We start from the raw sequence: 57671 nt of genomic DNA, 5'->3' as shown, positions 1-57671 counted from the left end.
GATCGGCTATCTGCTGAACCGGATCGCGCGTCCCGAGGACCGCAGCATCGACGACGCGCGACTCGCCGCGCTGGTGGCCGAACAGGCCGCGGCGGGCAATCCGTTCGTGCGCTGGATCAAGCTGCTCGCGCGCATGGCCGTGCGGCTCGTGCCCGAATACATCGTGCTCGTGCTGCTGCTCGGCGCGGCGCGCGCCTGGCTGTTCCCGCATATCGGCCCGGACATCGGCAACCATCTCGGCTGGATCATCGCGTTCGCGGTCGCGGGCACGTTGTTCGTGATCCCGACGGCCGGCGAGGTGCCGATCATCCAGGCGATGCTGTCGCTCGGCATGGGCGTCGGCCCGGCCGCCGCGTTGCTGATGACGCTGCCGCCGATCAGCGTGCCGTCGCTCGCGATGCTCGCGCGTTCGTTCAAGCCTTACATGCTGGCGATCGTCACGGGCCTCGTCGTCGTATTCGGGATCGCGAGCGGGCTGCTCGCGATCGCGTTCGGGTTCTGACGGGCACGCAGACGGGACGGTAATCGGGCGCGACCGGCCGGCGCTCGAACGAGCGGCGTGATGGCCACTGCGTCGCGCGTGCAGATCGATCCCGACGCGTGACCGTCGTATTCATCCGGCGTCGCCGCTTCGCGCGTGCGACGCCCTTTACAAGAAGCAAACAGGAAAACGCATGACCCAACCGAAGATTCATCCTCGACTCGAAAAGGCGCTGACGCGCGGCGATCTCGCGATCCGCCAGGCCAATTCCGCGCGGGCGACGGCCGTGCTGAACGCACTCGGCGCGATGATCATCGAGGCCTCCGCCACGATCGGTGTCGAGGCCAGCATCGAGATTCCGCAGGGCGACCGCATTTACGATCCGATGAACGGCCTGTGGCCGCAGAAGATGTTGGTGTCGTTCGATGGCCCGGTCGACGAAGCCGATGCGGAAGAACTGCGCACGATCTATCTGGTTGCCGACGATCCGGGCACGCAGTTCCGCATCGAATGGCACCGCGCGGACGGCAAGCTCGGCCGCCAGGAAGGCGGCCCGCTGGCGACCGTCGCGTTCCTGACCGACGTCGAGATCCCGTGGAGCGACGACGACGAGTAACGTCGTCGCCAGGTCATCGTATCCAGCCGGCGCCATGCTCGCCGGCCGTCAGCGCATCATTCGCCGCCGGAACAGCCACGCGGAAACCACGAATCCGCCGACTGCGTAGCCGGCGAGCACTGCGACGTGCAGGGCGACGTCCGTCGCCGGCCGGCCGAGCATCGCGGGCCGGATCAGTTCGACCGCGTTCGCGAGGGGTAGCGCCTGCGCGGCGTGCTGCGCGATCGGCGGCAACTGCGTGATCGGGAAGAACACGCCCGACAGCAGCAGCATCGGCGTCAGTACGAGCGTCTGATAGAACATGAAAAAGTCGTAGGACGGCGCGAGCGCCGTGACGATCATCGCGGTGCTCGCGAATGCGAGGCCGGCGAGCGCGATCACGGGCAGCGCCGCGAGCATCGACGGAAACGCCGCATAGCCGAGCAGGCCCGCGACGAGCATGATCGCGACGCCCGACAGCAGCGCCTTGCTCGCGCCCCACACGATCTCGCCGAGCACGATGTCGCCCAGCGCGAGCGGCGTGTGCATGATGGCTTCCCAGGTGCGCTGCACGTGCATCCGCGAGAAGCCGGAATACATCGACTCGAAGCTTGCCGACATCATCACGCTCGAACCGGCCGTGCCGGCCGCGAGGAACGCGATATACGACACGCCGTCGACGTGGCCGAGCATCAGACCGAGCCCGAACCCCAGCCCGAACAGGTAGATCATCGGATCGGCGAGATTGCCGAACATCGACGCGAGCGCGAGCTTGCGCCAGACGAGATAGTTGCGCCGCCACACGGCGATCCAGTTGGTTGCGTTCGCGGGCAGCGCGATCGCGAAACGCGACTCGCGCGGCGGTGCGGACGGCGCGGCGGCGGAATAGTTGCGTACGTCCATGATCGATCAATCCTGCATTTCGCGGCCCGTCAGCCGCAGGAACACGTCTTCCAGATTGGCCGGACGATGCAGATAGCGCAACCCCGTGCGACCCTTGAGTCGCGCGCTGAGCGGTTCGGGGTCGGTCACGTAGCAGAACAGCGTCTCGCCGCTGATCTCGGTGTGCTTCGCGAACGGCGACAGCTCGTCGCGCAGCGCGACGGGATCGGGCCCGTAGATCTCGATCACGTCGCAGCCGATCTCCGATTCGATCAGCGCGTGCGGTGCGCCTTCGGCGATCTTGCGGCCTTCCTCGATCACGCACAGCCGGTCGCACAGGCGCTCGGCTTCCTCCATGAAATGCGTGGTGATCAGGATCGTCTTGCCGCGCGCGAGCAGCGAGCGCAAGCGCTCCCACATCAGGTGCCGCGCCTGCGGATCGAGGCCCGTCGTCGGCTCGTCGAGCACCAGCACGTCGGGATCGTTGACGAGCGCGCGCGCGAGCGTCAGGCGGCGCTTCATGCCGCCCGACAATTCGCCGACCTTCGCATCGGCCTTGTTTTCCAGCTTCGCGAATTCGAGCAGCGGCTGCACGAGCGCGCGCGCGGCCTGTGCCGATATCCCGAAATAGCGGCTGAACACGAGCAGGTTTTCACGAACCGTGAAGTCGGGGTCGAGATTGTCGAACTGCGGGACGACGCCGACGCGCTGGCGTGCATGCCGCGCGCGTGACGGGACCGGTTCGCCGCACAGCGAGATGGCGCCGGCGTCGGGATACACGAGGCCGAGCAGCATCTTCAGCGTCGTGGTCTTGCCGGCGCCGTTCGGCCCCAGCAGGCCGTAGCATTCGCCGGCCTGCACGTGGAAGGACAGGTCGTTGACGACGAGCTTGCCGCCATAGCGTTTTTCGACGTTCCGGAAATCGATCGGTGCAACGGACATGGGCAGGTTGTCGTTGTAAGCGTGCGCGAACGCGTTTCGCTGTCGGCCGGATGTGCTTGTCGGCATGCGAACGGATCGGGAGAATGCGTGTCACATGGGCATGACCGAAGCGAGCGCGCGCCGATGGCACGGACGGGCCATTCTAGTGCATCGGCTGCGTCTCTTCAGGGCACGCCCGCGCGGCGCGGTGCATGGGTGCACTGATCGTGCACCGCATCATCGCCGACGCGCCCCGCGTGGCGAATCAGCGTTTTCCATCCCTTGCGTCCGGAATTGCGGCGCACCATGATGAATGCATCAAGCACGTAGTCGCGATAGGGAGGTCTCATGGCTAGCTACAACAAGATTCTGCTGTGCTACGACGGCACGCTCGAAGGGCGCAAGGCCTTGCGTTGCGGCGCGAATCTCGCGCTGGATCTGAAGGCGGAAACGCATTTGCTGTCGGTCGTCGACATGCGCTCGAGCATTGCACAAAGCGCGGGCCTGCTGACTGACGTTGCGTGCGGCCGCTTCGAGGAAACCGCGCGCGAGATCCTGCAGGAAGGCGTGGACTGGCTGCGTGAGCGCGGCGTCCAGGCGGAAGGCCATTTCGCGTTCGGCTATCCGATCGACGAAATCGCGAATCTCGCGACGGAATTGAAGGCCGATCTCGTGGTCGTCGGGCACCGATGCCGCAGCGGGTTGTCGAGATGGTGGATGGGCTCCGGCAACACGCAACTGCTCGATCGCGTGAGCTGCAGCATTCTGGTCGCGTGTTCGTCGGCGGAAGAGCAAAAGGCCGAGATCGCACGCGAACGCGAAGCCGCCACCACGAACGGCAAGTGATGCGGTGATGGCGTGGCCCGCTGGTTGGCCCGGGCGGTCACGCCGGCGGTTGCGCGCGATGCCGCGTCAGCGGCATCTGCGTCGATCGTGACCGGCTATGCGTGGAGGTTGATCGCGGACAGCTTCCACGAAAACAGGCCGAAGCGGTGGAAGATCGCCGCATAGCGCGTGCCGTCGGCGCTGCGCTGGTAGGTCACGACGAATTCATCGAGATTTCGGTAGCCGGCACTCGTTTGCCGCGGATGGCCCGCATCGCTCGCGCTGGCCGGCGCGGGTGCAGCCGAGGCAGCGGTGTTGCTGCCGGGGACGGGCACACTGGCGGAATTAGCCAAATTAGCCGGCGGCGCAGCCGGTGCGTTGCCGGGCGCACTGCCTGACGGCGGGCCCGACCACTCGGGCGGCCGTTCCCCCGGATTGCCGCGCGGCGGTATCCCGCTCATCAACGCGGCGACGCCCTCCGGTGTCGCATACGCATCGACGAGCGGGCCGATCAATGCCGATCCGATCAGCGCGCCGAGCACCGCGAACGGATTGTCCTTCTTCACTGCGTCGATCCGGCGCATCAACTCTTCCGTGACCTGCTGCTTCAGGCTGATGCGCAGCGACGGAAAATCGACATACTCACTGACCGCTTGCCCATCGCGCGCATCGATCGCCGATTTCAGGCGACCGAGCGCGACGTACGGCGACGCATATGCGTAGCCGATCGCCGCCAGGACGGCGACGGCCAGCACGACGATCAGCAGTGGCTTGAGCCGCCAGGCGCGGCCCGAAGATCCAGTCACGATGCCTCCGGTGCGGACAGGTTCCGCAATCAGAGACTGCCTTGCGAGGCCGATCGTTCCTCGTCGATGCAGCGATCGATCATCCGGCACACCGCATCGATCGTCCCGACCATGATCAGGCGCGACCGGCCGTGATAGACGCGCACGGGCGCACGGCGCGCCGGTTCCGCGTGATTCAGGCCGGCATTCAGCGATACCCGCGCGAATGCGGGAAGCGCGGATGGCAGCAGCGACGCCTGCCGTTCGACTGCGACTTCTTGGCTCACGGGCGCCGCGGCGGACAGCGGCGCGCAGGGCGTGCGGCCGCGCAGGTGACGCAGGCGACCGAATTGACGGAAAGGCAGCAGGCGGGCAAGGCGTTCCATGATGTTCTCCTCAGCGAGACCGATTGTCAGAGTTCGCCCGAGCGGATCAGCCCGACGGCGATGCCTTCCAGCGCGAATTCCGCGCTGCCGGCCTTGACGAAGATGTTTTCGTAATCCGGGTTCTCAGCGATCAGCTCGAGGCCGCCAGGCCGGCGCATCAGGCGCTTGACGGTGACGTCGTCGCCGAGCCGCGCGACGATGATCTGGCCGTCCTTCGCTTCCGTGCGCTTCTGCACGGCGAGGAGGTCGCCGTCGAGAATGCCGGCGTCGCGCATCGACAGCCCGCGCACCTTCAGCAGGTAGTCGGGCTTGCTGGAGAACAGTGCGGGATCGCACGCGTAATGCTGCGAGATGTGTTCCTGCGCGAGGATCGGGCTACCGGCGGCGACACGGCCGACGAGCGGCAACGACAGCTGCATCAGGCCGGCGTGCGGCAGCGTGAACTGGTGCGGAGCGTCGTCGATGCCGAGCAGGCGGATGCCGCGCGACGCGCCGGCGGCCAGCTCGATCACGCCCTTGCGCGCCAGCGCACGGAGGTGTTCCTCGGCCGCGTTCGGCGAGCTGAAGCCCAGTTCGGCCGCGATCTCGGCGCGCGTGGGCGGGAATCCGGAGCGCTCGATCGCGCGGCGGATCAACTCGAACACTTGCTGCTGACGGGCGGTGAGTTTGGTCATGGCTGAACTGTATGGATAGACAGTGAGCTGTATTTTTATACAGTACTTCGCGAATTTCAAGTGTTACTTGAGGTTCGACGCGATCGCGCCGGTTCCGGCGCGATTTCGCGACGTCCGGACGCCGGTTCATCTGCCGCAACCGTCCATCCCGTCTGCGTTAGCACTTTTGAGTATTAAAAAATGAAGAACGATTATTTTTAATCATGTAACCCGTTCGTTAGACTGGCCCCACATCGCAATACCGACAACACTGGAGAACCAAGGATGGCGAAGCGCAATACGGGGCTGGTGGGCGGAGTGGGCCGCCTGATCGCAACACTCGCGCTGGGCGCGGCGGCGGCGCTGGGCGTCGCGAGCCATGCCCAGGCCGATACGACGTTCCTGAACGTGTCGTACGACCCGACGCGCGAGCTGTATCAAGACTTCAACCAGGCGTTCGGCAAGGCGTGGAAGGCGAAGACGGGCGAGACGGTCAACTTCAAGCAGTCGCACGGCGGCTCGGGCGCGCAGGCGCGCTCGGTGCTCGACGGCCTGCAGGCCGACGTGGTCACGCTGGCGCTCGCGTACGACATCGATGCGCTCGCGAACAAGGGCCTCGTCAACAAGGACTGGCAGAAGCGCCTGCCCGACAACGCATCGCCGTACACGTCGACGATCGTGTTCCTCGTGCGCAAGGGCAATCCGAAAGGGATCAAGGACTGGGACGACCTGACCAGGCCGGGCATCTCGATCGTCACGCCGAACCCGAAGACGTCGGGCGGCGCGCGCTGGAACTACCTGGCCGCGTGGGCCTATGCGGTGCACAAGCCGGGCGCCAACGAGCAGAGCGCGAAGGAATTCGTGACGAAGCTCTACAAGAACGCGGGCGTGCTCGATTCGGGCGCGCGCGGCGCGACGACGAGCTTCGTGCAGCGCGGGATCGGCGACGTGCTGATCGCATGGGAGAACGAGGCGTTCCTGTCGATCAAGGAATTCGGTACCGACAAGTTCGAGATCGTCGTGCCGTCGGTGAGCATCCTGGCCGAGCCGCCCGTCGCGGTCGTCGACAAGGTGGTCGACAAGAAGGGCACGCGCAAGCTGGCCGAGGCCTACCTGAATTTCCTGTACAGCCCGCAGGGCCAGGAGATCGCGGCGCGCAACTACTACCGTCCGCGTTCGAAGAACGTGCCGGCGGACCTGACGAAGCAGTTTCCGAAGCTGAAGCTGTACACGGTCGACGACACGTTCGGCGGCTGGACGAATGCGCAGAAGACGCATTTCGCGGACGGCGGCGTGTTCGATTCGATCTACAAGCCGCAGTAACGCCGCGCAGCAACACCATAACGACAGCGGCGCGCCACGACAGCGCGCCGCATCCCCGACGGGCCGCCGGCGCGATTTTCCATGCCGGCGTTGGCGTCGGACCCGTGAGCAGCATCGACCCAGCAAGAGCATCCGATGACGACGTACACCTTTCGCAAGCCGAGCGCGCTGCCCGGTTTCGGCGTGACGCTCGGCATCACGGTGGCCTATTTGAGCCTCGTGGTGCTGATCCCGCTTGCCGCCACGTTCCTGAAGACCGCGACGCTGTCGTGGGACCAGTTCGTCACCGCCGTCGCGTCGCCGCGCGTACTCGCGTCGTACCGGCTGACGTTCTCCGCCGCGCTCGGCGGCGCGCTGATCAACGCCGCGTTCGGCTTCCTCGTCGCCTGGGTGCTGGTGCGCTACACGTTCCCGTTCAAGCGCCTCGTCGACGCGATCGTCGACCTGCCGTTCGCGCTGCCGACGTCGGTCGCGGGCATCTCGCTCGCGGCCGTCTACGCAACCAACGGCTGGGTCGGCCAGTATCTCGCGCCGTTCGGCATCAAGATCGCGTTCACGCCGGTCGGCGTGCTGGTGGCGCTGACCTTCATCGGGCTGCCGTTCGTCGTGCGCACCGTGCAGCCCGTGCTCGAGGATTTCGAGCGCGAGCAGGAAGAGGCTGCGGCGTGCCTCGGCGCATCGCGCTGGCTGACGTTCCGCCGCGTCGTGCTGCCGGCCGTGCTGCCGGCGCTGCTGACCGGCTTCGCGCTGTCGTTCGCGCGCGCGCTCGGTGAATACGGATCGGTGATCTTCATCGCCGGCAACGTGCCGATGAAATCCGAGATCACGTCGCTGCTGATCATCACGAAGCTCGAGCAGTACGACTACGCGGGCGCGACTGCGCTGGCGGTCGTGATGCTGGTGGTGTCGTTCCTGATGCTGCTGCTGATCAACACGCTGCAGTGGTATCTGCAACGACGCACGAGCAAGGGCGCCAGCGGCCCCGCGCCGGCCACCGTCACCGTAACCGCCGTCGCAGCAGGAGGCCAGCAATGAGCCAGGAGGCCACCGTCGTGCTGAAAACCCCGTCGCCGGCCGTGCGCGCCACGAAACGGCTCGATCCCGTCAGCGAGTCGCGCGTCGTGCGCTGGCTGCTCACGGGCATCGCGCTGGCGTTTCTCGCGTTCTTCCTCGTCGTGCCGCTCGCCGCGGTGTTCGTCGAGGCGCTGCGCAAGGGCGTCGGCTTCTATCTCGAATCGCTCGCCGATCCCGACGCGTGGTCGGCGATCAAGCTGACGCTGACCGTCGCGGTGATCGCGGTGCCGCTGAACCTCGTGTTCGGCGTGTGCGCGTCGTGGGCGATCGCGAAGTTCGAATTCCGCGGCAAGGCGTTGCTGACCACGCTGATCGACCTGCCGTTTTCCGTGTCGCCGGTGATCTCGGGCCTCGTCTACGTGCTGCTGTTCGGCGCACAGGGCTGGCTCGGGCCGTGGCTGCAGGACCACGACGTGCAGATCATCTTCGCGGTGCCCGGCATCGTGCTCGCGACGATCTTCGTCACGTTCCCGTTCGTCGCGCGCGAGCTGATCCCGTTGATGCAGGCGCAGGGCACCGACGAGGAAGAGGCCGCGCGCGTGCTGGGCGCGTCGGGCTGGCAGATCTTCCGGCGTGTGACGCTGCCGAACGTGCGGTGGGGCCTGCTGTACGGCGTGATCCTGTGCAACGCGCGCGCGATGGGCGAGTTCGGCGCGGTGTCGGTCGTATCCGGCCACATTCGCGGCGTGACCGACACGATGCCGCTGCACGTCGAGATCCTGTACAACGAATACAACTTCGCGGCGGCGTTCGCGGTGGCGTCCGTGCTGGCGCTGCTCGCGCTCGTCACGCTCGCGCTGAAGCTGCTCGCCGAGCGTCATCTCGCCGCCGAACTGGCCGGCGCACGCGATGACGTTCCCGCTCATGCCGGCCCCGTCGCCGCCGTTCCGTCGAAATCGTAAAGAGGCAACCAGAATGGGTATCACCGTCCGTCACCTTCAGAAGCGCTTCGGCGATTTCACCGCCCTCGACAACGTGTCGCTCGACTTCCCGCCGGGCGAACTCGTCGCACTGCTCGGGCCGTCCGGCTGCGGCAAGACCACGCTGCTGCGCGTGATCGCGGGCCTCGAGCACGCGGACGCCGGCCAGGTCGTGCTGCAGGGGCTCGACGTCGCGTCGGTCGGCGCGCGCGATCGCCAGGTCGGCTTCGTGTTCCAGCATTACGCGCTGTTCCGCCACATGACGGTATTCGAGAACGTCGCGTTCGGGCTGCGCGTGAAGCCGCGCCGCGAGCGGCCGTCGGAAGCCGCGATCCGCGACAAGGTGCACGAACTGCTGCAGCTCGTGCAGCTCGACTGGCTCGCGCAGCGCTATCCGTCCGAGTTGTCGGGCGGCCAGCGCCAGCGGATCGCGCTGGCCCGCGCGCTCGCGGTCGAGCCCAAGGTGCTGCTACTCGACGAGCCGTTCGGCGCGCTCGACGCGAAGGTGCGCAAGGAGCTGCGTGGCTGGCTGCGGCGCCTGCACGACGACCTGCACATCTCGACGATCTTCGTCACGCACGACCAGGAGGAAGCGCTCGAAGTGGCCGACCGCATCGTCGTGCTGAACCGCGGTCACGTGGAGCAGGTCGGCAGCCCGCAGGACGTCTACGATCATCCGCAAAGCGCGTTCGTCTACGAATTCCTCGGCGCCGCGAACCGGCTGCCGGGCACGGTTGCCGAGCGCGGCTTCGTTGCCGCGGGCGCGGCTGCGCCGATCGCGGTCGACGCCGATTTCGCGGGCCCCGCGAACGCGTACGTGCGGCCGCACGACCTGCAGCTGTGGCCGGCAGGCGACGCGCATCGCGACGGTATCGCGGTGGACGTGCGTCGCGTGATCCCGCTCGGCGGCTCGGTGCGCGTCGAACTCGAGGCGCGCGCGGGCGGCGTGCTCGAGGCGGAACTCGATCGCGACGCGTGGCGTGCGCTCGCGCTGCAGGTCGGCGACGGCGCGACGGCCGTGCCGCGCGCGGTGCGCGTATTTCCCGCACACTGACGGCCGTACCCGGTAAAGAGAAGAGGGCGGATACCGCTCCGAATCGACATTCAAACAACGACAGCCCAAGAGGCATACCCATGAATTTTCAGCAATTGCGTTTCGTGCGCGAAGCCGTGCGTCAGAACATGAACCTGACGGAAGTCGCGAACGTGCTGTACACGTCGCAGTCGGGCGTGTCGAAGCAGATCAAGGATCTCGAGGATGAACTGGGCGTCGACATCTTCATCCGGCGCGGCAAGCGGCTCACGGGGCTCACGGAGCCCGGCAAGGCCGTGCACCAGCTGATCGAACGGATGCTGCTGGACGCCGAGAACCTGCGCCGCGTCGCGCGCCAGTTCGCCGACCAGGACAGCGGCCACCTCGTCGTCGCGACGACCCACACACAGGCGCGTTACGCGTTGCCGAAGGTGATCCGGCAGTTCACCGACGTGTTCCCGAAGGTGCATCTCGCGCTGCGCCAGGGCAGCCCGCAGCAGATCGCGCAGATGATCCTGAACGGCGAGGCCGATCTCGGCATCTCGACCGAGGCGCTGGACCGCTATCCGGACATCGTCACGTTCCCGTGCTATTCGTGGCACCACACGGTCGTCGTGCCGAAGGGCCATCCGCTCGTCGGCCGCGAGAACCTGACGCTCGAAGAAATCGCCGAATACCCGATCATCACGTACGACCAGGACTTCACGGGCCGCTCGCACATTGACCAGGCGTTCACGCAGGCCGGCGCCGTGCCCGACGTCGTGTTGACCGCGATCGATGCGGACGTGATCAAGACCTACGTGGAGCTCGGAATGGGGATCGGCGTCGTCGCGGCGATGGCCTTCGATCCGCTGCGCGACACGGGCCTCGTCGCGCTCGACACCCAGCATCTGTTCGAGGCGAGCACCACGCGAGTCGGGCTGCGCAAGGGCGCGTTCCTGCGTGCGTATGCGTATCGGCTGATCGAAATGTTCGCCCCGCACCTGAACGAAGCGGAAATCGCCGGGCTGCTGCGCGAAGCAGTCTGACGGCAGGACGTGGTTCCGGCGCGCGCGGCATGCGTGCGTCGGATGCATCGCATGAGCCAGGCGCGGGCACCGAGTCCTGCGCCGTCAAGGCGGGCCGGCTCGCAAATTGACCCAACGCAACGTCCTGCGACGACGCACTCCGAATAAACCCTTAAATATTGATCAGACGGGTTGCGCGTCGAACCGAAACGGTACAGCATAGCTTGCACTTCGCCGGCGTCCCGCCGGCGGTGGCGCGTCGAAGACAGCACGCGCCAGGCAGTCGGCCGTCTGCCCCGCTTCCATTCCTTGGTACCGACAAGCAGCATCGATGGCCAATGCCCGGGGAGTGTGGCGCAAACGTTTGCTCGCATTAAAACAACACTCAAATAACAATCCGGCCCGTGGGGCCGGTCGCCAGGAGATGTGTATGAATGTCCGCTTTCGCCGTCGCTTCCTGACCGCCGCGCTTGCCGCCGTCGCGGTCGCCGCCGCCCCGGCCGTCCATGCGCAACCGGCCGGCAAGCCGAAGGTCGCGCTCGTGATGAAGTCGCTCGCCAACGAGTTCTTCCTGACGATGGAAACCGGCGCGAAGGAATACCAGAAGCACAACGCCGGCCAGTTCGACCTGATCACGAACGGCATCAAGGACGAGACCGACACCGCGAACCAGATCCGCATCGTTGAGCAGATGATCGTGTCGAAGGTCGATGCGATCGTGCTCGCGCCGGCCGATTCGAAGGCGCTCGTGCCGGTGGTGAAGAAGGCGGTCGACGCAGGCATCACGGTCGTGAACATCGACAACCGGCTCGACCCGGACGTGCTGAAGTCGAAGAACCTGAACGTGCCGTTCGTCGGCCCCGACAACCGCAAGGGCGCGCGCAAGATCGGCGACTACCTCGCGAAGCGGCTGAAGGCGGGCGACCAGGTCGGCATCATCGAAGGCGTGTCGACGACGACCAATGCGCAGCAGCGCACGGCCGGCTTCCAGGACGCGATGAAGGCGGGCGGGATGAAGGTCGTGTCGGTGCAGTCGGGCGAATGGGAGATCGACAAGGGCAATGCGGTCGCGTCCGCGATGCTCAACGAATACCCGAACCTGCGGGCGCTGCTGTGCGGCAACGACAACATGGCGATCGGCGCCGTGTCGGCCGTGCGTGCGGCGGGCAAGCAGGGCAAGGTGTTCGTGGTCGGCTACGACAACATCAATGCGATCAAGCCGATGCTGAAGGACGGCCGCGTGCTCGCGACCGCCGATCAATACGCGGCGAAGCAGGCGGTGTTCGGCATCGATACGGCGCTCAAGGCGATCGCCGAGCATCGTAAGCAGGCCGACATGTCCGGCGTGGTCGAGACGCCGGTGGATCTCGTCACGAAGTAACGCTGCCCCGATGACGGTTGCCGGTCCTCAAGAATCCGGCCCGGCGGCCGTTATACGGAGCGAGCGCGATCACGGCCACTGCATGCACATGCACTTGTGAGCGTCATACCCGCGCGCCGCGTGCGCGCGGCCGCAATCAGGATCGCGATGGAACCGACCTTCCAACCCTCCCGTTCAGCCGTCCCCGTGCTGTCCGTCTCGGGCATCGGCAAGACTTACGCCGAACCCGTGCTCGCCGACGTCTCGCTGACGCTCGCGCCGGGTGAAGCGCTCGCGCTGACGGGCGAGAACGGCGCCGGCAAGAGCACGCTGTCGAAGATCATTGGCGGGCTCGTCGATCCGACGACCGGCACGATGCAACTCGGCGGCCGGTCCTATGCGCCGGCGAGCCGCACGCAGGCCGAGGCGCTCGGCGTGCGCATGGTGATGCAGGAGCTGAACCTGCTGCCGACGCTGACGGTCGCCGAAAACCTGTTCCTGAACCGGCTGCCGCGGCGCTTTGGCATCATCGATCGCGCGCGGTTGCGCGACGACGCGCGGGCCGCGATGGCGCAGGTCGGACTCGACGCGGTCGATCCCGAGACGCCGGTCGGCGCGCTCGGCATCGGCCACCAGCAGATGGTCGAGATCGCACGCAACCTGATCGGCGACTGCCGCGTGCTGATCCTCGACGAGCCGACCGCGATGCTGACCGCGCGCGAGGTCGAGCTGCTGTTCGAGCAGATCGACCGGCTGAAGGCGCGCGGCGTGGCGATCGTCTATATCTCGCACCGGCTCGAGGAGCTCGCGCGCGTGGCCGAGCGCGTCGCGGTGCTGCGCGACGGCCGGCTCGTGCACGTGGGCGACATGGCTGCGATCACGTCCGACGGGCTCGTCACGCTGATGGTCGGGCGAGAGATCGGCGAGCATATCGATCTCGGTGCGCGCCGGATCGGCGCACCGCGGCTCGTCGTGTCGGGCATGACGCGCGGCACGGCCGTGCAGGACGTGTCGCTCGAAGTGCGCTCGGGCGAGATCTTCGGCATCTCGGGGCTGATCGGCGCGGGGCGCACCGAATTGCTGCGGCTGATCTACGGCGCGGATACCCCGGACGCCGGGATGATCGCGGTTGGCGATCCGCTGAAGCCCGCGCACATCGGCTCGCCCGTCGACGCGGTGAAGCACGGCATCGCGCTGATCACCGAGGACCGCAAGGGCGAAGGACTGCTGCTATCGCAGTCGGTCACGTCCAACGTGTCGCTCGGCCAGCTCGACCGGCTGGCGCGGGGCGGCATCGTCGATACGGCGCGGGAGACGGCGCTGGCCGAGCAGCAGATCGACGCGCTGCGAATCCGCACGCACGGCGCCGCGCAGGCGGTCGGCGAACTGTCGGGCGGCAACCAGCAGAAGGTCGTGATCGGCCGCTGGCTCGCGCGAGACATGGGCGTACTGTTGTTCGACGAGCCGACGCGCGGGATCGACGTCGGCGCCAAGTTCGAGATCTACACGCTGATGGGCGCGCTCGCGCGCGAGGGCCGTGCGCTCGTGGTCGTATCGAGCGACCTGCGCGAGCTGATGCTGATCTGCGACCGGATCGGCGTGATGTCGGCCGGCCGCATGACCGCCGTGTTCGAACGCGGCAACTGGACCCAGGATGCGCTGCTGGCCGCGGCGTTCGCCGGCTTCGGCCGCGAAGCGCTGCCGGACGGCGCGCGGCATCCGGATGCGGGAGCGGCGCCGCGCGCGGCTTCCGGCACTTCGACGACAGGACGACAGCAATGACCCAGCCCCCCGTATCCCAGAGGGACGCAGGCGCGCAACAGAGCGTGACGGGGCGCCGCGCGCGCACGCTGTCCGGCACGCGTCTGGGCGTGTCGAACTATCTCGGGCTCGCCGGCGCGCTCGCCGCGATGATCGCGCTGTTCTCGACGCTGAGCTCGCATTTCCTGACCTACGATACATTCAGCACGATCGCGAACCAGATCCCCGATCTCGTCGTGATGTCGGTCGGGATGACCTTCGTGCTGATCATCGCCGGGATCGACCTGTCGGTCGGCTCGGTGCTCGCGCTGGCCGCGTCGATGGTCAGCGTGGCCGCGCTGAAATGGCAGTGGGGGCCGCTGCCCGCCGCGCTGATCGGGATCGCGGTCGCGACGGTTACCGGCTCGCTGACGGGCGCGATCACGGTCGGCTGGCGGATTCCGTCGTTCATCGTGTCGCTCGGCGTGCTGGAGGCGGCACGCGGTGTCGCGTACCAGCTGACGAATTCGCGCACGGCCTACATCGGCGACGCGTTCGATTTCCTGTCGAACCCGATCGCGCTCGGCATCTCGCCGGCGTTCCTGATCGCCGTCGCGGTGATGATCGCGGCACAGTTCGTGCTGACGCGCACCGTGTTCGGGCGCTATCTCGTCGGGATCGGCACGAACGAGGAGGCCGTGCGGCTTGCCGGGGTTAACCCGCGGCCGTATAAAATCCTGGTATTCGCGTTGATGGGCGCGCTCGCGGGGCTCGCGTCGCTGTTCCAGATTTCGCGGCTCGAGGCGGCCGACCCGAACGCGGGCGTGGGCCTCGAGCTGCAGGTGATCGCGGCCGTCGTGATCGGCGGCACGAGCCTGATGGGCGGGCGCGGCTCGGTGATCAGCACGTTCTTCGGCGTGTTGATCATCTCCGTGCTGGCCGCCGGGCTTGCGCAGATCGGCGCAAACGAGCCGACCAAACGGATCATCACCGGGGCGGTGATCGTGGTGGCGGTCGTGCTCGATACGTATCGCAGCCGGCGCGCGCGCGCGCGGTAAAACTACACAGAAGCAGACCAGAGAGAAACGGGAAATGGCGACGATCAAGGATGTGGCGGCGATGGCGGGTGTGTCGTTTACGACCGTCTCGCACGTGGTGAACAATTCGCGGCCGGTGTCCGCGGATGTGCGTGCGAAGGTCGAGGGCGCAATCCGCGAGCTGCACTACGTGCCGTCGGCCGTAGCGCGCTCGCTGAAGGCGCGCTCGACGGCGACCATCGGCCTCGTCGTGCCGAACAGCACGAATCCGTACTTCGCGGAGCTTGCGCGCGGCATCGAGGACCAGTGCGCGGCCAATGGCTATTGCGTGTTTTTCTGCAATTCGGACGACGATCCGGTGAAACAGCGCAACTACGTGCGCGTGCTGCAGGAAAAGCGCATCGACGGGCTGATCGTCGCGTCGGCCGGCGAGGACGCGGTGCTCGCGCAGACGCTCGCGGACGCGCATGCGCCGCTCGTCGTCGTCGATCGCAATATCGAGGGGCTCGCGGCCGACCTGGTGCAGATCGACCATGAACGCGGCGCCTACCTCGCGACGCGTCACCTGCTCGAACTCGGGCATGCGAAGATCGGCTGCATCACCGGGCCGACCGACACGGCCGTCAGCGCGATGCGCGTGCACGGCTTCATCCGCGCGATGGCCGAGCGCGGGATCGACATCGTGCCGGGCGCGATCGCGGAAAGCGACTTCTCGTGCCTCGGCGGCTATCACGCGGCGTCGCGGCTGTTCGAGTCGGTGCACCCCAGCGCGATTTTCGCGGGCAACGACCTGATGGGTGTCGGCGCGTTGCGCGCCGCGGCCGAGCGCGCGATACGCGTGCCGGACGACTGCTCGATCATCGGCTTCGACGACATCGAATTCTCCCGTTACACGTATCCGGCGCTGTCGACGGTCGGACAGTCGGTGCGCGCGCTCGGCGAAATGGCCGCGCAGACGCTCATCGAGCGGATCGGCGGCGGGTCGACGGCCGCACCGAGCCGTCGCCGCGTCGTGTCGCCGCGCCTCGTGCTGCGCGAATCGACGGCGGTCTACCGCGAGCCGGCTGTGCCCGGCGATCGCGCGTGACGGCGCCCGCAGCGGGCGCCGGCCGCGTGACGGTGGTCGGCAGCCTCAACATGGATCTCGTGGTGCGCGCGCCGCGGCTGCCGCTGCCGGGCGAAACGCTCGCCGGCCATGCGTACGCGCAGGCGGCGGGCGGCAAGGGCGGCAACCAGGCCATCGCGGCCGCGCGGCTCGGCGCGCAGGTCGCGATGATCGGCTGCGTCGGCGCGGATGCGCACGGCGCGGCGCTGCGAGCCGGCCTTGAAGCGGAGGGCATCGACTGTGCGCGGCTCGCGACGAGCGCGACGGCGTCGACGGGCGTCGCGCTGATCGTCGTCGACGACGCGAGCCAGAACACGATCGTGATCGTCGCGGGCGCCAACGGCGACGTCACGACCGACACGGTGGCACGGCACGACGCCGCGCTGGCCGCGACCGACGTGCTGATCTGCCAGCTCGAGACGCCGCCGGACGCCGTGTTCGCGGCGCTGTCGGCCGGGCGACGGCACGGCCGCACGGTCGTGCTCAATCCGGCGCCGGCCGTCGCGCCGCTGCCGGACGGCTGGCTGCCGCTCGTCGATTACCTGATCCCGAACGAAGTCGAGGCGGCCGCGCTGACCGGCCTGCCGGTGCGTGATCCAGCCGATGCCGAAACCGCCGCGCGCGCGCTGCAGGCGGCCGGGGCGCGCAATGTGCTGATCACGCTCGGCGCGCGCGGCGTGCTCGCGCTGACGGCCGACGGCGCGGCGCGCCACTATCCGGCGCCGGTCGTGCCGGCCGTCGACACGACGGCGGCCGGCGATACCTTCATCGGCGGCTTTGCCGCGCGGCTTGCGGCCGGCGCGGACGTCGACACGGCGATTCGCTTCGCGCAACGCGCGGCGGCACTGTCGGTGACGCGCGCAGGCGCGCAGCCGTCGATTCCCACGCTCGCCGAACTGGCCGATTAGGGCTGGATCGCGCATCGCGGCCGGCGCCCGCGGCAGCAGGCGGCCGGCCATCCCTTCCCGATCGGCCCGAACCCGACAAACGCTCGGTCATTGCATGGCACGGGCCGCGATGTTTCGCGCCCATTATTTATCCATCTGTAATAAACGGATGGATTGAACCGAAAATTGACGTCATTACCATCAAGTTGTGCGGCGTGCGGTCGTAAATGCATCGGGGCGAAACACTGTTTCGAAAAACGGGCCCGGCCCGTCCATGACGACGCAACACAGGAAGGATGATGGTGATCGGAAACCTGACGATACGTGCGCGCATCGGTTTGACGATGGCGTTTCTCGCGGTGCTGCTGGGTGTGATCGGCGTGCTCGGCCTGTACGGGATGACGCGCTCGAACGAGGCGACGCGCGATATTTTCACGAACCAGATGCCGAGCGCGGTCGATGTGGCGGTTGCGGAAATGTATGCGGCGCGCGAGCGCCTCGCGCTCGATCGGGCCGCGCTGCTGGCCGGCACGCCCGACTCCGCCGCCGCGGTCGAGCGTAGCCGCGCGATGCGCACGCAGTCCGACGCGTGGTGGCAAAAGTACCTTGCGCTGCCGCGCGGCGCGGAGGAAGACCGGCTCGCGCAGGACGTCGCCGCAAGGCGGCAGGCGCTGCAGCGCAGTTGCGACGCGTTCGGCGGCATCGTCGCGTCTGGCGATCACGACCGGATCGGCGATGGCGCGAAGCAACTGCAGGTGCTGTACAACGACCTCGCGACGGCGAGCGAGGCGCTGCGCAATTTCCAGTTCAGCGACGCGCAAACGAGCTTCGATCATGCGGAATCGGTGTACGAAACGCTGCGGGTGCTGTCGATCGTCGTGCTGGCGGCCGGTTTCGTCGCCGCGCTGCTGTCGTGGCTGACGCTGAGCCGTGCGATCGGCCGTCCGCTCGCGGACGCGCTCGCCCATTTCGACGCGATCGCCGCGGGCGACCTGCGCCGCTCGATCGTCGTGCATCGGCGCGACGAAATGGGCCAGCTTCTCGACGGTCTCGCGAAGATGCAGCGCGGGCTGGTCGACACGGTGCGCGCCGTGCGCGGCGGCAGCGAGTCGATCGCGACCGCGGCCCGGCAGATCGCCGCCGGCAACATCGACCTGTCGTCGCGTACGGAAGAGCAGGCGTCCGCGCTGCAGGAGACCGCCTCGAGCATGGAACAACTGACCGGCACCGTGAAGCAGAACGCGGACAATGCGCGGCAGGCAAGCTCGCTGGCCGCGAACGCGTCGGAGATTGCAAACAAGGGCAATACGGTGGTCGGCCAGGTGGTCGGCACGATGGGCGAGATCAACGACAGCTCCGCGAAGATCGCGGACATCATCGCGATCATCGAAGGAATCGCGTTCCAGACCAACATTCTCGCGCTGAATGCGGCCGTCGAAGCCGCGCGAGCCGGCGAGGAAGGGCGCGGCTTCGCGGTCGTCGCGGGCGAGGTGCGCAGCCTCGCGCAGCGTTCGTCAAGCGCGGCCAAGGAGATCAAGGCGCTGATCGACGCGTCGGTGCAGCGCATCCGGACGGGTTCGACGCTGGTCCACGAAGCCGGTCGCACGATGAGCGACGTGATCGGTGCGGTGCAGCGCGTCACGGACATCATGGGCGAAATCGCGGCGGCGTCCGAGGAGCAGAGCGGCGGGATCGACCAGGTCGCGCGCGCGGTCGCGCAGATGGACGAGGTCACGCAGCAGAACGCGGCGCTCGTCGAGGAGGCGGCCGCCGCCGCGCAATCGCTCGACGAACAGGCCGCACGCCTGCGCGAAACGGCGTCGGTGTTCCGGATCGACGACGAAGCCGCACGGCCGGTGGCCGCCGCAGGCACGGTGCGTCACACGCCGCGCGCGGTGCCCGCGCCGGCCGCGGCGAGCGACGATCGCGACGCACCGCCGACGCGCGTGGCGACGGCGGCACCGGCGCGCAGGCCGGCGGCCGCATCGGCTGCGCCCGCAGCGGCAGCGGTTGCCGCGACTGCCGGCGGCGACGACTGGGAGACCTTCTGATTCGCGCGCGCCGCGCATCTATCCCCATTTGGTGACCACGACGCCCGCGACATGCGGGCGTCGTTGTTTCGGTGACGATGGAATGTGACAGCGCGCGTGAACGTTTGCAGGTCGCCGCGCGTCGCAGTGTCCGCTGCCGCGCTACGGGTATCTCCGGAAGGATGCGAAAAAAATTTGTAACGGCGCACGTCACGTGTCGTCGTAAACGACTGCTCGAACGTATAGGGATGAAGGGGAGAGTGGAGAGCGAAGCGACGACGACGGAGGTGTCCAACGCACGAGACGTTCCGATGCTCGACGAGATGCTGCGGATGCAGTTTCTGCGACTCGGGACACCGATTGTAAAGCGTCGAAATGTGTTGTCCAAGCGGTGTTGTCGAGAATGACGAACTTCATACGAAGAGTTCGTGAAAAAAAATAAGAAAGGGTTTAGGATGAATTCGAACGCGCTTGCTTCTGCGCAGTCATACGAAGGCAAGCACGTCTTCAGACTCAGGCGAGGGAGGTAGCATGGATATTTACAGCAGCTTCGCGAACCGCTTCGAAAAAACGCGAGAGGAAGAGTTCTCGCTGGAGGAGTACCTCGCGCTCTGCAAGAACGATCCGTCAGCGTATGCCACGGCAGGCGAACGCATGCTGGCTGCAATCGGGGAACCCGAACAAATCGATACCCGCATCGACCCGCGCCTGTCGCGGATCTTCGCGAACAAGGTTATCAAGGTCTATCCCGCGTTCCGTGAGTTCTACGGAATGGAGGAGGTGATCGAGCAGGTGGTCGCGTACTTCCGCCACGCTGCGCAAGGGCTTGAAGAGAAGAAGCAAATCCTCTACCTGCTCGGCCCGGTGGGCGGCGGCAAGTCGTCGATCGCCGAGCGCCTGAAGCAACTGATGGAGCGCGTGCCGTTCTATTCGCTGAAGGGTTCGCCCGTCAACGAATCGCCGCTCGGGCTGTTCGACTACGACGAGGACGGCCCGATCCTCGAAGAGCAATACGGCATTCCGCGCCGCTACCTGAAGAGCATCCTGAGTCCGTGGGCCGTCAAGCGCCTGCACGAATACAACGGCGACATCCGCCAGTTCCGCGTGGTACGCCGCTTTCCGTCGATCCTGCGGCAGATCGGCATCGCCAAGACGGAACCGGGTGACGAGAACAACCAGGACATCTCGTCGCTCGTCGGCAAGGTCGATATTCGCAAGCTCGAGCAGTATGCGCAGGACGATGCCGATGCATACAGCTACTCGGGCGGCCTGTGCCTCGCGAACCAGGGCCTGCTCGAATTCGTCGAAATGTTCAAGGCGCCGATCAAGGTGCTGCACCCGCTGCTGACCGCGACGCAGGAAGGCAACTTCAAGGGTACCGAAGGTTTCGGCGCGATTCCGTTCGACGGGGTTATCCTCGCGCACTCGAACGAGTCCGAGTGGAAGGCGTTCCGCAACAACCGCAACAACGAGGCGCTGCTCGACCGGATCTTCGTCGTGAAGGTGCCGTACTGCCTGCGCGTGTCGGAAGAGTCGAAGATCTACGAGAAGCTGATCCGCAATTCGTCGCTGGCCGAAGCCGTGTGCGCGCCGGGCACGCTGAAGATGATGTCCCAGTTCTCGGTGCTGTCGCGCCTGCACGAGCCGGAGAACTCGAGCCTGTTCTCGAAGATGCAGGTGTATGACGGCGAAAACCTGAAGGACACCGATCCGAAGGCGAAGTCGTATCAGGAGTATCGCGACTACGCGGGCGTGGACGAAGGGATGACGGGCGTGTCGACACGCTTCGCGTTCAAGATCCTGTCGCGCGTGTTCAACTTCGATTCGAGCGAGGTCGCGGCCAACCCCGTGCATCTGATGTACGTGCTCGAACAGCAGATCGAACGCGAGCAGTTCCCGCCGGAGACCGAACAGAAGTACCTGTCGTTCGTGAAGGACGTGCTCGCGTCGCGCTACGCCGAGTTCATCGGCAAGGAGATCCAGACGGCCTACCTCGAGTCGTATTCGGAGTACGGGCAGAACATCTTCGACCGCTACGTCACGTATGCGGATTTCTGGATCCAGGATCAGGAATTCCGCGATCACGACACGGGCGAGAGCTTCGACCGCGCCGCGCTGAACGCGGAGCTGGAGAAGATCGAGAAGCCGGCCGGGATCAGCAATCCGAAGGATTACCGCAACGAAATCGTGAACTTCGTGTTGCGAGCGCGGGCGGCCAACGCCGGCAAGAACCCGGTCTGGACGAGCTACGAGAAGTTGCGCGTCGTGATCGAGAAGAAGATGTTCTCGAATACCGAGGAACTGTTGCCGGTCATTTCGTTCAACGCGAAGGGATCGGCGGAGGAGCAGCGCAAGCATGAGGACTTTGTGAACCGGATGGTCGCGAAGGGCTATACGCCGAAGCAGGTGAGGCTGCTTTGCGACTGGTACCTGCGCGTGCGCAAGTCGTCATGACGCGCGCGGTACCGCGCCCGTGCGGTTCGTCCGCGCGGGCGCCTTCAGAGGCGCCGCCCGCATGACGGCAGACGGCATGCGCGGCGAGTGCCCCGGCAGATCGACTTTCGAGCGGGAGACCGGGAGTGCTTCATCAAATCATCGACCGCAGGCTGGCCGGCAAGAACAAGAGCATCGCCAACCGCGAACGCTTTCTGCGTCGCGTCAAGAACTACATTCGTCGTGCCGTGTCCGACGCGGTGCGCGACCGTAGCATCAAGGATATCCAGAGCACGCAAAGCATCACGATCCCCCGCAAGGACATCGCGGAGCCGAATTTCCGGCACGGGCCGGGCGGGCGTCGTGAATACGTGCACCCGGGCAACGAGGACTACGTGCGCGGCGACAAGATTCCGCGTCCGCAGGGCGGATCGGGCGGCGGCGGCAGTCAGGCGAGCAACGAGGGCGAAGGGCAGGACGACTTCGTGTTCGAGCTGTCCCGCGACGAATTCATGCAGTACTTCTTCGACGATCTCGAACTGCCGCGCCTCGTGAAGACGCACCTGCTCACGGTGCCGAGCTGGAAGAACGTGCGCGCGGGCTGGTCGGCGGAAGGCACGCCGAACAACATCGACGTCGTCCGTTCGCTGCGCAGCGCGCTCGGCCGGCGCATCGCGCTCGGCTCGCCGCTCGTCAACGAACTGCGCGAGCTCGAGGCCCGGCTCGAGGCAATGAAGAGCGATCCGGAAGACCGTCGCGCGGAAATCGCGACGCTCGAGGCCGAGATCCATCACCTGAAGGGGCGCATCTGGCGGATTCCGTTCATCGATCCGTTCGATTTGCGCTACATCAACCGCGTGAAGCAGCCGCAGCCGTCGAGCCAGGCCGTGATGTTCTGCCTGATGGACGTGTCGGGTTCGATGGACGAGCAGCGCAAGGATCTCGCGAAACGCTTCTTCATCCTCTTGTACCTGTTCCTCAAGCGCAACTACGAGCGCATCGAGGTCGTGTTCATCCGCCACCATACGCGCGCCGAGGAAGTCGACGAGGACACCTTCTTCCATTCGACCGAAAGCGGCGGCACGGTGGTATCGAGCGCGCTCGAGCTGATGCGCAAGGTGATGAACGAGCGCTACTCGCCGACCGAGTGGAACATCTACGGCGCGCAGGCGTCCGACGGCGACAACTGGACCGACGATTCGCCGAAGTGTCGCAAAATGCTGGAAGAGGATATCCTCACCAAGACGCGTTACTTCGCGTATATCCAGGTCGCACCGGAAGAGCAGAACCTGTGGCTGGAGTACGCGCAGCTCGCGTTGTCGCAACCGCATCTCGCGATGAAGAAAGTCGAATCGGCTGCCGACATTTACCCGGTGTTTCGCGAATTGTTCGAAAAGCAGGTGGAAATGTCATGACGACCCGCCATCTGCACAACGAGTCGCGCGGCTACGCGCCGCGCCCTTCCGGCGACGACACGGCCGGCCCTGCCGCATCGCAGCAAAGCGGTCGGGCCGAACCGCCGGCGCCGGCCGCCGACTTGCCCGGTGCCGGGCAAAAGGAAGCGCGTATGAACGTTGCCGAACGCAAGCCGCTGCCGTGCCCGTCCGACTGGACGTTCGAACTGCTCGAGGAATACGACACGCACATCTCGCAGGTCGCCGAGCAATACGAGCTCGACATCTATCCGATCCAGCTCGAACTAATCAGCGCCGAGCAGATGATGGATGCGTACGCGTCGGTCGGGATGCCGGTCAACTATCGCCACTGGTCGTTCGGCAAGCATTTCCTCGCGACCGAGAAGAGCTATCGCCGCGGTCAGATGGGCCTCGCGTACGAAATCGTCATCAACTCGAATCCGTGCATCGCGTATCTGATGGAAGAGAACACGATGACGATGCAGGCGCTCGTCATCGCGCACGCGGCGTACGGACACAACTCCTTCTTCAAGGGTAACTACCTGTTCCGGCTGTGGACCGACGCGCACGCGATCATCGACTATCTCGTGTATGCGAAGAACTACGTCGCCGAATGCGAGGAGCGCTACGGCCTCGATCGCGTCGAGGAACTGCTCGATTCGTGCCATGCGCTGATGAACTACGGCGTCGACCGCTACAAGCGGCCGCAGAAGCCGTCGCTGTCGAAGGAGGCCGCGCTGCGGCGCGAACGCGAGGCGTATCTGCAGTCGCAGGTGAATGAACTGTGGCGCACACTGCCGGGCAAGAAACCCGAGCTGATGGAGGAACAGGAAGGCCGCTATCCGCCGGAACCGCAGGAGAACCTGCTGTATTTCGCGGAGAAGAACGCGCCGCTGCTCGAGCCGTGGGAACGGGAAGTGATCCGCATCGTGCGCAAGATCGGCCAGTATTTCTATCCGCAGCGGCAGACGCAGGTGATGAACGAAGGCTGGGCGACGTTCTGGCACTACACGTTGCTGAATACGCTGTACAACCAGGGCAAGCTGGAAGACGGCTTCATGATGGAGTTCCTGCATTCGCACAGCAACGTGGTCTACCAGCCGCCCGTCACGAAGCCGTACTACAGCGGGATCAATCCGTATGCGCTCGGCTTCTCGATGATGAGCGACATCCGGCGGATCTGCGAAGCGCCGACGGAAGAGGACTACAAGTGGTTTCCCGAGATCGCGGGCACCCCGTGGCTGCCGGCGATGCACTACGCGATGCGCAACTTCAAGGACGAGAGCTTCATCGCGCAGTACCTGTCGCCGAACCTGATCCGCGAGATGCGGCTGTTCTCGGTGCTCGACGACGACATGCGCGATTCGCTCGAGGTGTCGGCGATTCACGACGAATCCGGCTACCAGTATGTCCGGCAGGCGCTGTCTCGGCAGTACGACATCCATCATCGCGAGCCGAACATCCAGGTGTGGGCGGTGAACACGCGCGGTGATCGCAGCCTCACGCTGCGCCACTTCATGACCGACAACCGCCATCTGTCGAACGACAGCGAGGAGGTGCTCAAACACATGGCGCGGCTCTGGCAGTTCGACGTGTTCCTCGAAAGCGTCGACGAGGCCGGTACCGTGCGCAAGCGCTACGAGTGCCGCTACGTGCCGCCGGCGGTGCGGGTTTGAGCATCGCCCGCAAATAGCTTGCATCGGACGCCAGCCTCGCGGCTGGCGTTTTCATATGACGAACGCGTGGCCGGAGAAAATTTTTCTACATCCGGACGAACCCGGAAAGCCTGTTACTTTACATTTCGCTAAAATCCCGTAGCGCCGTGCTCCGGAACCGGTGCCACGCGCGATCCCACGCGGCGGCCCCCCAGCCGTCTCGCCCAGAAAGCACTACAAGGAACAGACCAACCCATGGACGTCCAGACCGACCAAGCTGCGCTGTCCGCGCATGACACCCGGCGGCGCGTGTTCGCCATCGTCGGCGCCTCATCGGGCAACCTCGTCGAGTGGTTCGACTTCTACATCTACTCGTTCTGCGCGCTGTACTTCGCACCGGCGTTCTTCCCGAGCGGCAACACGACGACGCAGCTGCTGAACACGGCCGGTGTGTTCGCAGCCGGCTTCCTGATGCGTCCGATCGGCGGCTGGCTGTTCGGCCGCATCGCCGACCGTCACGGCCGCCGTGCGGCGATGATGATCTCGGTGCTGATGATGTGCGCCGGCTCGCTCGTGATCGCGGTGCTGCCGACCTATGCGCAGATCGGCGCGCTGGCGCCGGCGCTGCTGCTGGTCGCACGCCTGTTCCAGGGGTTGTCGGTGGGCGGCGAATACGGCACGAGCGCAACCTACATGAGCGAGGTCGCGCTGAAGGGGCGGCGCGGTTTCTTCGCGTCGTTCCAGTACGTGACGCTGATCGGCGGCCAGCTGTGTGCGCTGCTGGTGCTGGTGATCCTGCAGCAGGCGCTGTCGCACGACGAGCTGAAGGCGTGGGGCTGGCGCATTCCGTTCGTCTGCGGCGCGGCGGCCGCGCTGATCTCGCTGTACCTGCGCAAATCGCTCGACGAGACGTCGACGAGCGCATCGCGCGACAAGAAGGACGCCGGCACGATCCGCGGCGTGTGGCAGCACAAGGGCGCATTCTTCACGGTGGTCGGCTTCACGGCCGGCGGCTCGCTGATCTTCTACACGTTCACCACGTACATGCAGAAGTACCTGGTGAACACGGCGGGCATGAACGCGAAGACGGCCAGCAACGTGATGACCGTCGCGCTGCTCGTCTACATGCTGCTGCAGCCGGTGTTCGGCTCGCTGTCCGACAAGATCGGCCGCCGCACGTCGATGATCCTGTTCGGCACGTTCGCGGTGATCGGCACGGTGCCGCTGATGCATGCACTGAAGACCGTGACGAGCCCCGTGGCCGCGTTCGTGCTGATCACGATCGCGCTGGCGATCGTCAGCTTCTACACGTCGATCAGCGGCCTCATCAAGGCCGAGATGTTCCCGCCCGAAGTGCGCGCAATGGGCGTCGGCCTGTCGTATGCGGTTGCGAACGCGATCTTCGGCGGCTCGGCCGAGTACGTCGCGCTGTGGTTCAAGTCGATCGGCAGCGAGGAAACGTTCTACTGGTACGTGACCGTGCTGTGCGCGATCTCGCTGATCGTGTCGTGGCGGATGCGCGATCCGAGCAAGGAAGGGTATCTGCGTCACGAGCCGTGATCGCGGGTGCATTGCGCACCGGCATCATGAACGACGTCCCGCCTGCTGGCGGGACGTTTTTTTTCGTCCGCGATCACGCGGGCGGTGACGGCGCGCGGTCGGGTGCAGGTTCGGGCGCGCTCGACCGGCTGCCTTGTTCGACCAGCCATTCGAACATCCGCTCGACGATCGGCGAGCGCGACGGGCCTTCCATGCGCGACAGCCACCACGTGGTGCCGGGCAGCCGCGGGTAGTCGGCGAGCATGGTCAGCGTGCGCTCGTCGATGCCGGCTTGCACGACGAGCCGTGGCAGGCACGCGATGCCGCGCCCGCGCAGCACGGCGTCCAGCACGAGCCGCTGGTCGTCATAGATCGCGTTCATGCGGAAGTCCGACAGCCGTTCACGAAAGACCGTCGCCATGCGCTCGTCGGTCAGGCTCGCTTCAAGACAGATGAGCCCGGCATGCAGCGGGTGTTCGCCGCGCGGCACGCGTTCGAGCTGCTCCGCCAGCGGTGTCGCGCAAACCGTCACCCAGTCGTCGCGCATGAACGGGATGTCGAGCAGGCCCGGCTGCAACATCGGCCGGGTGCCGATCGTCATGTCGACGTCGATTTCATCGACATAGCGCGCCGTTTCGTCGGTCGAGAGCAACGGGCACAGGTCCGGCAGGAACGCTTGCAGTTGCTCCAGGCGCGGCTGCAGCCAGCCATGCAGCAACGGCGCGGGACACACGAGCACGACAAGCCCCGGATTCAGATAGGTCGCGATGCGATCGAGCCCGCCGTGCAGCGTCTCCATCGCGCGCTGCACGCTGCGCTGCAGGACTGCGCCGGCGATGGTCAGCTCGACGCCGCGACCGCACCGACGAAACAGCGGCTGGCCGAGCTGCGCTTCGAGCTGGTGGATCTGATGGCTGATCGCCGATTGCGACAGGTGCAGCTCGTCGGCCGCTCGCGAGAAATTGCCCAGCCGGGCGGCCGCTTCAAAACCGGTCAACAGCTTCAGGGACGGAACACGTCGCATCAAGGTATGAGCCAAATCAATCGATTTCGGCAATAAATATCAATATTCGTCAAGTCTAACCTGCCGCACAATCGGCCATCAATCACAACGGAGGCTGATCGATGGGTCGCTTTGATGCTCGCCAGCGCGGTTACCGGATGCCCGCCGAATGGGAATCCATGGACGCCACGTGGCTCGGCTGGCCGGTACTGGAGGGCCGCGAAGACCTGTGGGGCAACCATTACGCGCAGGTCTGCCGCGAATTCGCGCTGATCGCGCGGACGATCGCCCGCTATCAGCGCTGCGTCGTGGCCGTGCACCACAGTCAGGCGGAGCCCGCACGCGAACTGTTGGGCGCCCGTGTCGACGTTCTGCCGGTCGCAGCCGAGGACAACTGGCTGCGCGATTGCGGGCCGATCTTTCTCGTCAACGCGCAGCGCGGGCTCGGCGCGGCCGTGTTCCGGTTCAACTGCTGGGGCGAGAAGTACCAGCCGTACGACGGCTGCCAGCAGGCCGGGCAGGACATCGCGCGCGCGGCCGGTGCGGAGATCTTCAATTCGCACATGGTGCTGGAGGGCGGCTCGTTCTATGTCGACGGACAGGGCACGCTGGTCACCACCGAGAGCTGCCTGCTGCATCCCAATCGCAATCCGCACCTGAGCCGCGCGGAGATCGAGGCGGAGCTGCGGCGCATGCTGGGCGTCGAGAGGATCGTGTGGCTGCCGGGCAATCCCGATGAAGTGGAGACGAACGGGCACGTGGACGGCATCGCATCCTTCATCGCGCCCGGCCGGATGCTGTGCCAGACCGCGCTGCCGGAGCAGGGCGACTATTTCCACGTGATGCGCGAAAACCGTCGTGCACTGGAACTTGCAACCGATGCGGCAGGGCGTCGTTTCGAGTTGCTCGACCTGCCGTCGCCGATCGTCAGCGAACGCTTCGGCTCTGAGCGCTACTGCGATTGCTACGCGAACTACATCCTGGTGAACGGTGCGGTGATCGTGACCGCGTTCGGCGTCGAGCAGGATCAGGCTGCGCGCGACGTGTTCGCCCGGGCCTTCCCGCGGCGTAACGTGGAGATGCTGCCGATTCCGACGCTGTCGATCGGCGGCGGCAGCATCCATTGCTCGACGCAGCAGCAGCCGTCCGTCACCGCGGTCGCGCCGGTCGCGAACTGAGCGCGACCCCACGCGGTTTCCGATTCCATCCAGGAGCCATCGCAATGCCGTCCAAACACATCACCGTCGCCGCCGTCCAGATGGCGTCGGGCAGCTGGAATCTCGAAGACAACATGGCCACCGCGGAGCGTCTGATCCGCGCGGCCGCCGCGCAGGGTGCGAATCTCGTGCTGTGCCCGGAGCTGTTCGCGGTGCCGTACTTCTGCCTCGACCAGAACGCGCGTCATCTCGAGCTCGCGCAGCCGTTCGAGGGCAACGCGCAGATCGCCCGCTTCGCGGCACTGGCCGGCGAACTCGGCATCGTGCTGCCGATCGGCTTCTTCGAGCGCGCGGGCAACGCCGCGTACAACTCGATCGCCGTGGCGGATGCCGACGGGCACGTGCTCGGCGTCTACCGCAAGACGCATATCCCGGACGGGCCAGGCTATACGGAGAAGTTCTATTTCACGCCGGGCGACACCGGCTTCAAGGTGTGGGACACGCGGTTCGGCCGGATCGGCATCGGCATCTGCTGGGACCAGTGGTATCCGGAGACGGCGCGCTGTCTTGCACTGATGGGCGCCGAGATCCTGTGCTTTCCGACCATCATCGGTTCGGAGCCGTTCAGCAGCGCGTTCGATTCAGCCGGCCACTGGCAGCGCACGATGCAGGGCCACGCGGCGGCCAACATGGTGCCGGTGGTGGCGGCCAACCGGATCGGCCGAGAAACGGGTTTCGGTAACGGCAACCCGCAGCAGCAAGGGCTTACCGGCGTGTTCTACGGGTCGAGCTTCATCGCCGATCACACTGGCGAGAAGCAGGCCGAGGCGAACCGCACCGACGAAGCCGTGCTCGTGCATGCGTTCGACCTCGACGCGATCCGCGCCGAGCGGCAATCGTGGGGCTTTTTCCGCGATCGCCGCCCGGAGATGTATCGCACGTTGCTCACCAGCGACGGCGTGTCGTCCTGTTATCGATGAGGGAGCCGCGATGAAACGCAAAGGATGGCTGCGCGTCGCGGTGCCCGGCCTCGTGCTGTGCGTGCTGGCCGGCGCGGCCCGCGCCGACGAGGAGAAGGTGTTGAACCTGTACAACTGGAGCAATTACTTCGCGCCGGATACGGTGGCCGCGTTCGAGAAGGAAACCGGCATCAAGGTGCGCTACGACGCGTACGACAGCGACGAGACGCTGCAGTCGAAGCTGCTGACCGGCAACAGCGGCTACGACCTCGTGTGGCCGACCAACGACTTCATGGCCAAGCAGATCCAGGCCGGCGTCTATCGAAAGCTCGACAAGAGCCGGTTGCCGAACCTGAAGTATCTCGATCCGTCGCTGCTCACGCAGATGGCGCAATCCGATCCCGGCAACCAGTACGGCGTGCCGTACATGTGGGGCACCGTGGGCGTCGGCTACGACCGCGCCCGGGTGCGCGCGATTCTCGGCAAGGACATGCCGGCCGACAGCCTCGACCTGCTGTTCAACCCGGCGATCGCGGCGCGCGTCGCCGCGACGTGCGGACTGGGCCTGCAGGATTCCGCGAGCACGGTGCTGCCGCTGGCGCTGCGCTACATCGGCCGTGATCCGATGCATCCGTCCGCGCAGGATTACGCGGCCGCGCAGGCGATGCTGATGAGGGTCCGGCCGTTCATCCGCCAGTTCGTCGGTTCGTCTGACGCCAACGAGCTGATCGACGGCGAGCTGTGCGTGACGGTCGGCTTCTCCGGCGCGATCAACCTGGCCGCGCAGAAGGCGAAGGCACGCGATCCGAAGCGCGACATCGTGTACGACATCCCGCGCATCGGCAGCCTGATGTGGTTCGACGCGATGGTCATTCCGGCCTCCGCGAAGCACCCGGACAACGCGCATGCGTTCATCAACTACATCCTGCGGCCGGACGTGATCGCGAAGATCTCGAACTCGACGCGCTACGCAAATGCCAACCAGGGCGCGCTGAAGCTGATGGACCCGGCGCTGGTGCGTGACCCGGGCATCTATCCGGACGAGGCGACGCGGCGCACACTTTTCACGCCGATCGCCGAATCGCCGGCCGCGATGCGTCTTGAAGGACGGACCTGGCTGGGCTTCAAGACCGCGCGACCGTGACACGGCACACCATGAAGCACACCGAAGCAACCGGCAAGAGAAAAAGGAATGCCATGACGACACGACGTCAACTGTTGAAACGCGGTCTGTCCGTATCGGGCGCGGCGCTGGCCGCCAGCGCGCTGGGCGGGCTGCTCGGCCGCGCCGCGCACGCGCAGCAGCGCGCAACGTGGCTGATGCCGGACGAAGGTGCGCCGCACACGGCGACCTGGATGGCGTTCGGTCCGAGCGAGGACATCTGGGGCGCGCGCTTGCTGCCCGTGGTGCGCGAGAACCTCGCGGCGGTCGCGAAGGCGATCGCCGCGCACGAGCCGCTCAGGATGCTGGTGCGGGAGCAGGACTACGCGATCGCGTCGCGCCTTTGCGGCTCGGCGGTCGAGCTCGTTCAGCATCCGGTCGACGATCTGTGGATGCGCGATACGGGGCCCGTGTTCGTGAAGAATGCGTCAGGGGCGCTCGGCAGCGTGAGCTTCAACTTCAACGGCTGGGGCAACAAGCAGGAACACGACCAGGACGCGGAAGTCGCGCCGTTCGTCGCCGAGCGTGCCGGCGCGCGGCCGATCGACACGCGGCTGGTGCTGGAAGGCGGCGGGATCGAGGTCGACGGCGAGGGCACGGCGATCATCACGCGCAGCTGCGTGCTCAACCCGAACCGCAATCCGGGCGTCGGCCAGGCACAGTGCGAGGCGGAGTTGAGCCGCTTGCTCGGGCTGAAGAAGATCATCTGGTTGCCGGGCATCGCGGGCAAGGACATCACCGACGGGCATACCGACTTCTACGCGCGCTTCACGAGCCCGGGCGTCGTGGTGGCCGGGCTCGACCCGGATCCGTCTTCGTACGATCACGCAGTGACGCGGCAGCATCTCGAGATCCTGCGGAAATCCACCGACGCGAAGGGGCGCCCGTTGAAGGTCGTCGCGCTGCCGGGGCCGAAGAGCGTGCGTCCCAGGTACGAGAACGCCGAGTTCGCGGCCGGCTACATCAACTTCTACGTGTGCAATCGCGCGGTGATCGCGCCGCAATTCGGCGACAGCCGCGCCGACCGCAATACGCGCGACACGCTCGTCGACCTGTTTCCCGGTCGTGAAGTCATCCAGTTGAACATCGACGGCATTGCCGCGGGCGGCGGCGGCATCCACTGCACCACGCAACAGCAACCGGCCTGAGCGCGGCCGCGGGCCGGCTTTCGTGACCGGTCCGTACGCCGTCAGCATTCCCCAGTCTTTACGGACTACTGACAAAAAACGCGGAATCCGTCTCGCAGGACGGAGGCAGGCGCCTGCCCGCGCGCCGACCGCGCAATGGAGTTGAATACATGACGAACAAGAACCTCGACGCGCGCGCCGACAAGCGCGCGCCGCACCTGCAGGATACCGGCCGACGCGCATTCATCCGGGATTCGGCCGTCTGGCTCGGCATGCCGCTACTGGGCAGCCTGGCCGCGTGCGGCGGCGGAGACGGCGCGTCCGACGCGGCTGCCGCACCGCGCACGACGCCGTCGGCGCGGCAGGCCGTGTACCGGCTGCCGGCCGAAGACGCGCCGCACGCGTCGACCTACATGGCCTTCGCGGCCGGCGCGGACGGCATCTGGACACCCGTCACGCCACAAAGCACGGATGCCGGTATCGACCGTGTTCGGGCCGACCTGATGGACGTCGCGAAGGCGATCGGTGCAACCGAGCCGGTCGACATGCTGGTGCTGCCGGCCGATCTGGACGCGGCCCGCGGGCTGCTCGCGAGCGCGAGCGTCGCGAATTCCGACCTGCATGCGCGCTATGCGGCTCGCGCCGCAGGCACGGGCGGGATCAACCTCGTGCCGCTTGCCGACGGGTTCAACGATTTCTGGGTGCGCGATACGGGCTGCCTGTTTGTCAGGGACACGGCGAACGGCAATGCGCTGAATGCGGTCGGCTTCAATTTCAACGGCTGGGGCAACGCGAACACCGACGGCGTCGGCCTGAGCGCGGGGACCGCGGTCCCGCCGCAGCTCGTGGCGACGAGCAACCGGTCGAAGGCGGGCAGGTTCTTCCAGCCGTTCGGCCAGGACAGTTCGGTGGCGGGCTGGATGGCGCAGACGCGGGGCGCGAACCTGATCCGGAGCACGTTGACGCTCGAAGGCGGCGCGATCGAATTCGACGGCGACGCGACGGCGATCCTCACCGAGTCGGCCGTGCTGCACGTGAACCGCAATCCGCAACTGTTCGACATCCCGCATGGCGTTATCGCCGATGCGACGCTGCTGCCGACCGCCAGGGAGACTGTGCGTGCCGAACTGCAACGCACGCTCGGCGTGCGCAAGATCATCTGGCTGCCGGGTACGGCAACCTATCCGCGCGGCAGCGGAGTGGGTGGTGCCGGCGGCGCGGCGACCCCGGCCGCCGAGACCGACATCACGAACGGCCATGTCGATTTCTATGCACGGTTTCTCGCGCCGGGCGTCGTCGCGTACTGCTACGACGCGTCGAACTCGACCGGCGAACGCGCGTTGACAGAGGCCAACCGGCAACGCCTCGCCGCGCAGACCGACGCCAACGGCCGGCCGCTGCAACTCGTCGAGCTGGTGCCGCCGGTCAGCTTCGGCACGTCGGCCGGTACGCGCTTGAACGACCGGCAGATGACGAACTTCGCGGCCGGCTACGTCAATTTCTACACATGCAACGGCGCGATCATCGTGCCGAAGTTCAACGACGACGCAGCCGATGCGGCCGCCGTCGCCGCCCTCCGGCCGTATGCGGGAGGCCGGGAGATCGTCCAGGTCGACATCCTCGGCATCGCGTCGGGCGGCGGCGGCATCCATTGCTCGACCCGGGAAGTGCCGGCGTGAGCGTGTTCCGTCATATCGATATTGGAATCGATTCGTTGTCCGTGACGGGTGATTTCCGTAATCTGAACCCGTAGTTCGTGTGACACCTCCTTGACTGGGATTCGCGCCCGCTGCGTGCAGCGGGCGTCTTTTTTTGTGCGCTGCATGGCAGGTCGCGCCAAGGGGGCCTTGGTGCAGTCGGGGCGGTCGCCTATGCTGATTGCTGCGTGTCCGAGCCACGGTCCGGATCGGCCGGCCTGATGGCGGTTCGATGACACGCCACGTCAAGGAGACTCACGATGAGCAAACCCGCGATCGTGCTCGTGCACGGCTTCTGGGGCGGCGCCGCGCACTGGGCGAAAGTGATCGTCGAACTCGCGCGTGGCGGGCACGCGTCGCTGCACGCGGTCGAACTGCCGCTGACGTCGCTCGCCGACGACGCGGAGCGTACGCGCAAGATGGTCGCGCAGCAGGCGGGCCCCGTGCTGCTGGTCGGTCATTCGTACGGCGGCGCGGTGATCAGCGAGGCCGGCAACCTGCCCAACGTCGCGGGCCTCGTGTTCATTGCCGCGTTCGCGCCGGATGCCGGCGAGAGCCCGGGCGGGATCACCCAGGCGCACCTGCCGGCGGCCGCCGCGAATCTCGAACCGGACAGCGACGGCTATCTGTGGATCAAGGCCGACAAATTCCACGAGAGCTTCTGCCAGGACCTTTCGTCTGACGAAGCGCTGGTGATGGCCGTCACGCAGAAGGCGCCGGTGGCGAGCACCTTCGCGCAGACGATCAGCGCGCCCGCGTGGCGCTCGAAACCGTCGTGGTACCAGATTTCGAGCCAGGACCGGATGATCGCGCCGGAGAACCAGCAGCGGATGTCCGCGCGCATGAACGCGCGCAAGGTCATCACGCTCGACGCGAGCCATGCGTCGCTTGCGTCGAAGCCGGCGGAGGTCGCGGCGCTGATCGGCGAGGCCGCAACGGCACTGGCCGGGTGACGCGCGGGCAGTGCGTGGCGCAGCGCCGCGCGCCTCATCACGAAACCCGCAGAGCAAAGCACCATTTGTTGGTTCGGAATCGCCGCACGCGCTGATACGTTAGCGGCTTCGCGACGACACACGCGGTCGCGATGTTCCTCGAACCGGGCCGCCGCGCGATCCGCGGCGGCCTTCATAACAAATCAGGTCGTGCTCATGAAATTCCACACTCTCGCCACGTGGCTCGTCGGGGCCGCACTCGTCACGGCAGGCACCGTCGCGCACGCGGACCGGCTCGACGACATCAGGAAGGCCGGCGTGCTGCGCGTCGCGACGTTCGACAGCAACCCGCCGTTCGGCTATGTCGACGGCAAAAGCAATCACATCGTCGGCCTCGACGTCGACTATGCGAAGGCGCTGGCCGACAAGCTCGGCGTGAAGCTGCAACTGCAGCCAACCAACCCGGCGAACCGCATTCCGTTCCTGACGTCCGGCAAGGTCGACCTGGTGCTCGCGAACTTCACGATCACCGACGAGCGCGCGAAGCAGGTCGACTTCAGCATTCCGTACTTCTCGTCGGGCCAGCAGTTTCTCGCGAAGAAGGGCGTGCTGAAATCGGCCGACCAGCTGAACGGCCTGCGCGTCGGCGCGGACAAGGGCACGACGAACGAGATCACGCTGCGCGAGAAATACCCGAAGGCGACGATCGTCGCGTACGACGACACGCCGTTCGCGTTCGCCGCGCTGCGCGCCGGCAACGTGCAGGCGATCACGCAGGACGGGCCGAAACTGATCGGCCTGCTCGCGAACGTGCCCGACAAGCAGAACTACGAAATCCCCGCGTTCACGATCTCGAACGACTACATGGGCGTCGGCGTGCCGAAAGGCGAGACGCGCCTGCTCGGCTTCGTGAACGACACGCTGAAGGGGCTCGAGGCGAACGGTCGCGCGGTGCGGATCTACGACGCGTGGTTCGGGCCGACGACGAAGACGCCGCTCACGCGCATCTTCCGGATCGGCGACAAGACCTGAGCGGCACGCCACGTGCGCCGCGATCCGCCGCCGGCCACGCCGGCGCGCACGGATCGCGGCGCTGTCCGTTTCTTCCTTTTTTTCCGATGGCGCGCAGCGCGCCCGCACCACCGCATGCTCGGGTTGGCTCCCAAATATCTGTCCTGGCTCTGGCAGGGCTTCCTGCTGACGCTCGGCCTCGCGGCCGCGTCGGCTGTCACCGCGACTGTCGGCGGGCTGCTGCTCGCCGTCATCCGGCATGCGCGCGGCACGGCGCTGCGTACGCTGGCGGCCGGCTACGTCGTCGCGTTCCGCAATACGCCGCTGCTCGTGCAGTTGCTGTTCTGGTATTTCGGCGTCGCGTCGTTGCTGCCCGATACGTGGGTCGCCTGGCTGAACGCGCGCCATGAACTGAGCGCGGGCCCGCTCATGCTCGCGTGGCCGTCGTTCGAGTTCGTCGCGGGCTGGTTCGGGTTGAGCGCGTATACGGCCGCGTTCGTCGCCGAGGAATGCGAAGCGGGCCTGCGCGGCGTGCGGTGCGCCCAGCACGACGCGGCCGCGGCACTCGGCCTCACGCCGATGCAGGCGCTGCGCTACGTGGTGCTGCCGCAGGCCGTGCGCATCGCGCTGCCGCCGCTGTTCGGCCAATACATGAATCTCGTGAAGAACTCGTCGCTGGCGATGGCGATCGGCGTCGCCGAGCTGTCGTATGCGTCGCGGCAGGTCGAGACGGAGACCTTCAAGACCTTTGCCGCGTTCGGCGTCGCGACCGTGCTGTACGTCGCCGCGGTGGCCGCGATCGAGGCCGGTGCCTACGCGGCCACGCAATGGCGCGACCGGCTCGGGGCGGGGCGCTGACGATGGACTTCTCGCTGCTGCTCGACAACTTGCCGTACCTGCTCGTCGGCGCGTTCCCGGACGGCCCGCTCGGCGGCGCCGCGCTGTCGCTCGTGCTGGCGATCGCGTCGGCTATCGCGTCGGCCGTGCTGGGCGTGGCGCTCGGCGTCGCGATGACGCTCGCGCGCGGCCCGCTGCGCGTGCTGCTGCTCGGGTTCATCGGCTTCTTCCGCGCGATTCCGGTGCTGATGCTGATCTTCTGGACGTACTTCCTGATGCCGATGCTGCTGCACATGGACGTGCCGGGGCTCGCGACGGTCGTGTGCGCGCTGGCGCTGATCGGCGGTGCCTATCTCGCGCACGCGGTGCATGCGGGCATCGTCGCGGCCGGCGACGGGCAGTGGCAGGCGGGGCTGTCGCTCGGGCTCACGCGCTGGCAGACGGTGCGCTACGTGCTGCTGCCGCAGGCGATCCGGATCATGACGCCGTCGTTCGTCAACCAGTGGGTCGCGCTCGTGAAGGACACGTCGCTTGCGTATATCGTCGGCGTGCCGGAACTGTCGTTCGTCGCGACGCAGGTGAACAACCGGCTGATGGTGTATCCGGCGCCGATCTTCCTGTTCGTCGCGGCGCTCTATCTGGTGCTGTGCACGTCGCTCGACGGCGCGGCACGCTGGCTGCTGTCGCGGCGCCCGCGCGCGGAGCGCATGACGCGGGCGACGGCGGAGCGCACGGAACCCGCGCAGTGACGGCGTGCCGCGTGCGATGCGCGCGGCCTGTTTCCGGTCATGATCGTCCGCGGCTACCCGCGGCGTGCCGCCGCGCCGCGTCGCCGTGACTCGAGCGGCGACGGGCGGGCCGGCGCGTCAGCGTCAGGAGGCGCTGTAGTGCGTATTGAAGACCGCGCGCAGCGTCGACGAGTCGGTCGCGAACTCGCCCCACAGCGGGCCGTCGCTCTGCGCGAACGCGAGCGGCGTCGTGTTGACCGACGCGAGGCGGAAGCGCCATTGCGCCGCTTCCTGGCGGAACGCGGTGAGCTGCATGTCGGACAGCCCCGTCTGCGCGTTCGCGAGCGTGACGAGCGGATCGACCGGATCGTTCGCAACGCGCACTTCGAAATGCAGGTGCGGGCCGGTGGCCGCGCCGGTCATCCCGACCGAGCCGATGCGCTGGCCCTGCTTCACGGTTTCGCCCGTCTTCAGCCCGCGCGCGTAGGCAGACAGGTGCGCGTAGTAGGTCGAATAACCGTCCGCGTGATCGACGATCACGTAGTGACCATAGCCGCCCGGATCGGTGCCGACGAACGACACGACGCCGTCGGCCGCCGCGTTGACGGGCGTGCCGGACGGCGCGGCGAGATCGACGCCCGTATGGAACGCCATCGCTTGCGACAGCGGATGGATGCGCTCGCCGAAGAACGAACTGATGCGCGTCCACTTGACGGGCATCGTGAACGCGGCCGCTTCGAGCGGCGCGCCGTCGAGCGTGTAGTACGCGCCATGATCGGCACCCGGCGCGCGGAACCAGATCGCGCCGAACGTACGGCCCGCGACGCGCAGCTCGAGCGCGGTGAGGTGCGGTGTGCCGTTGTGGGTGTCGTATGCGACGCGGTAATAGTCGCCGCGCTGCGCACCGGCGCGCATCGCGACCTTGCCGCTGACGATGTCGCCGAGCTGGATGCGCACCTCGGGCGGCACGTCGAGACGGTTCAGCGTATCCGACAGCGTGAGCTCGATGTCGCCCGCGCGCATCCCGTGCTGGTCTTCCGGCTGCGCGTACTGGAACAGGCTCGCATAGCCGAGCACGTCGTTGCGGTGCGCGCTGAGCGGCGCGAATAAACCCGGCTGCGGGTTGCGCTCGATGCGTTCGTCGTGTGCGTTGCGCTCGCCGATCGTGCGCGCGAGTTCGCTCGTCACGAAATGCTGCGCGGTAGGAAAGGGGGTGTCGGACAGCACGCGCTGCGGCAGCGCGGCCGTGCCCGAATCGACGGCGCCCGGCAGTTGCGAGACGGCGGGCAGCGCGGCGGCGAGGCCGAAGGCGGCGAGGGCGCCGAGCACGGCGGCCGGCACGAGCGCGCGCACGAGGCGCTGCGCGCGCCCGGGCGCGAAAGCATCAGGAGTTGCGGCAGGCTTGACCAAAGGTGTCCACATCCAGGAAAGCGGTTCAAAGAGGTGTGGGCAGGAGCCATCGGCGGCACATCCGTCGGGCGGCGACGGGGCGGGCGACGGGCGTGCAACAAAACAGGCCCCGCCAGGGGCCTGTATCGTTTCCGTTCGACCCAACTCGCGGGGAGGCCCGCTTCGAACGGCGGCGTGAGCTTTCCGGGTCGAACCCGGTTTATCACGCAGACGCTAAAGAAAGATGACAGCGTCAGTCTACCGATGTTCCGCGAAACGTTAAAAATTTTAAAGAGGGTCGGCTCATTCGTTTCACACTGCGGTAAATCGGGTTAAATCAGCATTTATTGCGCGGTGTTTCGTCAGACAAGCAATTATTGCGCATGGACGCGCAGCGCGACGGACGTCCTCACCGCGTCGAAACCGGCGTCGAGCATGGCTTCCGCGTCGTTCCACAGGTTGCCGCGCAACCGGTTGGTCCAGATCATCGACGCGAACACGCCTTCGAGCAGCGACACGAGATAGACGGCTGCGAGATGCACGTCGAGATCGGCGGCGATTTCGCCTGCCGCGATCGCGCGGCGCAGCAGCGCCTTCGTGATGCGCAGCATCTGCAGTTCCAGCAGCATTCGGCGCCGTTGCAGCGCGCCGTTTTCCTCGCTCTGCTCGCACTTCGTATAGAGGATGACGAGCACGCGCTGCATCGCACCGGGCTCGCCGCATTGCTGCAGGTAGTGCGACGCGGCGCGGCGCAGCGTACCGAACGCGGGCAGGCTGTCGACCGCGTCGAAACCTTCCGACGTGCGCGCGAACGCACGGTCGCACATCGCGAGACACACCTCCATCTTGTTGCGGTAGTGGCCGTACACGGCGCCCCGCGACATGCCGGCGGCCTCGGCGAGATCCGCCATCGCGGTCTGCGCGACGCCTTTCTCGAGCAGCACGAGTTCGGCGGCGTCGAGGATCCGGTGCTTGATGGCGAGCGATTCTTCCCGGGTCTTGCGGGCCATGTCTTGAATTTCCTTACAGTTCGCTGTCGTTTTATTGAGACAGTGTGACGGCCAGATTGCGACCGCATGTATTTAATCAGTCGTGACTGATTATAATCGGCCACCCTGAGCCGCCGCATTTTATCGGCGGTGAACGATCCGAGGTCACATATGAATAACAAATGCTCGTTGTCGTGCCGCCACCGGCTGGCGCCGTTCGCGCTGGCGGCCGTGCTGGCCGTGGCTGGATGCGGAAAGGGCGAGAAAGACACGGCGCCGGAGGCCATGCAGAACGCGGCGGTCGTGACGGTGCGTCCGACCGCCGTGCCGATGACCGTCGAACTGCCGGGCCGGCTCGACGCGTATCGGCAAGCGGAAGTGCGCGCGCGGGTCGCGGGCATCGTCACCGCGCGCACTTACGAGGAAGGCCAGGAAGTGACGCAGGGCGCGGTGTTGTTCCGCATCGACCCCGCGCCGCTGAAGGCGGCGCGTGACGCCGCGCAGGGCGCGCTCGCGAAGGCGCAGGCCGCCGCGCTGGCGGCGAGCGACAAGCGCCGCCGCTACGACGACCTGGTGCGCGACCGCGCGGTCAGCGAACGCGATCACACCGAGGCCGTCGCCGACGACACGCAGGCGAAGGCCGATGTCACTTCCGCGAAGGCCGAACTCTCACGCGCGCAACTGCAGCTCGACTATGCGACCGTCACCGCGCCGATCTCGGGCCGCGCCCGGCGCGCGCTCGTCACTGAAGGGGCGCTCGTCGGCCAGGACCAGGCGACGCCGCTCACGACCGTCGAGCAGCTCGACCCGATCTACGTGAATTTCTCGCAACCGGCGGTCGACGTCGACGCGTTGCGCCGCGCGGTGAAGAGCGGCCGCGCGACCGGCATCGCCCAGCACGACGTCGCGGTGACGCTGCTGCGCGCCGACGGTAGCGCGTATCCGCTGAAGGGCAAGCTGCTGTTCAGCGACCTCGCGGTCGACCCGACTACCGACACGGTCGCGATGCGCGCGCTGTTCCCGAATCCCGAGCGCGAGCTGCTGCCGGGCGCGTATGTGCGGATCGCGCTCGACGCGGCCGTCGACCAGCGTGCGATCCTCGTGCCGCGCGATGCGCTGCTGCGCACGGTCGACCGGACCTCGGTGCGCGTGGTCGGCGCGAACGGCAAGGTCAAGGACGTCGAGGTCGTCGCCGACCAGATGAGCGGCCGTGACTGGCGCATTACGCGCGGCCTCGCGGGCGGCGAGCGCGTGATCGTCGACAACGCCGCGCAGTTCGCGCCCGATACGGCCGTCAAGCCCGTCGAGAAGGCCCCGCCGACGAAGGCCGCGTCACCGGCGGCCGCCCGCCAAACCTGACCGGTTCACACACACCAACATGGCACGTTTCTTCATCGATCGCCCCGTCTTCGCGTGGGTGATCGCACTCTTCATCATGCTCGGCGGCGCGTTCGCGATTCGCGCGCTGCCCGTCGCGCAGTACCCGGACATCGCGCCGCCCGTCGTCAGCATCTATGCGACGTACCCGGGCGCGTCCGCGCAGGTCGTCGAGGAATCGGTGACTGCGCTGATCGAGCGCGAGATGAACGGCGCGCCGGGGCTGCTGTATACGTCCGCGACGAGCAGCGCCGGGATGGCGTCGCTGTACCTGACGTTCAAGCAGGGCGTCAACGCCGATCTCGCGGCCGTCGAAGTGCAGAACCGGCTGAAGACGGTCGAGGCGCGGCTGCCCGAACCCGTGCGGCGCGACGGTATCCAGGTCGAGAAGGCCGCCGACAACATCCAGCTCGTCGTGTCGCTGACGTCGGACGACGGCCGGATGACCGACGTGCAGCTCGGCGAATATGCATCGGCGAACGTGGTGCAGGCGCTGCGCCGCGTCGACGGCGTCGGCAAGGTGCAGTTCTGGGGCGCCGAATATGCGATGCGGATCTGGCCCGACCCGGTGAAGCTGGCCGGGCACGGCCTCACCGCATCGGATATCGCGTCGGCCGTGCGCGCGCACAACGCGCGCGTGACGGTCGGCGACATCGGCCGCAGCGCGGTGCCGGACAGCGCGCCGATCGCGGCGACGGTGTTCGCCGACGCGCCGCTGAAGACGCCGGCCGATTTCGGCGCGATCGCGCTGCGTGCGAAGGCCGACGGTTCCGCGCTGTTCCTGCGCGATGTCGCACGCATCGAATTCGGCGGCAACGACTACAACTACCCGTCGTACGTGAACGGCAAGGTCGCGACCGGCATGGGCATCAAGCTCGCGCCGGGCTCGAACGCGGTGTCCACCGAGAAGCGCGTGCGCGCGACGATGGACGAGTTGTCCGCGTATTTCCCGCCGGGCGTGAAGTACCAGATCCCGTACGAGACGTCGTCGTTCGTGCGCGTGTCGATGAACAAGGTCGTCACGACGCTGATCGAGGCCGGCGTGCTGGTGTTCCTCGTGATGTTCCTGTTCATGCAGAACCTGCGCGCGACGCTGATCCCGACGCTGGTCGTGCCGGTCGCGCTCGCGGGCACGTTCGGCGTGATGTATGCGGCGGGTTTCTCGATCAACGTGCTGACGATGTTCGGGATGGTGCTCGCGATCGGCATCCTCGTCGACGATGCGATCGTCGTCGTCGAGAACGTCGAGCGGCTGATGGTCGAGGAAGGGCTCGGGCCTTACGACGCCACCGTCAAGGCGATGAAGCAGATCAGCGGCGCGATCATCGGGATCACGGTCGTGCTGACGTCGGTGTTCGTGCCGATGGCGTTTTTCGGCGGCGCGGTGGGCAACATCTACCGGCAGTTCGCGCTTTCGCTCGCGGTGTCGATCGGTTTCTCGGCGTTCCTCGCGCTGTCGCTGACGCCCGCGCTGTGCGCGACGCTGCTCAAGCCCGTGTCCGGCGACCATCACGAGAAGCGCGGTTTCTTCGGCTGGTTCAACCGCTTCGTCGCACGTGCGACGCAGCGCTATGCGACGCGCGTCGGCGCGATGCTGAAGAAGCCGGTGCGCTGGCTCGTCGTATACGGTGCGCTGACCGCGGCCGCGGCGCTGATGCTCACGCAACTGCCGACCGCGTTCCTGCCGGACGAGGACCAGGGCAACTTCATGGTGATGGTGATCCGCCCGCAAGGCACGCCGCTCGCGGAAACGATGCAGAGCGTGCGCGAGGTCGAGTCGTATATCCGCAAGGACGAACCGGCTGCGTACACGTTCGCGCTCGGCGGCTTCAACCTGTACGGCGAAGGGCCGAACGGCGGGATGATCTTCGTCACGCTGAAGAACTGGAAGGACCGCAAGGCCGAGCGCGATCACGTGCAGTCGATCGTCGCGCGAATCAACGAGCGCTTCACCGGCACGCCGAACACGACGGTGTTCGCGATGAACTCGCCGGCGCTGCCCGATCTCGGTTCGTCGAGCGGTTTCGACTTCCGGCTGCAGAACCGCGGCGGGCTCGACTACGCGACGTTCAGCGCCGCGCGCGAGCAGCTGCTCGCGGCGGGCGGCAAGGACCGTGCGCTCACCGACCTGATGTTCGCGGGCACGCAGGACGCGCCGCAACTGAAGCTCGACATCGATCGCGCGAAGGCGTCGGCGCTCGGCGTGTCGATGGACGAGATCAACACGACGCTCGCGGTGATGTTCGGCTCCGACTATATCGGCGACTTCATGCACGGCACGCAGGTGCGCCGCGTGATCGTGCAGGCCGACGGGCTGCACCGGCTCGATCCGGACGACGTGAAGAAGCTGCGCGTGCGCAATGCGCGCGGCGAGATGGTGCCGCTCGCGGCGTTAGCAACGCTGCACTGGACGCTCGGGCCGCCGCAGCTCACGCGCTACAACGGCTATCCGTCGTTCACGATCAATGGCTCGGCGGCACCGGGCCACAGCAGCGGCGAAGCGATGACCGCGATCGAGCGAGTCGCCGCGAAGCTGCCGGCCGGCATCGGCTATTCGTGGTCGGGGCAGTCGTTCGAGGAGCGGCTGTCGGGCGCGCAGGCGCCGATGCTGTTCGCGCTGTCGGTGCTCGTCGTGTTCCTCGCGCTCGCGGCGCTCTACGAGAGCTGGTCGATCCCGTTCGCGGTGATGCTGGTCGTCCCGCTCGGTGTGATCGGCGCGGTGCTCGGCGTCACGCTGCGCGAGATGCCGAACGACATCTATTTCAAGGTGGGGCTGATCGCGACGATCGGGCTGTCCGCGAAGAACGCGATCCTGATCGTCGAGGTCGCGAAGGATCTGGTCGCGCAGCGCATGTCGCTCGTCGACGCCGCGCTCGAAGCCGCACGCCTGCGGCTGCGGCCGATCGTGATGACGTCGCTCGCGTTCGGCGTCGGCGTGCTGCCGCTCGCGTTCGCGTCGGGCGCCGCATCCGGCGCGCAGATGGCGATCGGCACCGGCGTGCTCGGCGGCGTGATTACCGCGACGGTGCTCGCGGTGTTCCTCGTCCCGCTGTTTTTCGTGAGCGTCGGCTGCCTGTTCGACGTCGGCCCGCGCCGGCGCGGCGGAGCGCAGCCGGCGACGATGGAGGAAGCACAATGACGGTTCACCTGAAGGCGCGCGCGACGCTGCGGACGCAGCTCGCGCTGGCCGCCGCGCTCGCGCTCGCGGGCTGCTCGCTCGCGCCGCGCTACGAGCGTCCGGCGGCGCCGGTGCCGGCTGCCTACGCGCCGGTCGACGGCAGCGCGGCGCCGGCTTCGGTCGCGGCGCCTGCCGATACCGCACTGCTCGACGACTGGCGCGCGTATTTCACCGATGCGGCACTGCAGGCCTGGATCGACGCCGCGCTCGCGAACAATCGCGACCTGCGGATCGCGGCCGGCCGGCTCGACGAAGCGCGCGCGCTATACGGCGTGCAGCGCGCGGACCTGATGCCGTCGGTCGACGCGAACCTCGGCTATGAACGTACCCGCCAGTACGACCCGGTCGTGCGCGAGAGCGCGGTGAGCGGACTGTATCGCGCGGGCGTCGGCATCAGCGCGTACGAGCTCGACCTGTTCGGCCGCGTGCGCAACCTGTCCGATGCGGCGCTCGCCGAGTATTTCGCGACGGCCGACGCGCAGCGCACGGTGCGCATCGGCGTGATTGCCGAAGTCGCGGGTGCATATGTTTCCGAACGGTCGTTGCACGAGCAACTGGCGCTGGCACAGCGCACGCTCGACGCCCGCGAGCGCATCACCGCGCTCACGCAGCGGCGCTACGCGGCCGGCACGAGCGACGCGATCGAGCTGCGTTCGGCCGAGATGCTGGTCGCATCCGCGCGCGCGTCGCAGGCCGCGCTGCAGCGCGAACATGCGCAGTCGGTGCGCGCGCTGCAATTGCTTGCCGGCGATTTCGCGCGCAACGCACCGGCCGACGGCACCGCGCTCGACACGCTCGCGATCGCGCCGGTGGCGCCCGGCGCGCCGAGCGCGTTGCTCGAACGGCGGCCGGACATCCGGCAGGCCGAGTCGCGGCTCAAGGCCGCGAACGCGCAGATCGGCGCCGCACGCGCGGCGTTCTTCCCGCGCATCGCGCTGACGACCGACTACGGTTCGGTCAGCGATGCATTCTCGAGCCTGTTCGCGGGCGGCACGAGCGTGTGGACCTTCGCGCCGCGCATCACGCTGCCGATCTTCGCGGGCGGCCGCAACCGCGCGAATCTCGACGTCGCGAACGCACGCAAGCACGTTGCGGTCGCCGAATACGAGAAAACCGTGCAGACCGCGTTCCGCGAAGTGGCCGATGCGTTCGCCGCGCGCGACTGGATCGATCGCCAGCTCGCCGCGCAGCAGGACGTCTACGCGGCCGACGGCGAGCGTCTGAGACTCGCCGAACGCCGCTATGCGGGCGGCGTCGCGACCTATCTCGAACTGCTCGACGCGCAGCGCAGCACGTACGAGTCGGGACAGGAACTGATCCGGCTCAAGGAACTCAGGCTCGCGAACGCGATTGCGCTGTATCGCGCGCTGGGCGGCGGATGGGCGCCGGCATCGGCAGCGGAAGCTGCCGCGTGAGGTCATAGCCGACCTGGTCGGTCTGGCTGCTGTCGTGTCATCGGCAGCGCTCGACGATCAACGCATCCGTGCATCGTCGTCATCCACGTTGTTTCTCCCGGCTGTCGAGCCGAAGGGTCGCCTTCGGCTCGACACGCATCCGGCGACCGAGCGCGTCGCCGCCCGGCACCAGCGCGTGCCGGATTTCCCCGTTTTCGCTTCCATGCAATCCGTCGAATAGCGTGGCGGCGCTCGGCATTGCGTGTGATTTTTAATCTCGAATTGACGTCTCGATTAATTCGCGCATTGCGAATAATTCAGGGTGGCAAAGTGTCGCGGTAAAACGTTTGTATGGATTGCGCAATCGTTTGCGCATCAAATTCAAGGTGCCGAAAATCGTTTGTTAATTTCCTCTCAGTTGAAAATCGCCAATGTTTTCGTTGCGATCAGGCAACGATGGCGGGATGCGACAGAATTTTGTCTTTTCGAATGGTCAATCTCGCCAAGCCATATCCAGCAAGGAAAAGCATGGGTTCGCCAATCTCGATTGGAAAATTTCTTTAATTTTCAGTCGGTTCCTTAAATTAAAAAAGGACTGCGGAAGAAAATATCTAAATTAAGGGCCAGCAAGAAAGAGGTCGTTGAAGGCGCGCCAAATTGACATTGTCAGACGTGATTTAACAATGCTTTACAGAATTCTTTCATTTCTATCTTGATAATGCCGCCTCGTGACGGACGGGAGCCAACCACACGCTGCCTTTTGTATCCGCCACGTCGTCCATTCCCTTTGCAATTTTCACGGAAAACGTCATGAAGAAATCCCTCCTGACCGCTGTCGCACTCGCGGCCCTGTCCACCTCGGCCTTCGCGGCGGGCACCGGCACGATCAACTTCCAGGGCGAGATCGTCGCGGGCGCATGCGGCATCGATTCGGGCTCGGTCAACCAGACCGTGCAGCTCGGCAAAGTGCCGACCCACACGTTCACGAAGGCCGGCGACAAGTCGACGCCGGTCAAGTTCAACATCGTCCTGACGGATTGCGACACCAAGGTTGCGAAGAACGCGTACTTCACGTTCACCGGCACGTCGAACTCGGCACAGCCGAAGCTGCTCGCCACGATCGGTTCGGCGTCCAACGTTGGCGTTCGCGTGCAGAGCGCATCGGGTGAAGACATCGACAACGGCGTCGAACAGGCAGCCGCGACGCAGCTGCAGAACGGCAACAACGTCGTGACCTTCGGCGCGCGCTACGAAGCGACGGCCGCCGACGTGACGCCGGGTACCGCCGACGCCGTCGCGAACTTCACGGTCCGCTACGACTAAGCATCCGTACCGGAGGAGGGGTGCACGCACCTTTCCTCCTTCTAGTGCCTTCCCGTTCCTCCCTCCCTGGATTTCCGGTAGCGCCGCGTGCGAATCAGACATTCCTTCCTTTGCGTCTCCGTGCTGGTCGTCGGCAGCCAGAGCCATGCGACGGAATTCAATTCGTCGTTCCTCGACATCGACGGCACCAGCAACGTCGACCTGTCGCAGTTCTCGCAGGCCGATTTCACGCTGCCGGGCGAATACATGCTCGACGTGCAGGTCAACGACCTGTACTACGGGCTGCAGGCGATCCAGTTCATCGCGCTCGACGCATCCGGTGCCGGCAAACCGTGCCTGGCGCCGGAACTCGTCGCGCAGTTCGGGCTGAAGCCGTCGCTCGTCAAGGACCTGCCGCGCTTCCAGGGCGGCCGTTGCGTCGACCTGGGCGCGATCGAAGGCGCGACGGTGCGTTACCTGAAAAGCGACGGCCGGCTCAAGATCACGATCCCGCAGGCCGCGCTCGAGTTCACCGATTCGAACTACCTGCCGCCGGAACGCTGGTCCGAAGGCATTCCGGGCGCAATGCTCGACTATCGCGTGATCGCGAACACGAACCGCAACTTCGGTTCGGGCGGCGAACAGACGAATTCGATCCAGGCCTACGGAACGATCGGCGCGAACTGGAATGCATGGCGCTTTCGCGGCGACTACCAGGCACAGTCGAACGTGGGCGGCGAGGCCTATGCGGACCGCTCGTTCCGCTTCAGCCGGCTTTACGCATTTCGCGCGCTGCCGTCGATCCAGTCGACGGTGACGTTCGGCGACGACTACCTGACGTCGGACATTTTCGACACGTTCGCGCTGACCGGCGCGTCGATCCGCAGCGACGACCGCATGCTGCCGCCTTCGTTGCGCGGCTATGCACCGCTGATCTCGGGCGTCGCGCGCACCAACGCGACCGTGACCGTGTCGCAGGCGGGCCGCGTGCTGTACGTGACGCGCGTGTCGCCGGGCGCGTTCGCGCTGCAGAACATCAACACGAGCGTGCAGGGCACGCTCGACGTGGCCGTCCAGGAAGAGGACGGCAGCGTGCAGCGGTTCCAGGTGACGACGGCCGCGGTGCCGTTCCTCGCACGCACGGGGCAGCTGCGCTACAAGGCCGCGATCGGCAAGCCGCGCCTGTTCGGCAGCACGGGCATCACGCCGTTCTTCGGTTTCGGCGAGGCCGCGTATGGCCTGCCGCTCGACTTCACCGTCTACGGCGGTTTCATCGCCGCGTCGGGTTATACGTCGATCGCGCTCGGCGTGGGCCGCGATTTCGGCACGTTCGGCGCGGTGTCGGCCGACGTCACGCATGCGCGTGCGCGCCTGTGGTGGAACGGCGCGACGCGCAACGGCAACTCGTACCGCATCAACTATTCGAAGCACTTCGATACGCTCGATGCCGACGTGCGCTTCTTCGGCTATCGCTTTTCGGAGCGTGAATACACGAACTTCGCGCAGTTCTCGGGCGACCCGACCGCGTACGGCCTCGCCAACAGCAAGCAGCGCTACTCGGCGACGATGTCGAAGCGCTTCGGCGACACGTCGACCTATTTCTCGTACGACCAGACGACCTACTGGGCGCGCTCGTCCGAGCAGCGCATCGGCCTCACGCTGACGCGTGCGTTCTCGATCGGCACGCTGCGCAACCTGAACGTCAGCCTGTCGGCGTTTCGCACGCAAAGCGCGGGCGCGAGCGGCAACCAGTTCTCGGTGACGGCGTCGCTGCCGATCGGCAGCCGTCATACCGTCACGTCGAACCTGACGACGGGCGGCGGCAGCACCAGCGCCAACGCGGGCTACATCTACGACGATCCGGACGGTCGCACCTACCAGATCAACGCGGGCGCGACCGACGGCCGCGCATCGGCGAACGCGAGCTTCCGCGAGCGCACGTCGACGTACCAGCTGACCGCACAGGCATCGACGGTCGCGAACGCGTATGCGGCCGCGTCGCTCGAGGTCGACGGCTCGTTCGTTGCGACGCAGTACGGGCTGGCCGCGCACGCGAACGGCAACGCGGGCGATACGCGTCTGCTGGTGTCGACCGACGGCGTGCGCGACGTGCCGCTGTCCGGCACGCTCACGCATACCGACTCGCGCGGCTACGCGGTGCTCGACGGCATCTCGCCGTACAACGTGTACGACGCGACCGTCAACGTCGAGAAGCTGCCGCTCGAAGTGCAGGTGTCGAACCCGATCCAGCGCATGGTGCTGACCGACGGCGCGATCGGCTTCGTCAAGTTCTCCGCCGCGCGCGGCAGCAACCTGTACCTGACGCTGACCGATGCGACCGGCAAGCCGCTGCCGTTCGGCGCCTCGGTGCAGGACGCGGCGAACGGCAAGGAGCTCGGCATCGTCGGCGAGGGCGGTGCCGCATTCCTGACCCAGGTTCAGCCGAAATCCGCGCTCGCGGTGCGTGCGGGCGAACGCACGCTGTGCACGGTGGACGTGCTGCCGAACCAGCTCCAACTCGAAGGCACGCCGATTCCGGTGACGTGCCAGACGCCCGGCGAGTCGCACGCAGCGGCCGGCCGGAACGAACGATGATTTCACGGATCCCGCGATGAACACTGCTTTCTCCCTTTCCTTCCTGCGGCGCGCTTCGGGCGTGCTCGCAGCCGCCATGACGTTGGTCGCCGGCGTCGCGCACGCGGCGATCGTGCCGGACCGCACGCGCGTGATCTTCAACGAAGGCGAACAGGCCGCGATCGTCACGATCTCGAACAAGAGCACGACGTATCCGTATCTGGTGCAGTCCTGGCTCGAGGATGCGAAGGGCAACAAGATCACGTCGCCGCTGATGGTCGTGCCGCCGCTGCAGCGCATCGAGGCGAACGAGCGCAACGTTCTGCGGATCGCGAAGCTGCCGGGCGCCAGCTTGCCGGCCGATCGCGAGTCGGTGTTCTACCTGAACATCCGCGAAGTACCGCCGAAGACCGATACGCCGAACTCGCTGCAGATCGCTCTGCATACGCAGATGAAGCTGTTTTACCGGCCGAAGGCCGTGCAGCCGGCGCGCGACGAGGACTGGACGCTGCCGATGACGCTGCGCGTCGATGCGGCCACGCACAAGCTCGTGTTCGACAACCCGACGCCGTACCACGTGACGGTGATCGAAGTGACATCGGGCGCGCAGAAGACGCCCGTGCCGATGGACCCGGTGATGGTGAACCCGATGAGCACGGCTGACGTGCCGTTCAAGGCCGCGACGCCGGCGACGCTGTTCGTCACGCATGTCGACGATTTCGGCGGCCAGGTGGCGGTCGAATACGCGTGTGACGCAGGCGCATGCAAGAGCGTGAAGAAATGAGCACCGCCCGACGCAACGCCATCGCGGCGCGGCTGCCTGCGTGGCTCAGGTGGTGCGTGCTCGCGCTGTTCGTCGCGCTGGCGCAGCCGGCGTGGGCGCTCAAGTGCGTCGCGGACAACGGCGGGATGACGCTGACCGAATCGATCGGCAACGTCGCGTCGTATCCGACCGACGCGCCGGACGGCTACGTGATCTGGGTGTCGCCGCTGCGCACGACGACCGGCTATTGCTACAAGGACATCGGCGGGCTGCAGGACTTCCCCGAGCAAATCTACTTCTACGCGAACCCGGAGCGGCAGAACCCGGCCGCGTGGGGCCTCGAAATCGGCATTCGCTTCGAGGGCACCGACTACTACGGGCGCAGCAGCCAGCCGGGCAACGGCATCGGTACGCATCGCAACGTGAAGATTTGCGAGCTGACCGATCGGCAGGTCGATGCCGGGATGTGCCCGAAATGGCCGATCAGCATCAGGTATCAAGTGGTCGTGCGCAAGAAAGGGACGTGGGTGCGGCCGCCGTCGGACATCTACGCGGTGTTCCAGTTCGACGGCGAGCGCGGGCTGAACAGCAAGGGGAGTTTCCGCTACAAGCTGAGCGGCCTGCAGAACCTGAAGCCGACGCCGTGCATGGTCGACGTGAAGGTCACGCCCGAGCCGGGCGTCGTGAAGTTCGGCCAGGTCCAGGCGACGGGCAACGGCTTCGTGCCCGCGGTGCCGCGCAGGCCGTTCAGTCTCGCGCTGACCAAGCAGTGCAGCGTGCCGGTGCGCGTGGACGGCTATTTCGAGACCTCGCAGACCGTGCAGAACGGGCTGCTCGTGCCGGACCCGAAGAGCAATTTCGGCATCGGCATCGAGGACCGCAACGGCACGGCGATCCCGTTCAACCAGCAGTTCGTGCTGGCCCAGATGCCGGGTAACGTGAGCGACCAGAGCGTGACGCTCGACGCGGTGCTGAAGGCGTTCGGGCCGCCGAAGATCGGCCCGTTCAACGGCACGGCGACGATCCGGTTGTTCATCTACTGACGTGCGCGCATGCGCACCGCAAAAAAAACGCCGGCACGCCGGCGTTTTCTTCGAACCTGCTGCGCGATGCTCAACGCACCCAGCGGCACACCTTGTGATGGTGATGCTCGAAGTGGCACACGCGGTGCGGATGCGCTTCGGCGATGGCCGGCACGAGCACGGCGGCGGCAACGGCGGCCGCGGTCAGGGTTTTCAGTAGCGTCTTCATTGAGGTCCTGTTGTTGATTCAGTATTGGGTCACGGGAAGGGAAAGGCATTACCACTGCGGCCGCTGGTCGTCGCGGCGCTCGTCACGGTGGTCCTCACGGCGCTCGTCCCGGCGGTCGTCATAACCGCGGGAATGCTGCGCTTCCCAGTCGTGGCGCTCCCAGTAGCGCTGTCCGTCCCAGTAGCGATCGCCATGCCAGCCGATCGTCACCTCGGCCGGGCCAGGGTACGCAACGCAGCCGGTCAGCATCACGCTCGACAGCGCGCCGACCATGACGGCGGATAACACGATGGATTTCATGTCGTTCTCCCTTGGAAACAGCAAGTCGATCGTACGAGCCCCCAAAATTTCACGTGGTAAGAAGTTGCTACGGCAAATGACAGGCGTAAACGCTGCGTCAGGCCGATGAAAGCGCGTGTCGGCGCCATGCAAGCCACGCGTGCCGCGCGAAATCGCCGAGTGTCGGGCGCGGCGGCGCCGCCACCCTTGAATGCCGGGCCGCTTCCCGTCGAGCGGGCTTCCTTTCATCAAGAAAGGAATGTGCGCAGCGCGCCCCTTCGCGCGCGATCCCATCCGCTGAAACGCCGCTTCCGTCGATTGATCAGACAAATCCCGACAATCCGAAGGGGAATCCGGTAATCGTATTGAGAATGATTTGCGTTTACGATAAATTGCGCTATCTCAGAATTAGACGGAGCAGATCGATGGCAATGGCGGAAGTGCTCGAACGACCGGCAGCGGCAACGGCAAACCCGTTCCTCGGCAGTCATCCGGACTTGCCGTCCTGTGCCGCGCCGCGGCCGCGCCGCGCCGTGGAGCCCGGTGCGCAGGGCGCGCTGCTCGACGTGCTGATTTCCCATCGTGCGATGCTCGTCAACGTCGCGCGCGGCTTCGTCGGCTGTGCGAGCCGCGCCGAGGACGTCGTGCACGACGTGTTCGTGAAGCTGGTCGAATTCCCGAACCAGGATGCGGTGCGCCAGCCGGTCGCGTATGTGACGCGGATGGTGCGCAATGCCTCGATCGATGCGTGCCGCCGGCAAAGCCTCGAGAACGTCTATCACACGGAGGAGGACGACGGCTTCGACGTGCCGTCGCCGGAGCCGACGCCCGAGGCCGCGCTGATGACGCGCGACACGCTGCGCCGCGTGTGGGCCGCGCTCGACGATCTGCCGGCGCGCAGCCGTGCGGCGTTCGAGATGGTGCGGCTGCGCGAGGAAACGCTGCAGACCGCGGCGCGCGCGCTGAACGTATCGCAGACACTGGTGCACTTCATGGTGCGCGACGCGGAGCGGCACTGCGCGGAGTGCCTCGACGCATGCCATCGCGGCGTCGCATGCCCGGTGTTCCTCGGCGGTCGCGCGCGGCGGGGGTAAAAAATCACGCCGGCCAATCGTCTTCAAGACAGGAGCGGCCGATTCGACGGTTCGCCGCTTCGCATCCTTCAACCGTCTCCAGCGACTTTCGATCATGACGCAAGCCACGACGCCCTCCGCCGACACCGACGACCTCGTCTACACGGTCGTCATCAACGACGAAGAACAGTATTCGATCTGGCCGACGTTCCGGCCCGTGCCGGCCGGCTGGCGCGAGGTCGGCGTACGCGGCCCGAAGGCCGGCTGCCTCGCGCACATCGAGACCGTCTGGACCGACATGCGCCCCGCGAGCCTGCGCCGCGCGATGGACGGCGAGCGCGCATCGCGCGCGTCGTGACCCGCTGCGCCGAGATCCGGCGCGCTACCTGAAGAGGACGTTGCATGACCTTGCTTTCGTTGCCGACGCTCGACGACCTGCGTATCGAGCCGGGGCTGCCCACCGTCGTATCGCCGCGCAGCGCCGACGGCATGTCGATCGACGCGCTCGCGCCGCTTGCGCATGCGATCGCGGCCGATGCGCTCGAACGGGCGGGCGGTGTGCTGTTCACGGGCTTTCACGTGCCGTCGATCGACGCGTTCCAGCAGTTCGCGGCGTCGTTCGGCGATCCGCTGATCGGCTATGAATACGCATCGACGCCGCGCAGCCAGGTCGAAGGCGCCGTCTATACGTCGACCGAATATCCGCCGCACCGCGTGATTCCGCTGCATAACGAACAGTCGTATACGCGCGAATGGCCGCTGCGGATCTGGTTCCATTGCGCGCTCGCGGCGCCGAAGGGCGGGGCGACGCCGATCGCGGACAGCCGCGCCGTCTATCGCGCGCTCGATCCGGCGCTGGTCGCGCGCTTCGAGCGGCGCGAGCTGCTGTACGTGCGCAATTTCGGCCAAGGGCTCGACCTGCCGTGGCAGCAGTCGTTCGGCACCGACGAGCCGGCCGAGGTCGACCGGATGTGCGCGGCGCGCGGGATCGAATGCGCATGGCGCACCGACGACGACGGCGAACTGCTGTTGCGCACGCGCGAACGCTGCCAGGCCGTCGCACGGCATCCTCGCACCGGCGACCGCGTGTGGTTCAACCAGGCGAACCTGTTTCACCTGTCCGCGCTCGACGACGACATGCAGGACGCGCTCGTCGACGCGGTCGGGCTCGAGAACGTGCCGCGCAACGTGTACTACGGCGACGGCGCACCGCTCGAGGCCGACGCGCTCGCGGAGATTCGCGGCGTGCTCGACCGCCAGCGCATCGTGTTCCCGTGGCAGACGGGCGACGTGCTGATGCTCGACAACATGCTGACCGCGCATGCGCGCGACCCGTTCGAGGGGCCGCGCAAGGTGGTCGTCGCGATGGCGCAGAGTTACACGGTCACGCGCGCGACCGAACGGAGGACCGATGACGCGTAGTACCGCCGCGCTTGCCGCGCGCGGGCTGACAGTGGGTTATCGCGACCATGTCGTGATCGACGGGCTGAACCTGTCGATCGCGGCCGGTCGCGTCACGGCGCTGTGCGGGCCGAACGGCTGCGGCAAGAGCACGCTGCTGCGCACGCTCGCGGGCCTGCAGCCCGCGCGTGCGGGCCAGGTCGACGTGAACGGCAAGCCGCTCGCGTCGTTTCGCCGTCGCACGCTCGCGCGCGAGCTGACCATGCTCGCGCAGTTCAACCAGATTCCGTCGGGGCTGACCGTGCGCGAGCTGGTCGCGTACGGGCGCTACGCGTACGGCGGCTTCCTGCGCGGGCTGTCGCGCGCCGATCATGCGGCGATCGACGAGGCGCTCGACACGAGCGGCCTCGCCGGCGACGCCGAGCGCGACGTCGGCGCGCTGTCGGGCGGCGAGCGGCAGCGTGCTTGGATCGCGATGGCGCTCGCGCAGCAGGCGCCGATCGTGCTGCTCGACGAGCCGACGACCTATCTCGACATCCATCACCAGCTCGACATCCTCGACGCGCTGCGCGCGCTGAACCGCGCGCGCGGGCTGACGATCGTGTGGGTTCTGCACGACCTGAACCAGGCGGCTGCGTACAGCGACGACATCGTGCTGATGCGTGCCGGCCGCCTCGTTGCGCAGGGCTCGCCCGACGCGATGCTGGAGCCGGCGTGCTTGCGCGCGGCGTTCGGCGTCGACATGCTGAAGCTCGCGCACCCGCAGACCGGCGCGCCGATGTGCGTGCCGGCCTACGGGCCGCCGCCGTCCGGCGCGTCGCACGCGGCGGGCACGTTCGACCGCGCAGTTGACCCCGCAGTTGACCGGAATCTCGCCGTATGACGACCTTCGCGATGCGCAAGCGCCTTGCCGCGAGCGGGCAGGGCGCCACCTCCGGTCGCCGCGCCGGCGCGCTCGCGCTCGGCCTCGTCGTGCTGATCGCGCTGCTGGCGGCGCTGCGCGTCGCGCCCGACCTGCGCGTGTGGTGGAACGCCGTGCCGGGCAGCGACGCCGCCGCGCTCGCGCACGTGTTCCTGTTCGACCTCAACCTGCCGCGCGTCGCGGCCGCGCTCGTCGCGGGCGGCTGCCTCGGCATCGCGGGCGCGCTGTTCCAGTCGCTCACGCGCAACCCGCTCGCGTCGCCCGACCTGCTCGGCGTGACGGGCGGCGCGCAGCTCGGCCTGCTCGCCGCGATGCTGGTGCCGGCGCTCGCCGGTGTCGCAGAGGTGCCGCTGCTGTTCGTTTGCGGCCTGCTCGCCGCGACGTGTGCGATCGTCGCGGCCGGCGGCTGGCGCGCGACACCGCTGCGGCTCGTGCTCGCCGGCAGCGTCTGCATGCTGCTGTTCGCGGCACTGTCGACGCTCGTGCTCGCGTTCTTCGAGCAGAACATCGCGGGCGCCGCGCTGTGGACCAACGGCAGCCTTTATCAACCGGGCGCGACCGGGCTCGCGCTCGCCGCACGTTGGCTCGTCGTGCCACTGCTGGCGCTGCCGTTCGTGATCCGGCCGTTGAATCCGCTCGCGCTCGGCGACGATGCAGCAGCTGCGGCCGGCGTGCGCGTCGACGCGACGCGATTCGCCGCGACGATCGTCGCGGTCGCGTTCACGAGCGTGGCGGTCAGCATCGCGGGCCCGTTGTCGTATGTCGGGCTCGTCGCGCCGAACCTGCTGCGCCAGGTGCGCGGCGCACGCGCGGCACGGCTCGGCGTGCTGGTGCCGCTGTCGGCGCTTGCGGGCGGGGCGCTGGTACTCGTCACCGACAGCGCGGTGCTCGCATCGGGCCTCGACGCGACGCTGTCGACCGGCGTCGCGATCGCGCTCGTCGGCACGCCGCTGATGCTCGCGATGATCCGGCGCGGCGCCGCATGGTCGGGCGTGCTGCACGCGGATGGCGAGCGCACGGCCGGCGGCGGCTCGACGCGCGTCGTCGGCTGGCTCGAACGGCTCGGCTGGCCGCTGCGCACCGCGCTGTTCGTCGCGGCCGGCGTGCTCGTGGTGTGCGTCGGCGTATCGGCAGGCCCCGAATGGCTGTCGCCCGCGCGCTGGTCCGCCGCGCTGTCGGGCCACGATGCCGTCGCGCGCATGCTGATCGACCTGCGCATGCCGCGGCTGCTGTGCGCGCTGCTCGCGGGCGCGCTGCTCGCCGTAAGCGGCGTCGCGATGCAAAGCGTCGTGCGCAACCCGCTCGCGGGCCCCGAAGTGCTCGGCGTCACGCAGGGCGCGGGGTTCGTCACGCTGTTCGCCTTGTCGACGTGGCCGCTGATGGGCCACGTGACGCTTGCGGCAGCCGCGCTGATCGGCGGTGGACTGTCGCTCGCGATTACGCTCGCGCTGAATCACCGGCATCGTTACGCACCGCTCGCGGTCGCGCTGACCGGCATCGTCATCGGCGCGCTGTGGACCACGCTCGCGCAATGGCTGATCACGCAGGAAAGCGTACAGCCCGCGCGATTCGTCGTATGGCTGGTCGGCGGCACCTATGGCCGCAGTTGGGTCGAGGTGTCGATGCTGCTGCCGTGGTGCGTGCTTGCAGTGCCCGTATTCGCATGGCTCGCGCGGCCGCTCGACATGCTCGCGCTCGGCGACGACCAGGCGGCCGCGCTCGGCCTGCCGGTCGCCGCATTGCGGCCGCTCGCGCTGACGATCGCGACGCTCGCCGCGTGCGCGGCCGTCGCGGCCGTCGGGCCGGTCGGCTTCATCGGCCTGATGGCGCCGCATGTCGCGACGATGCTCGGCGCGCGCCGGCATCGCACGCGGCTGTGGCTCGCGGCCGCATGCGGCGCGCTGATTCTCGGCTTCGCCGACCTGGCGGCCCGCACCGTCGTCGCGCCGCGCGAAGTGCCGGCCGGCGTGCTGACCGCGCTGATCGGCGCGCCGTACCTGCTCGGACTGCTGATCCTCGAGGGGCGCCGCGCCCGGCGCGCGGGGCGATGATGCCGGCGCTCGACGGCGCATGCGCCGCACGGTTCTCGGCGTTCGCGCCTGCCGCGTTCGCCGAGCATCTCGACGTCGTGTGGCTCGGGATACCTGACGACGCGCACGCGCCGGGCCGGATCGTCGTGCCCGTCAGCGCGCTGCCCGATCACCGTGATGCCGTGCTCGACGCGATGGTCCGCCATTACGGCGGCGATCCGGCGCAGCATGCGCGCGCGCTGATGTCGCAATGGAGCAAGTATTACTTCGGCCGCGCGGTGCCGGCCGGCGTGGTCGCCGCGCTGACGCTCGGCCGGCCGCTCGACATGGCGCCGGAACGCACCTTCGTCGCACTCGACGACGGGATGCCGGCCGCGCTGTATGTCGCGCCGGACGCGCTCGGCGCACCGTGCGACGCACCCGCGCCGCGCTATGCGGGGCTCGTCGCGCATCTCGGCGCGGTGATCGACCTGCTCGCGACGATGGGCCGCGTCACGCCGCGCGTGCTGTGGAGCAACGCGGGCAACCTGCTCGATTATCTGTTCGATACCTACCGCTCGCTGCCGTGCACGGCCGATCCCGCTCGCGATGCCAACTGGCTGTTCGGCGCGTCCTGCGTCGATGGCGAACCGAATCCGCTGCGTCTGCCGGTACGCGACGCCGTGCCGCGCTCGCCGCTGCTGCCGACGCCGTTTCGCGCGCGCCGCGTGTGCTGCCTGCGCTATGAAATTCCTGGAGAAACGCAACTGTGTGGAAGCTGCCCCCTGCTATTGACGATGGACGACGCGGCGCTGGCCGAGCAGGACGCGATCCGGTGACGCATGCCGGCCGCCGGCACGCGCTCGGTGCACTGGCCGCGCTCGGCGCGGCGTGCTGCGGCGCGCTCGTCGCGCCGGCCGGCGCGGCCGCCGACGATGCACGCGGCGGGCCGGGCAGCACGGCTTCGCAACCAGGCCGTTCGCTCGCCGGCAACCCGGTCGTATCGCAGGCGAGCGCGACGATGCCGGTGCGGCCGCAACGCGTGGTCGCGCTCGACTTCATGTTCGCGGA

51 protein-coding genes (2 of these 51 only partly in view) are annotated in these 57671 nt (G+C 67.1%); 41 read left to right on the top strand and 10 right to left on the bottom strand.

Annotation, left to right across the window (positions count from 1 at the left end; genetic code table 11):
• Both GEM_RS09080 and GEM_RS09075 read left to right on the top strand, forming a co-directional pair.
• Nucleotides 1-502: the final stretch of a permease gene (locus tag GEM_RS09080; protein ID WP_014897120.1), read on the top strand. It extends 557 nt beyond the left edge of the window; only the last 502 of its 1059 coding nucleotides appear in the window; the start codon falls outside the window, past its left edge; its stop codon occupies nucleotides 500-502.
• 172 nt (nucleotides 503-674) lie between these two features.
• Nucleotides 675-1097 (top strand): hypothetical protein, encoded by a 423-nt coding sequence (locus GEM_RS09075; RefSeq protein ID WP_014897119.1) that lies wholly within the window; start codon nucleotides 675-677, stop codon nucleotides 1095-1097.
• Nucleotides 1098-1145: 48 nt separating this feature from the next.
• On the opposite strand, the gene GEM_RS09070 is transcribed toward GEM_RS09075, so the two are convergent.
• Nucleotides 1146-1979, bottom strand: coding sequence for an ABC transporter permease (locus tag GEM_RS09070; RefSeq protein ID WP_014897118.1), 834 nt, complete (start codon nucleotides 1977-1979; stop codon nucleotides 1146-1148).
• A 6-nt stretch (nucleotides 1980-1985) separates the two neighbouring features.
• Nucleotides 1986-2900 carry a nodulation factor ABC transporter ATP-binding protein NodI gene (gene nodI, locus GEM_RS09065; RefSeq protein WP_014897117.1) on the bottom strand — a complete coding sequence of 305 codons (915 nt, stop codon included), beginning with the start codon at nucleotides 2898-2900 and terminating at the stop codon, nucleotides 1986-1988.
• Between the two features lie 327 nt (nucleotides 2901-3227).
• On the opposite strand from nodI, the gene GEM_RS09060 reads away from it, so the two are divergent.
• The gene (locus GEM_RS09060; protein ID WP_014897116.1) at nucleotides 3228-3725 is read left to right on the top strand and encodes a universal stress protein; all 498 of its coding nucleotides are present in this window, start codon (nucleotides 3228-3230) and stop codon (nucleotides 3723-3725) included.
• A 95-nt stretch (nucleotides 3726-3820) separates the two neighbouring features.
• On the opposite strand, the gene GEM_RS09055 is transcribed toward GEM_RS09060, so the two are convergent.
• Genes GEM_RS09055 through lexA form a run of 3 tightly spaced genes read right to left on the bottom strand, consistent with a single transcriptional unit; the run spans nucleotide 3821 to nucleotide 5549 of the window.
• On the bottom strand, nucleotides 3821-4510 hold the full coding sequence (locus GEM_RS09055) for a DUF2939 domain-containing protein (RefSeq protein ID WP_014897115.1): 690 nt from the start codon (nucleotides 4508-4510) through the stop codon (nucleotides 3821-3823).
• 29 nt (nucleotides 4511-4539) lie between these two features.
• On the bottom strand, nucleotides 4540-4875 hold the full coding sequence (locus GEM_RS09050; protein WP_014897114.1) for a hypothetical protein: 336 nt from the start codon (nucleotides 4873-4875) through the stop codon (nucleotides 4540-4542).
• A 26-nt stretch (nucleotides 4876-4901) separates the two neighbouring features.
• Complete coding sequence (gene lexA, locus GEM_RS09045; RefSeq protein WP_014897113.1) at nucleotides 4902-5549, bottom strand: transcriptional repressor LexA; 648 nt, start codon at nucleotides 5547-5549, stop codon at nucleotides 4902-4904.
• 264 nt (nucleotides 5550-5813) lie between these two features.
• Between lexA and GEM_RS09040 the strand changes: the two genes are divergently transcribed.
• From GEM_RS09040 to GEM_RS08970, 15 genes are all read left to right on the top strand, one after another.
• A complete protein-coding gene (locus GEM_RS09040; protein ID WP_014897112.1) occupies nucleotides 5814-6851 on the top strand; it encodes a sulfate ABC transporter substrate-binding protein in 1038 nt (345 codons plus the stop codon).
• 135 nt (nucleotides 6852-6986) lie between these two features.
• Complete coding sequence (gene cysT / locus GEM_RS09035) at nucleotides 6987-7886, top strand: sulfate ABC transporter permease subunit CysT (protein WP_014897111.1); 900 nt, start codon at nucleotides 6987-6989, stop codon at nucleotides 7884-7886.
• A complete protein-coding gene (gene cysW, locus GEM_RS09030) occupies nucleotides 7883-8827 on the top strand; it encodes a sulfate ABC transporter permease subunit CysW (protein WP_014897110.1) in 945 nt (314 codons plus the stop codon). Before cysT ends, cysW begins: the two co-directional genes overlap by 4 nt.
• A 13-nt stretch (nucleotides 8828-8840) precedes the next feature.
• On the top strand, nucleotides 8841-9899 hold the full coding sequence (locus tag GEM_RS09025; RefSeq protein WP_014897109.1) for a sulfate/molybdate ABC transporter ATP-binding protein: 1059 nt from the start codon (nucleotides 8841-8843) through the stop codon (nucleotides 9897-9899).
• Between the two features lie 80 nt (nucleotides 9900-9979).
• Nucleotides 9980-10906, top strand: coding sequence for a CysB family HTH-type transcriptional regulator (locus GEM_RS09020; protein ID WP_014897108.1), 927 nt, complete (start codon nucleotides 9980-9982; stop codon nucleotides 10904-10906).
• A 409-nt stretch (nucleotides 10907-11315) separates the two neighbouring features.
• Nucleotides 11316-12266 (top strand): sugar ABC transporter substrate-binding protein, encoded by a 951-nt coding sequence (locus GEM_RS09015; protein WP_014897107.1) that lies wholly within the window; start codon nucleotides 11316-11318, stop codon nucleotides 12264-12266.
• Nucleotides 12267-12413: 147 nt separating this feature from the next.
• Nucleotides 12414-14027, top strand: a complete 1614-nt coding sequence (locus GEM_RS09010; protein ID WP_014897106.1) for a sugar ABC transporter ATP-binding protein — start codon at nucleotides 12414-12416, stop codon at nucleotides 14025-14027.
• Nucleotides 14024-15043, top strand: a complete 1020-nt coding sequence (locus GEM_RS09005; protein ID WP_014897105.1) for an ABC transporter permease — start codon at nucleotides 14024-14026, stop codon at nucleotides 15041-15043. The genes GEM_RS09010 and GEM_RS09005 overlap by 4 nt, the downstream gene beginning before the upstream one ends.
• 34 nt (nucleotides 15044-15077) lie before the next feature.
• A complete protein-coding gene (locus tag GEM_RS09000; protein ID WP_014897104.1) occupies nucleotides 15078-16109 on the top strand; it encodes a LacI family DNA-binding transcriptional regulator in 1032 nt (343 codons plus the stop codon).
• Nucleotides 16106-17035: a ribokinase gene (gene rbsK, locus GEM_RS08995; protein ID WP_014897103.1), complete on the top strand. Its 930-nt coding sequence runs from the start codon at nucleotides 16106-16108 to the stop codon at nucleotides 17033-17035. The genes GEM_RS09000 and rbsK overlap by 4 nt, the downstream gene beginning before the upstream one ends.
• Before the next feature lie 278 nt (nucleotides 17036-17313).
• Complete coding sequence (locus GEM_RS08990; protein ID WP_014897102.1) at nucleotides 17314-19065, top strand: methyl-accepting chemotaxis protein; 1752 nt, start codon at nucleotides 17314-17316, stop codon at nucleotides 19063-19065.
• Between the two features lie 510 nt (nucleotides 19066-19575).
• Complete coding sequence (locus GEM_RS08985; RefSeq protein WP_014897101.1) at nucleotides 19576-21498, top strand: PrkA family serine protein kinase; 1923 nt, start codon at nucleotides 19576-19578, stop codon at nucleotides 21496-21498.
• 125 nt (nucleotides 21499-21623) lie between these two features.
• Complete coding sequence (locus GEM_RS08980; protein ID WP_014897100.1) at nucleotides 21624-22892, top strand: YeaH/YhbH family protein; 1269 nt, start codon at nucleotides 21624-21626, stop codon at nucleotides 22890-22892.
• Nucleotides 22889-24568 carry a SpoVR family protein gene (locus GEM_RS08975; RefSeq protein ID WP_014897099.1) on the top strand — a complete coding sequence of 560 codons (1680 nt, stop codon included), beginning with the start codon at nucleotides 22889-22891 and terminating at the stop codon, nucleotides 24566-24568. The genes GEM_RS08980 and GEM_RS08975 overlap by 4 nt, the downstream gene beginning before the upstream one ends.
• A gap of 234 nt (nucleotides 24569-24802) precedes the next feature.
• The gene (locus GEM_RS08970) at nucleotides 24803-26107 is read left to right on the top strand and encodes an MFS family transporter (RefSeq protein ID WP_014897098.1); all 1305 of its coding nucleotides are present in this window, start codon (nucleotides 24803-24805) and stop codon (nucleotides 26105-26107) included.
• 73 nt (nucleotides 26108-26180) lie between these two features.
• Here GEM_RS08970 and GEM_RS08965 read toward each other — a convergent pair whose 3' ends face one another.
• Nucleotides 26181-27110, bottom strand: coding sequence for a LysR family transcriptional regulator (locus GEM_RS08965; RefSeq protein ID WP_014897097.1), 930 nt, complete (start codon nucleotides 27108-27110; stop codon nucleotides 26181-26183).
• Nucleotides 27111-27211: 101 nt separating this feature from the next.
• Between GEM_RS08965 and GEM_RS08960 the strand changes: the two genes are divergently transcribed.
• The 9 genes from GEM_RS08960 to GEM_RS08920 all read left to right on the top strand — a co-directional run bounded on the left by GEM_RS08960 (nucleotide 27212) and on the right by GEM_RS08920 (nucleotide 36720).
• The gene (locus GEM_RS08960; protein WP_014897096.1) at nucleotides 27212-28267 is read left to right on the top strand and encodes an agmatine deiminase family protein; all 1056 of its coding nucleotides are present in this window, start codon (nucleotides 27212-27214) and stop codon (nucleotides 28265-28267) included.
• A 44-nt stretch (nucleotides 28268-28311) separates the two neighbouring features.
• Nucleotides 28312-29226 (top strand): N-carbamoylputrescine amidase, encoded by a 915-nt coding sequence (gene aguB / locus GEM_RS08955; protein WP_014897095.1) that lies wholly within the window; start codon nucleotides 28312-28314, stop codon nucleotides 29224-29226.
• A 10-nt stretch (nucleotides 29227-29236) separates the two neighbouring features.
• Nucleotides 29237-30349, top strand: coding sequence for a polyamine ABC transporter substrate-binding protein (locus GEM_RS08950; protein WP_014897094.1), 1113 nt, complete (start codon nucleotides 29237-29239; stop codon nucleotides 30347-30349).
• 53 nt (nucleotides 30350-30402) lie between these two features.
• Nucleotides 30403-31515: an agmatine deiminase family protein gene (locus GEM_RS08945; protein WP_014897093.1), complete on the top strand. Its 1113-nt coding sequence runs from the start codon at nucleotides 30403-30405 to the stop codon at nucleotides 31513-31515.
• A gap of 149 nt (nucleotides 31516-31664) precedes the next feature.
• Entirely contained in the window at nucleotides 31665-33173 is a 1509-nt protein-coding gene (locus GEM_RS08940; protein ID WP_014897092.1) for an agmatine deiminase family protein, read from the top strand.
• Between the two features lie 278 nt (nucleotides 33174-33451).
• Nucleotides 33452-34144 (top strand): alpha/beta hydrolase, encoded by a 693-nt coding sequence (locus tag GEM_RS08935; protein WP_014897091.1) that lies wholly within the window; start codon nucleotides 33452-33454, stop codon nucleotides 34142-34144.
• 195 nt (nucleotides 34145-34339) lie between these two features.
• A complete protein-coding gene (locus tag GEM_RS08930; protein ID WP_014897090.1) occupies nucleotides 34340-35155 on the top strand; it encodes an ABC transporter substrate-binding protein in 816 nt (271 codons plus the stop codon).
• 114 nt (nucleotides 35156-35269) lie between these two features.
• A complete protein-coding gene (locus GEM_RS08925) occupies nucleotides 35270-35992 on the top strand; it encodes an amino acid ABC transporter permease (RefSeq protein WP_014897089.1) in 723 nt (240 codons plus the stop codon).
• A gap of 2 nt (nucleotides 35993-35994) precedes the next feature.
• Complete coding sequence (locus GEM_RS08920) at nucleotides 35995-36720, top strand: amino acid ABC transporter permease (RefSeq protein WP_014897088.1); 726 nt, start codon at nucleotides 35995-35997, stop codon at nucleotides 36718-36720.
• A gap of 123 nt (nucleotides 36721-36843) precedes the next feature.
• Here GEM_RS08920 and GEM_RS08915 read toward each other — a convergent pair whose 3' ends face one another.
• Nucleotides 36844-38121, bottom strand: a complete 1278-nt coding sequence (locus GEM_RS08915; protein ID WP_014897087.1) for a M23 family metallopeptidase — start codon at nucleotides 38119-38121, stop codon at nucleotides 36844-36846.
• Nucleotides 38122-38462: 341 nt separating this feature from the next.
• On the bottom strand, nucleotides 38463-39098 hold the full coding sequence (locus tag GEM_RS08910) for a TetR family transcriptional regulator (RefSeq protein ID WP_014897086.1): 636 nt from the start codon (nucleotides 39096-39098) through the stop codon (nucleotides 38463-38465).
• Nucleotides 39099-39248: 150 nt separating this feature from the next.
• Here GEM_RS08910 and GEM_RS08905 point away from each other — a divergent pair, with 150 nt between their 5' ends.
• The 7 genes from GEM_RS08905 (at nucleotide 39249) to GEM_RS08875 (ending at nucleotide 50708) form a co-directional block, all read left to right on the top strand.
• Nucleotides 39249-40436: a MexX/AxyX family multidrug efflux RND transporter periplasmic adaptor subunit gene (locus tag GEM_RS08905; RefSeq protein ID WP_014897085.1), complete on the top strand. Its 1188-nt coding sequence runs from the start codon at nucleotides 39249-39251 to the stop codon at nucleotides 40434-40436.
• A gap of 19 nt (nucleotides 40437-40455) precedes the next feature.
• Nucleotides 40456-43593: a multidrug efflux RND transporter permease subunit gene (locus GEM_RS08900; RefSeq protein ID WP_014897084.1), complete on the top strand. Its 3138-nt coding sequence runs from the start codon at nucleotides 40456-40458 to the stop codon at nucleotides 43591-43593.
• The gene (locus tag GEM_RS08895) at nucleotides 43590-45047 is read left to right on the top strand and encodes an efflux transporter outer membrane subunit (protein WP_014897083.1); all 1458 of its coding nucleotides are present in this window, start codon (nucleotides 43590-43592) and stop codon (nucleotides 45045-45047) included. The genes GEM_RS08900 and GEM_RS08895 overlap by 4 nt, the downstream gene beginning before the upstream one ends.
• 789 nt (nucleotides 45048-45836) lie before the next feature.
• The gene (locus GEM_RS08890; protein ID WP_014897082.1) at nucleotides 45837-46349 is read left to right on the top strand and encodes a fimbrial protein; all 513 of its coding nucleotides are present in this window, start codon (nucleotides 45837-45839) and stop codon (nucleotides 46347-46349) included.
• Between the two features lie 120 nt (nucleotides 46350-46469).
• Nucleotides 46470-48923, top strand: a complete 2454-nt coding sequence (locus tag GEM_RS08885; RefSeq protein ID WP_014897081.1) for a fimbria/pilus outer membrane usher protein — start codon at nucleotides 46470-46472, stop codon at nucleotides 48921-48923.
• Between the two features lie 16 nt (nucleotides 48924-48939).
• A complete protein-coding gene (locus tag GEM_RS08880) occupies nucleotides 48940-49686 on the top strand; it encodes a molecular chaperone (RefSeq protein ID WP_014897080.1) in 747 nt (248 codons plus the stop codon).
• Complete coding sequence (locus tag GEM_RS08875) at nucleotides 49683-50708, top strand: fimbrial protein (RefSeq protein ID WP_014897079.1); 1026 nt, start codon at nucleotides 49683-49685, stop codon at nucleotides 50706-50708. Before GEM_RS08880 ends, GEM_RS08875 begins: the two co-directional genes overlap by 4 nt.
• A 70-nt stretch (nucleotides 50709-50778) precedes the next feature.
• Here the strand turns inward: GEM_RS08875 and GEM_RS31785 are convergent, their stop codons facing one another.
• A complete protein-coding gene (locus GEM_RS31785; protein ID WP_014897078.1) occupies nucleotides 50779-50916 on the bottom strand; it encodes an HHHH-motif protein in 138 nt (45 codons plus the stop codon).
• A 48-nt stretch (nucleotides 50917-50964) separates the two neighbouring features.
• Entirely contained in the window at nucleotides 50965-51216 is a 252-nt protein-coding gene (locus GEM_RS08870) for a hypothetical protein (protein WP_014897077.1), read from the bottom strand.
• A 404-nt stretch (nucleotides 51217-51620) separates the two neighbouring features.
• Here GEM_RS08870 and GEM_RS08865 point away from each other — a divergent pair, with 404 nt between their 5' ends.
• From GEM_RS08865 to GEM_RS08835, 7 genes are all read left to right on the top strand, one after another.
• Nucleotides 51621-52289: an RNA polymerase factor sigma-70 gene (locus GEM_RS08865; RefSeq protein ID WP_014897076.1), complete on the top strand. Its 669-nt coding sequence runs from the start codon at nucleotides 51621-51623 to the stop codon at nucleotides 52287-52289.
• A gap of 94 nt (nucleotides 52290-52383) precedes the next feature.
• Entirely contained in the window at nucleotides 52384-52626 is a 243-nt protein-coding gene (locus GEM_RS08860) for an MbtH family protein (protein WP_014897075.1), read from the top strand.
• Nucleotides 52627-52670: 44 nt separating this feature from the next.
• Complete coding sequence (locus GEM_RS08855; RefSeq protein ID WP_014897074.1) at nucleotides 52671-53690, top strand: TauD/TfdA family dioxygenase; 1020 nt, start codon at nucleotides 52671-52673, stop codon at nucleotides 53688-53690.
• On the top strand, nucleotides 53680-54552 hold the full coding sequence (locus GEM_RS08850) for an ABC transporter ATP-binding protein (protein WP_014897073.1): 873 nt from the start codon (nucleotides 53680-53682) through the stop codon (nucleotides 54550-54552). The genes GEM_RS08855 and GEM_RS08850 overlap by 11 nt, the downstream gene beginning before the upstream one ends.
• A complete protein-coding gene (gene fhuB, locus GEM_RS08845; protein WP_014897072.1) occupies nucleotides 54549-56642 on the top strand; it encodes a Fe(3+)-hydroxamate ABC transporter permease FhuB in 2094 nt (697 codons plus the stop codon). The genes GEM_RS08850 and fhuB overlap by 4 nt, the downstream gene beginning before the upstream one ends.
• Nucleotides 56639-57439, top strand: a complete 801-nt coding sequence (fhuF, locus tag GEM_RS08840; protein WP_014897071.1) for a siderophore-iron reductase FhuF — start codon at nucleotides 56639-56641, stop codon at nucleotides 57437-57439. Before fhuB ends, fhuF begins: the two co-directional genes overlap by 4 nt.
• Nucleotides 57436-57671 carry the beginning of an ABC transporter substrate-binding protein gene (locus GEM_RS08835; RefSeq protein ID WP_014897070.1) on the top strand. It continues 799 nt past the right edge of the window, so the window shows 236 of its 1035 coding nt (coding positions 1-236); its start codon is at nucleotides 57436-57438; its stop codon lies off the right edge, out of view. The genes fhuF and GEM_RS08835 overlap by 4 nt, the downstream gene beginning before the upstream one ends.

Origin of the sequence: Burkholderia cepacia GG4, from assembly GCF_000292915.1 — a bacterium.
Taxonomy (GTDB): domain Bacteria; phylum Pseudomonadota; class Gammaproteobacteria; order Burkholderiales; family Burkholderiaceae; genus Burkholderia; species Burkholderia cepacia_D.
This window is presented reverse-complemented; position numbering and strand designations above follow the sequence as displayed.

Bases quoted from the DNA above. Each gene is read 5' to 3' on its own strand.
- GEM_RS09075 (WP_014897119.1), top strand. From the start codon at position 675: ATGACCCAACCGAAGATTCATCCTCGACTCGAAAAGGCGCTGACGCGC.
- GEM_RS09070 (WP_014897118.1), bottom strand. From the start codon at position 1,979: ATGGACGTACGCAACTATTCCGCCGCCGCGCCGTCCGCACCGCCGCGC.
- nodI (WP_014897117.1), bottom strand. From the start codon at position 2,900: ATGTCCGTTGCACCGATCGATTTCCGGAACGTCGAAAAACGCTATGGC.
- GEM_RS09060 (WP_014897116.1), top strand. From the start codon at position 3,228: ATGGCTAGCTACAACAAGATTCTGCTGTGCTACGACGGCACGCTCGAA.
- GEM_RS09050 (WP_014897114.1), bottom strand. From the start codon at position 4,875: ATGGAACGCCTTGCCCGCCTGCTGCCTTTCCGTCAATTCGGTCGCCTG.
- lexA (WP_014897113.1), bottom strand. From the start codon at position 5,549: ATGACCAAACTCACCGCCCGTCAGCAGCAAGTGTTCGAGTTGATCCGC.
- GEM_RS09040 (WP_014897112.1), top strand. From the start codon at position 5,814: ATGGCGAAGCGCAATACGGGGCTGGTGGGCGGAGTGGGCCGCCTGATC.
- cysT (WP_014897111.1), top strand. From the start codon at position 6,987: ATGACGACGTACACCTTTCGCAAGCCGAGCGCGCTGCCCGGTTTCGGC.
- cysW (WP_014897110.1), top strand. From the start codon at position 7,883: ATGAGCCAGGAGGCCACCGTCGTGCTGAAAACCCCGTCGCCGGCCGTG.
- GEM_RS09025 (WP_014897109.1), top strand. From the start codon at position 8,841: ATGGGTATCACCGTCCGTCACCTTCAGAAGCGCTTCGGCGATTTCACC.
- GEM_RS09020 (WP_014897108.1), top strand. From the start codon at position 9,980: ATGAATTTTCAGCAATTGCGTTTCGTGCGCGAAGCCGTGCGTCAGAAC.
- GEM_RS09015 (WP_014897107.1), top strand. From the start codon at position 11,316: ATGAATGTCCGCTTTCGCCGTCGCTTCCTGACCGCCGCGCTTGCCGCC.
- GEM_RS09010 (WP_014897106.1), top strand. From the start codon at position 12,414: ATGGAACCGACCTTCCAACCCTCCCGTTCAGCCGTCCCCGTGCTGTCC.
- GEM_RS09005 (WP_014897105.1), top strand. From the start codon at position 14,024: ATGACCCAGCCCCCCGTATCCCAGAGGGACGCAGGCGCGCAACAGAGC.
- GEM_RS09000 (WP_014897104.1), top strand. From the start codon at position 15,078: ATGGCGACGATCAAGGATGTGGCGGCGATGGCGGGTGTGTCGTTTACG.
- GEM_RS08990 (WP_014897102.1), top strand. From the start codon at position 17,314: ATGGTGATCGGAAACCTGACGATACGTGCGCGCATCGGTTTGACGATG.
- GEM_RS08985 (WP_014897101.1), top strand. From the start codon at position 19,576: ATGGATATTTACAGCAGCTTCGCGAACCGCTTCGAAAAAACGCGAGAG.
- GEM_RS08975 (WP_014897099.1), top strand. From the start codon at position 22,889: ATGACGACCCGCCATCTGCACAACGAGTCGCGCGGCTACGCGCCGCGC.
- GEM_RS08970 (WP_014897098.1), top strand. From the start codon at position 24,803: ATGGACGTCCAGACCGACCAAGCTGCGCTGTCCGCGCATGACACCCGG.
- GEM_RS08965 (WP_014897097.1), bottom strand. From the start codon at position 27,110: ATGCGACGTGTTCCGTCCCTGAAGCTGTTGACCGGTTTTGAAGCGGCC.
- GEM_RS08960 (WP_014897096.1), top strand. From the start codon at position 27,212: ATGGGTCGCTTTGATGCTCGCCAGCGCGGTTACCGGATGCCCGCCGAA.
- aguB (WP_014897095.1), top strand. From the start codon at position 28,312: ATGCCGTCCAAACACATCACCGTCGCCGCCGTCCAGATGGCGTCGGGC.
- GEM_RS08950 (WP_014897094.1), top strand. From the start codon at position 29,237: ATGAAACGCAAAGGATGGCTGCGCGTCGCGGTGCCCGGCCTCGTGCTG.
- GEM_RS08945 (WP_014897093.1), top strand. From the start codon at position 30,403: ATGACGACACGACGTCAACTGTTGAAACGCGGTCTGTCCGTATCGGGC.
- GEM_RS08940 (WP_014897092.1), top strand. From the start codon at position 31,665: ATGACGAACAAGAACCTCGACGCGCGCGCCGACAAGCGCGCGCCGCAC.
- GEM_RS08935 (WP_014897091.1), top strand. From the start codon at position 33,452: ATGAGCAAACCCGCGATCGTGCTCGTGCACGGCTTCTGGGGCGGCGCC.
- GEM_RS08930 (WP_014897090.1), top strand. From the start codon at position 34,340: ATGAAATTCCACACTCTCGCCACGTGGCTCGTCGGGGCCGCACTCGTC.
- GEM_RS08925 (WP_014897089.1), top strand. From the start codon at position 35,270: ATGCTCGGGTTGGCTCCCAAATATCTGTCCTGGCTCTGGCAGGGCTTC.
- GEM_RS08920 (WP_014897088.1), top strand. From the start codon at position 35,995: ATGGACTTCTCGCTGCTGCTCGACAACTTGCCGTACCTGCTCGTCGGC.
- GEM_RS08915 (WP_014897087.1), bottom strand. From the start codon at position 38,121: ATGTGGACACCTTTGGTCAAGCCTGCCGCAACTCCTGATGCTTTCGCG.
- GEM_RS08910 (WP_014897086.1), bottom strand. From the start codon at position 39,098: ATGGCCCGCAAGACCCGGGAAGAATCGCTCGCCATCAAGCACCGGATC.
- GEM_RS08905 (WP_014897085.1), top strand. From the start codon at position 39,249: ATGAATAACAAATGCTCGTTGTCGTGCCGCCACCGGCTGGCGCCGTTC.
- GEM_RS08900 (WP_014897084.1), top strand. From the start codon at position 40,456: ATGGCACGTTTCTTCATCGATCGCCCCGTCTTCGCGTGGGTGATCGCA.
- GEM_RS08895 (WP_014897083.1), top strand. From the start codon at position 43,590: ATGACGGTTCACCTGAAGGCGCGCGCGACGCTGCGGACGCAGCTCGCG.
- GEM_RS08890 (WP_014897082.1), top strand. From the start codon at position 45,837: ATGAAGAAATCCCTCCTGACCGCTGTCGCACTCGCGGCCCTGTCCACC.
- GEM_RS08880 (WP_014897080.1), top strand. From the start codon at position 48,940: ATGAACACTGCTTTCTCCCTTTCCTTCCTGCGGCGCGCTTCGGGCGTG.
- GEM_RS08875 (WP_014897079.1), top strand. From the start codon at position 49,683: ATGAGCACCGCCCGACGCAACGCCATCGCGGCGCGGCTGCCTGCGTGG.
- GEM_RS31785 (WP_014897078.1), bottom strand. From the start codon at position 50,916: ATGAAGACGCTACTGAAAACCCTGACCGCGGCCGCCGTTGCCGCCGCC.
- GEM_RS08870 (WP_014897077.1), bottom strand. From the start codon at position 51,216: ATGAAATCCATCGTGTTATCCGCCGTCATGGTCGGCGCGCTGTCGAGC.
- GEM_RS08865 (WP_014897076.1), top strand. From the start codon at position 51,621: ATGGCAATGGCGGAAGTGCTCGAACGACCGGCAGCGGCAACGGCAAAC.
- GEM_RS08860 (WP_014897075.1), top strand. From the start codon at position 52,384: ATGACGCAAGCCACGACGCCCTCCGCCGACACCGACGACCTCGTCTAC.
- GEM_RS08855 (WP_014897074.1), top strand. From the start codon at position 52,671: ATGACCTTGCTTTCGTTGCCGACGCTCGACGACCTGCGTATCGAGCCG.
- GEM_RS08850 (WP_014897073.1), top strand. From the start codon at position 53,680: ATGACGCGTAGTACCGCCGCGCTTGCCGCGCGCGGGCTGACAGTGGGT.
- fhuB (WP_014897072.1), top strand. From the start codon at position 54,549: ATGACGACCTTCGCGATGCGCAAGCGCCTTGCCGCGAGCGGGCAGGGC.
- fhuF (WP_014897071.1), top strand. From the start codon at position 56,639: ATGATGCCGGCGCTCGACGGCGCATGCGCCGCACGGTTCTCGGCGTTC.